The 51,011-nt window shown below is 48.6% G+C and carries 41 protein-coding genes; 18 read left to right on the top strand and 23 right to left on the bottom strand.

Annotated elements, in window-relative coordinates; genetic code table 11:
* Positions 1–47: 47 nt before the first annotated feature.
* Positions 48–281 (bottom strand): hypothetical protein, encoded by a 234-nt coding sequence (locus AC5I6P_RS04910; protein ID WP_495692639.1) that lies wholly within the window; start codon positions 279–281, stop codon positions 48–50.
* Positions 282–429: 148 nt separating this feature from the next.
* Between AC5I6P_RS04910 and AC5I6P_RS04915 the strand changes: the two genes are divergently transcribed.
* Positions 430–2,544 carry an NAD(P)/FAD-dependent oxidoreductase gene (locus AC5I6P_RS04915; RefSeq protein WP_495692640.1) on the top strand — a complete coding sequence of 705 codons (2,115 nt, stop codon included), beginning with the start codon at positions 430–432 and terminating at the stop codon, positions 2,542–2,544.
* Positions 2,545–2,600: 56 nt separating this feature from the next.
* Here AC5I6P_RS04915 and AC5I6P_RS04920 read toward each other — a convergent pair whose 3' ends face one another.
* Both AC5I6P_RS04920 and AC5I6P_RS04925 read right to left on the bottom strand, forming a co-directional pair.
* Complete coding sequence (locus AC5I6P_RS04920; protein ID WP_495692641.1) at positions 2,601–4,781, bottom strand: hybrid sensor histidine kinase/response regulator; 2,181 nt, start codon at positions 4,779–4,781, stop codon at positions 2,601–2,603.
* Positions 4,782–4,836: 55 nt separating this feature from the next.
* Complete coding sequence (locus AC5I6P_RS04925) at positions 4,837–6,126, bottom strand: sensor histidine kinase (protein ID WP_495692642.1); 1,290 nt, start codon at positions 6,124–6,126, stop codon at positions 4,837–4,839.
* Between the two features lie 200 nt (positions 6,127–6,326).
* Here AC5I6P_RS04925 and AC5I6P_RS04930 point away from each other — a divergent pair, with 200 nt between their 5' ends.
* A complete protein-coding gene (locus tag AC5I6P_RS04930) occupies positions 6,327–6,623 on the top strand; it encodes a hypothetical protein (protein WP_495692643.1) in 297 nt (98 codons plus the stop codon).
* A gap of 23 nt (positions 6,624–6,646) precedes the next feature.
* Here AC5I6P_RS04930 and miaB read toward each other — a convergent pair whose 3' ends face one another.
* The 4 genes from miaB to AC5I6P_RS04950 all read right to left on the bottom strand — a co-directional run bounded on the left by miaB (position 6,647) and on the right by AC5I6P_RS04950 (position 11,645).
* Entirely contained in the window at positions 6,647–8,002 is a 1,356-nt protein-coding gene (gene miaB, locus AC5I6P_RS04935) for a tRNA (N6-isopentenyl adenosine(37)-C2)-methylthiotransferase MiaB (RefSeq protein WP_495692644.1), read from the bottom strand.
* Positions 8,003–8,107: 105 nt separating this feature from the next.
* Positions 8,108–10,117: a serine/threonine protein kinase gene (locus AC5I6P_RS04940; protein WP_495692645.1), complete on the bottom strand. Its 2,010-nt coding sequence runs from the start codon at positions 10,115–10,117 to the stop codon at positions 8,108–8,110.
* A 517-nt stretch (positions 10,118–10,634) separates the two neighbouring features.
* On the bottom strand, positions 10,635–11,015 hold the full coding sequence (locus tag AC5I6P_RS04945; protein ID WP_495692646.1) for a C6orf136 family protein: 381 nt from the start codon (positions 11,013–11,015) through the stop codon (positions 10,635–10,637).
* A gap of 174 nt (positions 11,016–11,189) precedes the next feature.
* Positions 11,190–11,645, bottom strand: coding sequence for a hypothetical protein (locus AC5I6P_RS04950; RefSeq protein ID WP_495692647.1), 456 nt, complete (start codon positions 11,643–11,645; stop codon positions 11,190–11,192).
* A 260-nt stretch (positions 11,646–11,905) separates the two neighbouring features.
* On the opposite strand from AC5I6P_RS04950, the gene cobS reads away from it, so the two are divergent.
* On the top strand, positions 11,906–12,658 hold the full coding sequence (gene cobS / locus AC5I6P_RS04955; RefSeq protein WP_495692648.1) for an adenosylcobinamide-GDP ribazoletransferase: 753 nt from the start codon (positions 11,906–11,908) through the stop codon (positions 12,656–12,658).
* On the opposite strand, the gene AC5I6P_RS04960 is transcribed toward cobS, so the two are convergent.
* The 7 genes from AC5I6P_RS04960 to AC5I6P_RS04990 form a co-directional block, all read right to left on the bottom strand.
* Positions 12,632–13,420: an ion transporter gene (locus AC5I6P_RS04960; protein ID WP_495692649.1), complete on the bottom strand. Its 789-nt coding sequence runs from the start codon at positions 13,418–13,420 to the stop codon at positions 12,632–12,634. The two genes, cobS and AC5I6P_RS04960, sit on opposite strands and share 27 nt — an antisense overlap.
* A 66-nt stretch (positions 13,421–13,486) precedes the next feature.
* Positions 13,487–14,659, bottom strand: coding sequence for a nucleotidyltransferase family protein (locus tag AC5I6P_RS04965; RefSeq protein ID WP_495692650.1), 1,173 nt, complete (start codon positions 14,657–14,659; stop codon positions 13,487–13,489).
* A gap of 386 nt (positions 14,660–15,045) precedes the next feature.
* Complete coding sequence (locus AC5I6P_RS04970) at positions 15,046–15,903, bottom strand: segregation/condensation protein A (protein ID WP_495692651.1); 858 nt, start codon at positions 15,901–15,903, stop codon at positions 15,046–15,048.
* Positions 15,904–16,183: 280 nt separating this feature from the next.
* The gene (locus AC5I6P_RS04975) at positions 16,184–16,537 is read right to left on the bottom strand and encodes a lipopolysaccharide assembly protein LapA domain-containing protein (protein ID WP_495692652.1); all 354 of its coding nucleotides are present in this window, start codon (positions 16,535–16,537) and stop codon (positions 16,184–16,186) included.
* A gap of 81 nt (positions 16,538–16,618) precedes the next feature.
* Positions 16,619–17,713, bottom strand: a complete 1,095-nt coding sequence (locus AC5I6P_RS04980; protein ID WP_495692653.1) for an AI-2E family transporter — start codon at positions 17,711–17,713, stop codon at positions 16,619–16,621.
* Between the two features lie 76 nt (positions 17,714–17,789).
* Positions 17,790–18,605 (bottom strand): DUF3153 domain-containing protein, encoded by an 816-nt coding sequence (locus tag AC5I6P_RS04985; protein WP_495692654.1) that lies wholly within the window; start codon positions 18,603–18,605, stop codon positions 17,790–17,792.
* Between the two features lie 55 nt (positions 18,606–18,660).
* Positions 18,661–19,194, bottom strand: coding sequence for a hypothetical protein (locus AC5I6P_RS04990; protein ID WP_495692655.1), 534 nt, complete (start codon positions 19,192–19,194; stop codon positions 18,661–18,663).
* 240 nt (positions 19,195–19,434) lie between these two features.
* Here AC5I6P_RS04990 and AC5I6P_RS04995 point away from each other — a divergent pair, with 240 nt between their 5' ends.
* A complete protein-coding gene (locus tag AC5I6P_RS04995) occupies positions 19,435–19,593 on the top strand; it encodes a hypothetical protein (RefSeq protein ID WP_495692656.1) in 159 nt (52 codons plus the stop codon).
* A 217-nt stretch (positions 19,594–19,810) separates the two neighbouring features.
* Here AC5I6P_RS04995 and AC5I6P_RS05000 read toward each other — a convergent pair whose 3' ends face one another.
* From AC5I6P_RS05000 to AC5I6P_RS05025, 6 genes are all read right to left on the bottom strand, one after another.
* Positions 19,811–20,347, bottom strand: a complete 537-nt coding sequence (locus tag AC5I6P_RS05000; RefSeq protein WP_495692657.1) for a Uma2 family endonuclease — start codon at positions 20,345–20,347, stop codon at positions 19,811–19,813.
* A 31-nt stretch (positions 20,348–20,378) separates the two neighbouring features.
* Positions 20,379–21,404, bottom strand: a complete 1,026-nt coding sequence (locus AC5I6P_RS05005; protein WP_495692658.1) for an alpha/beta hydrolase — start codon at positions 21,402–21,404, stop codon at positions 20,379–20,381.
* A gap of 157 nt (positions 21,405–21,561) precedes the next feature.
* Entirely contained in the window at positions 21,562–22,452 is an 891-nt protein-coding gene (gene argB / locus AC5I6P_RS05010; protein ID WP_495692659.1) for an acetylglutamate kinase, read from the bottom strand.
* Between the two features lie 99 nt (positions 22,453–22,551).
* Positions 22,552–24,747: a tetratricopeptide repeat protein gene (locus tag AC5I6P_RS05015; RefSeq protein WP_495692660.1), complete on the bottom strand. Its 2,196-nt coding sequence runs from the start codon at positions 24,745–24,747 to the stop codon at positions 22,552–22,554.
* Positions 24,748–25,062: 315 nt separating this feature from the next.
* Positions 25,063–25,233 (bottom strand): photosystem II assembly protein Psb34, encoded by a 171-nt coding sequence (gene psb34, locus AC5I6P_RS05020; protein WP_495692661.1) that lies wholly within the window; start codon positions 25,231–25,233, stop codon positions 25,063–25,065.
* Between the two features lie 101 nt (positions 25,234–25,334).
* The gene (locus tag AC5I6P_RS05025; RefSeq protein WP_495692662.1) at positions 25,335–26,162 is read right to left on the bottom strand and encodes a thiazole synthase; all 828 of its coding nucleotides are present in this window, start codon (positions 26,160–26,162) and stop codon (positions 25,335–25,337) included.
* Positions 26,163–26,508: 346 nt separating this feature from the next.
* On the opposite strand from AC5I6P_RS05025, the gene AC5I6P_RS05030 reads away from it, so the two are divergent.
* The 7 genes from AC5I6P_RS05030 (at position 26,509) to AC5I6P_RS05060 (ending at position 34,390) form a co-directional block, all read left to right on the top strand.
* A complete protein-coding gene (locus AC5I6P_RS05030) occupies positions 26,509–26,877 on the top strand; it encodes a hypothetical protein (RefSeq protein WP_495692663.1) in 369 nt (122 codons plus the stop codon).
* Between the two features lie 461 nt (positions 26,878–27,338).
* Positions 27,339–28,607, top strand: a complete 1,269-nt coding sequence (locus AC5I6P_RS05035) for a glycoside hydrolase family 10-like protein (RefSeq protein ID WP_495692664.1) — start codon at positions 27,339–27,341, stop codon at positions 28,605–28,607.
* 90 nt (positions 28,608–28,697) lie between these two features.
* Entirely contained in the window at positions 28,698–29,402 is a 705-nt protein-coding gene (locus tag AC5I6P_RS05040; protein ID WP_495692665.1) for an S-layer homology domain-containing protein, read from the top strand.
* 252 nt (positions 29,403–29,654) lie between these two features.
* Entirely contained in the window at positions 29,655–31,388 is a 1,734-nt protein-coding gene (locus AC5I6P_RS05045; RefSeq protein ID WP_495692666.1) for an ABC transporter ATP-binding protein, read from the top strand.
* Complete coding sequence (locus AC5I6P_RS05050) at positions 31,385–33,160, top strand: ABC transporter ATP-binding protein (RefSeq protein ID WP_495692667.1); 1,776 nt, start codon at positions 31,385–31,387, stop codon at positions 33,158–33,160. The genes AC5I6P_RS05045 and AC5I6P_RS05050 overlap by 4 nt, the downstream gene beginning before the upstream one ends.
* Positions 33,161–33,196: 36 nt before the next feature.
* Positions 33,197–33,736 carry an opioid growth factor receptor-related protein gene (locus AC5I6P_RS05055; protein WP_495692668.1) on the top strand — a complete coding sequence of 180 codons (540 nt, stop codon included), beginning with the start codon at positions 33,197–33,199 and terminating at the stop codon, positions 33,734–33,736.
* Positions 33,737–33,787: 51 nt separating this feature from the next.
* The gene (locus tag AC5I6P_RS05060; RefSeq protein ID WP_495692669.1) at positions 33,788–34,390 is read left to right on the top strand and encodes a transglutaminase-like domain-containing protein; all 603 of its coding nucleotides are present in this window, start codon (positions 33,788–33,790) and stop codon (positions 34,388–34,390) included.
* A 156-nt stretch (positions 34,391–34,546) separates the two neighbouring features.
* Here AC5I6P_RS05060 and AC5I6P_RS05065 read toward each other — a convergent pair whose 3' ends face one another.
* Positions 34,547–35,845 (bottom strand): ATP-grasp domain-containing protein, encoded by a 1,299-nt coding sequence (locus AC5I6P_RS05065; protein WP_495692670.1) that lies wholly within the window; start codon positions 35,843–35,845, stop codon positions 34,547–34,549.
* A gap of 802 nt (positions 35,846–36,647) precedes the next feature.
* Between AC5I6P_RS05065 and AC5I6P_RS05070 the strand changes: the two genes are divergently transcribed.
* The 7 genes from AC5I6P_RS05070 to AC5I6P_RS05100 all read left to right on the top strand — a co-directional run bounded on the left by AC5I6P_RS05070 (position 36,648) and on the right by AC5I6P_RS05100 (position 48,624).
* Positions 36,648–39,779, top strand: a complete 3,132-nt coding sequence (locus AC5I6P_RS05070) for a GAF domain-containing protein (RefSeq protein ID WP_495692671.1) — start codon at positions 36,648–36,650, stop codon at positions 39,777–39,779.
* Positions 39,780–39,975: 196 nt separating this feature from the next.
* Positions 39,976–40,503, top strand: coding sequence for a dihydrofolate reductase family protein (locus AC5I6P_RS05075; protein WP_495692672.1), 528 nt, complete (start codon positions 39,976–39,978; stop codon positions 40,501–40,503).
* A gap of 368 nt (positions 40,504–40,871) precedes the next feature.
* Positions 40,872–41,201, top strand: a complete 330-nt coding sequence (locus AC5I6P_RS05080) for a hypothetical protein (protein ID WP_495692673.1) — start codon at positions 40,872–40,874, stop codon at positions 41,199–41,201.
* 330 nt (positions 41,202–41,531) lie between these two features.
* The gene (locus tag AC5I6P_RS05085) at positions 41,532–41,837 is read left to right on the top strand and encodes a hypothetical protein (RefSeq protein WP_495692674.1); all 306 of its coding nucleotides are present in this window, start codon (positions 41,532–41,534) and stop codon (positions 41,835–41,837) included.
* A 557-nt stretch (positions 41,838–42,394) separates the two neighbouring features.
* Positions 42,395–45,892 (top strand): PAS domain-containing protein, encoded by a 3,498-nt coding sequence (locus AC5I6P_RS05090; protein ID WP_495692675.1) that lies wholly within the window; start codon positions 42,395–42,397, stop codon positions 45,890–45,892.
* On the top strand, positions 45,889–46,311 hold the full coding sequence (locus AC5I6P_RS05095; RefSeq protein ID WP_495692676.1) for a response regulator: 423 nt from the start codon (positions 45,889–45,891) through the stop codon (positions 46,309–46,311). Before AC5I6P_RS05090 ends, AC5I6P_RS05095 begins: the two co-directional genes overlap by 4 nt.
* 3 nt (positions 46,312–46,314) lie before the next feature.
* Positions 46,315–48,624, top strand: coding sequence for a hybrid sensor histidine kinase/response regulator (locus AC5I6P_RS05100; protein ID WP_495692677.1), 2,310 nt, complete (start codon positions 46,315–46,317; stop codon positions 48,622–48,624).
* Between the two features lie 179 nt (positions 48,625–48,803).
* Here AC5I6P_RS05100 and AC5I6P_RS05105 read toward each other — a convergent pair whose 3' ends face one another.
* Positions 48,804–50,426 (bottom strand): CocE/NonD family hydrolase, encoded by a 1,623-nt coding sequence (locus AC5I6P_RS05105; protein ID WP_495692678.1) that lies wholly within the window; start codon positions 50,424–50,426, stop codon positions 48,804–48,806.
* 137 nt (positions 50,427–50,563) lie between these two features.
* Complete coding sequence (locus AC5I6P_RS05110) at positions 50,564–50,911, bottom strand: cupin domain-containing protein (RefSeq protein ID WP_495692679.1); 348 nt, start codon at positions 50,909–50,911, stop codon at positions 50,564–50,566.
* Positions 50,912–51,011: the final 100 nt, after the last annotated feature.

Below are 51,011 nucleotides of genomic sequence, written 5' to 3' on the forward strand. Positions count from 1 at the left end.
TTCACATCTTATGCTTTTGCGGTTTGAGTTTTGTCAGTCAACCAGGCTCAGGAGAGAGTCTGCCACGTCTGCTCGACCAATTGACTGAGCCACCGCCGCTGTTGACCTTCGAGGAGGCTATCGTCCGTTAAGACTTCGACCATCAATTCTTCTAGAGACTGCCCGTTTGCCCGCGCTTGCCGAACCACAGCTACGATCGCAGCGGCTACCAACTCTTCCGTTACGGGTTCTTGACGGAAATTAACTAGTTCTTCGGGGGTCGCTGGGATGGGATAATTCATGGCAGGATTGAGCAGTATTAAAGCGTTGGAGCATTATGAGTAACGTTGTAACGTTCTTTAACTTGAGATCGTATTAGGAGTATCTCGGATTTTAAAATTCTGTCAACCTCTCTATTTCAGTAATCGTTTCGGAGTTTAGCCCCCTCAGATGAAAGAAATTCTTTACATCGAAGTTCCCACTCCCGACTCAGGATCGGTGACGGCTTGGTTACAAACTGAGTATCAACCGGAGCGCGGTGAGAAGATAGCTACGGCAGCAGGCTGTCGAGTTCAGTTCTCAGAGGGGACAGCGTCGCAGATTCCACCGTCCATTCCCGAACTTTCAATCCCCGAACTTTCAATCTTTGTGTGGTCGGTTCAGCGCACGACGTATCTCAAAGTGTTTCGATGGGCAGACCGAGCGATCGCCGGTGAAGATCGGATTCTCAAGAATTTGATTTCTGATATTAGAGCATACTTTCCGCAAATCTACCCAGAACCACCAAAAATTGATCTTTCTCAACAAACAATTTTTGAAGCACTGGAACAGGACTATCCTCAAACCGTCCATTTCTTCAAAAAGATTCCTAACGGAGAATATGATTTAACTCGCGTGTATTGGTGGGAACAGCGCTGGCGTGAAGGCGTGCAACATCCGCAGCAACCAAAACAAGTTATCTTTGCAGAAGGAAATCCCTCTGCTGATCCAATACAGCTCCCGCCCTCCTTCGACCTCATTTATATTGGGGGCGCACTTGGCATCATTCATGCGGCTGTGATGGCAAAGCTAGGCTATCGCGTGCTGCTGCTAGAGCGCTTGCCCTTTGGACGGATGAATCGAGAGTGGAACATTTCTCGTAGCGAGTTCCAAAGTTTAATTGATCTAGGATTATTTACGCCTGCGGAGTTCGATCGCGTAATTGCTCGCGAGTATGTAGATGGCTTTCATAAATTCTTTGATGCCAATAATCCGCCGCAAGCCAAAGCGCCCATTCTCCATACCCCAACGGTTCTCAATATTGCGATCGATGCTGAAAAACTTCTCAAGCTCTGCGGCGAGAAACTGCGCGAGTGCGGCGGCGAAATTTGGGACGAAACTGAATTTCAACGGGCAGACATTGGCGAAGATCAGGTCAGGATTGGGGCAACTCACTTACCGAGCGGCACAGACCGCCAGGTTACGGGACGATTACTCATTGATGCGATGGGAACCGCGTCCCCCATTGCCTGGCAATTGAACGGTGGACGAGCCTTTGATAGCGTTTGCCCAACCGTGGGCGCTGTCATCGAAGATGGGTTTGAGGCGGGGGTCTGGGATGCGCAGTTTGGAGATGTTCTAAATAGCCACGGCGATATTTCTCGTGGACGGCAACTGATTTGGGAACTGTTCCCAGCCTATGAAAAAGAACTGACGTTTTATCTGTTTCACTATCATCAAGCCCATCCAGAGAATCCGGGATCGTTGCTGGAGATGTACGAGGATTTCTTCTCGATTCTGCCGGAGTATCGACGCTGTGATATGGAAAAGCTGACGTGGAAGAAAGCGACGTTTGGCTACATTCCGGGTCATTTTAGTGTGGGTAGCCGCGATCGCACGATTGCGTTTGATCGCTTGATTGCGATCGGGGATGCCGCTTCGCTGCAATCTCCCCTGGTGTTTACGGGGTTTGGGTCGCTGGTTCGCAACTTGTCTCGGTTGACTCACTTGCTCGATACGGCCCTGAAGCACGACTTACTAAAGGCAAAGCACCTGAACCAAATTCGCGCCTATCAAAGCAACGTCTCTGTGACGTGGATGTTCTCGAAAGGAATGATGGTTCCGACGGGTCAGATCTTGCCTCCAGCGCGAATTAATTCGATGCTCAACACGTTCTTCGGTGTGTTGGCAACTCAACCGCCTGCGATCGCAGATGCCTTTATTAAAGATCGAGTCACGTGGCTGCGGTTTAACCGGATGGCCCTGATCGCCGCTCGCAAAAATCCTGCCTTAATGCTGTGGATTTGGCAAATGGCCGGCGCAAAAGATTTACTGCGCTGGTTTGGGAACTATCTTGATTTTGGCATGAATGCTTTTCTGAGTTGGCTACTAAGCGGTTGGTTGCCCGGATTGCTCTCTCAAGTGCAACCGTGGCTGGAGCCAAGATTTCCGAGGTTATGGCTTTGGTTGTTAGCACAAAGCTATGCCCTCACTTACGGAATGGGCAAACCGCAGGCCATGCCAAAGCCTAATTTGATTCAGCGCATCCAGCGAATTGAAGAACCTTTGGCAATGCGCAATTCGTAGGGGCGCCTGCGCCATGTTTTGCAAAGAGGGATGCTAACGCAAAGAGGATGACTGAGTTATGCAAGATCCTGGGTGATCGGCAGCGTCAGGACAAATCGAGTCTGATTTGATTCGCTCTCTACTCGGATTTGACCCTTAAGCGCGATCGCGAGCCGCTTGACTAAGGCTAAGCCTAATCCGAAGCCGCTCCATCCTTCGTTGGCGCTGCGGTAGAACGGCTCGAAAATCTGCATCTGCTCAGCGCTCGACAGTTCGGTTCCGGTGTTGCTCACCGATAGTTCTAGCTGCCCGCCGTGAGCCTGCGCTGCTACCTGAATCACATGCTCTGGTGGCGTGAATTGACATGCGTTCTTGAGCAACTCCGTCAAAAGGCGATCGAGCGTTGGCGAGTGCACCGCGATCGCAGGCAAGTCATCGGCAATCCGGGAGTTTAGAAACTGTTGCTTGCGTTTCGCCTCCTCCTGAAAGCGATTCACGACTTCCGGTAGCCAGAGTTGTAGGTAGAGCGAGTGGCTGGGCAGCGCTTGCGCTAACGCGGCAGTGCTTTGAAAATCAAGCAAATTATTGACGAGTTCACATTCGTCCTGCCACTCTTGCTGCAAAATCTGCAAATAGCGGTCGAACTTACCCCACAACGCCTCTGTTGCGTCTGGATGCATGGACTGAAGACTGCTTGTTTTCAACATTTGAGCAATGCGCTGCACCATTTCTACGGCCATCCGCATATTCGTGAGGGGCGTCCTCAACTCTCGCGATAGGGCTTGGAGAAACTCATCTTTCAGAACGTTGAGGCGTTGCAGTTCTCTCACCTGAGCTTGCGCCGCTTGGTGTCGTTGGGTCTGGTAGAGCGCGATCGCGGCTTGGTTGACCGTTTGAGCAATCAACTCTCCTTGCAGCGGGGACTGAGTCGACAAATGGCGCATCACGATGCCAATTTCACCAATCACGCGCTGGTCATCTTGAATCGGACACACGATCAGTTGAGACTTGGCGTCGAGAAACGATTGGTACAGTGATGGTAAAACCTCAGGCGATGGATTGATCCAAAATTGATGCTGCATTAGCCGGAGATAGAAGCGTGAAAAGTCTTCTAAATAGATCTGTTCTCCGATCGCAGAGCGCTTACATCCTCTATCAGTAGGACGATGCTCGTAAGCAATAGTGACAAAGCGCTGATCAGCATCCTGCAATGCTACCCAGCAATACTCCACGTCCAACACCTGCCCCACCTCTTGCAGCAGCAGGTGCAGCACCGAATTACGGCTCACCCATGTTGACACGGAGTTAAAGGATGGCTCTTCAGCGCACTCTTCAGCGCTCTGAGATGCAAACCGCTCTAACACTCGCTTCAGTAGTTGAGTACAGGCAATGGCTTGCTGAAGTTGCACAGTTTGCTCCCAGAGTTGAGCGGTTAGCTGGTCTTGAGACTGTTCTAGAACCTGATTCTGCTTTTGCAGGGTCTGCTCTTGACATCGGCGATCGCTGATATCTTGAAACACCATTACTCCCCCAATAATCTCACCTTTACGGTTGCGAATCGGAGAGGCACTATCGCCAACGGGATGAACAGACCCATCCCGCGATCGCAGCAGGGCTCGGCTAGGCAACGTAATTGTATCGCCTTGACACAATGCTGCCAAAATTGGATTGTCGATCGCCGCTCCCGTGTCTTCATCCACGAGGTCTAGCACCTGAGATGCAAAGGCTCCTAACGCCTGCTCCTGCGTCCATCCCGTCAGAATTTCGGCAGTGGGATTTAGAAAGGCAACAAAGCCATCGACATCGGTTGCGATCGTGGCATCTCCAATACTAATTAAGGTCGTTGCATACCATTGCTGTACCGCTTTAAGGGCTTGCTCTAGCTGATGTCGCCGCAGCGCGATTTGAATTGTAGAATGCAGATCGACTTCCTGAAAGGGTTTGACCAGATAGCCAAAGGGTGAAGTTTCAGTTGCGCGGCGGAGAGTGTGTTGGTCAGCATGGGCGGTTAAGTAAACGACCGGGACATCAAGTTGCAGATAAAGATATTCGGCGGCAGATACGCCGTCCAGGCTGCTTCCTTGAAGACAGATATCCATCAAGACCAGATCAGGCGGCTGGTCTAACGCATACTGAAATGCCTCTTTTGCTGTCGTTGCAATGCCGACCACGTGATGTCCGAGCTTGTACAGAGCTTCTTGCACATGCCAAGCGACGACCCGTTCGTCTTCTACAATCAGAATTTTTGCCGCTCTCAATGCTTAACTAATCCCGATACAAATCTTCCAGCATTGTAGGGCGAGTCGGTCGCATTCACGCACCGTTGAATGTAACTTTAAACCGAGTTTTAGCGGTTTTCTCGACTTCAACTTCGCCTTGAATCTGGTTGACTAACGCATTGACAAGGCGCAATCCCATTGACTGAATTGTCTGTAGCTCAAAGGTGTCGGGTAAGTGGTTGCCGTCATTTTCAACGATTAGACAAATGCGACTGTCCTGGTCAGGCTCTAAAGAATTGGTGCCGGAATTGGCGTCAATCGCTGCGGCAAGACCACACGCTGGCCGGCTTAAGGTTAATGTCACTCGCACTTCCCCTTGTTGCTCGTCGGTGAAGCCGTGCTTTAAAGCGTTGGTCATCAGTTCGTTGAGAATTAAGCCGCAAGGAACAGCACGATCTAAACTGACTACGATGCCTTTTTCGACGCTGACGTCAAGTTTGACAAGTTCTGGCTGTATTCGATAGGTATTAAAAAGGCTGGCGGTAAGGGTTTGAATATACTCTGACAAATTAATTCGAGCGAAGTTTTGGGAGCGATATAAACTGTCGTGTACGAGTGCCATAGAGCTAATTCGACTTTGGCTCTCTTCAAAGATTTGACGCGCTTCTGGATCAGCAATTCGCTGGGCTTGCAAGTAGATCAGACTTGAGATGATTTGTAGATTATTTTTGACTCGGTGATGAATTTCTTTGAGCAGCGCTTCTTTCTCGCTGAGAGAGGCTCTAATCTGCGCTTCGGCCAGTTTTTGTTTGGTAATGTCTTCGATCGTGCCGGTGTGCCCAACAAATTCGCCTTGGTCGGTCAAGATGGGTGCAGTGCGAATATGAATCCACCGCAGTTCTCCTTGGGGGGGCTGAACCCGAAATTCGCTGCTGTGTGGGTGTCCTGCTAGAGCATCGGAGAACCAGTCGGCTATCACGCGATCGCGATCTTGAGCGTAGACAAATCGAGTCCATCCGTCTCCCAAGCTCTCTTCAGCAGTGCAGCCTGTGATGTCTTGTCCACGCCGATTAAGGTAAATACATTGCCCTTGACGATCGCAGGTAAAAAGTCCAACAGGCAGGCAAACGCTGAGCGCTCGCCAATATTCTTCATGAATGGGAGGGGTCAGCACCTCAGCTTGGCTAGAATCGCCAGCGACGGATTGATTGATGACGCTAACTTGCTCTGATAGGCTCACAACTGTTTGATCCAGTCGCTCTAGCTGTTGTGCAAGCTGCGAATTGTGAACCTCTAAAGGAAGACTAAGAGTTTGCTCAAAAGATCTGAGTTGGACTTGAAGAGCTTGAACGTGAGTCGCCAACTCGCCGTAATTCAATGGCATTGCGCTTTGTTGCTAAAGGGCAAAACGTGGGTAGAACGTTCGTTGATATTGACTTAATCAGTTTATTTTCGTGCTAATAGAAAATTCTGGAATCACCCGATTGAATGAAAAGATTCCTTAGATGTCCTGATAGAACTCAGCTGTGAGAAAGATACGTCAAAGCCGCAGGTAGTAAGGCAATTGATCCAGGCGTGAGTGAGATGGCACTATACGAGTCTGAAAAACGCACTATTAAAGATAAAGATCGCCATTCGGGCAAGATTATATCTTTACTACTTAAGCAAAAATACTTTATATGGTGGCGTTTGAAAATTGCTGGCAGGCAGCTTGACACGCCGCATCGATGCGCCCAACACGCTTTTGCTCGGTGGAGGGAGGTGTATGCAGGAGTACTCGTTTTCGGTCACCAATTTCCTGCCCTGCGTCAACTCGTTCTGCCAATTTACTCTGGCCTTGGGCTACTCGATCCGCCAGAACCGTATCAACTTCATCCTTGATTGAAGGGCTGGGCTTGAAAACGCTACAGCCGGGCTTCAATTAATGGCTGACCTGTCAGGCTGAACGGGCGGACTTCAGTAATTTTGACCTCCACTAGTTTGCCTTTCAAGTCATTGATATTCCCCTCAAAAAAGGTGAGGCGATTGCCGCGAGTGCGTCCCATTACTTGTGTGGGGTCTTTGGAGTTTTGATCTTCAACCAAAATTTCTTCAATGCGTCCAGCGTAGCGCTGCGATCGCTCGGATGCCTGCACCGATACCAAATGGTTCAGTCGTTGCAATCGATCCGCTTTCACCTCTTCAGAAAGTTGGCTCTGCCAAATTGCCGCAGGCGTTCCCGGACGAGGAGAGTAGGCGGCAGTGTTGACTAAATCGAAGCCGATATCTTCAACCAGTTTGAGGGTGTTCTCGAATTGGGCTTCTGTTTCACCCGGGAATCCGACGATCGCATCCGCACTGATTGACGCATCAGGCATGTACTCCCGAATTGTTTCAATGATCCGCCGATAGCGATCGTGGGTGTAGCCCCGCGCCATTGCTTTGAGAACGTCGTTGTCTCCCGACTGAAACGGAATGTGGAAGTGTTCACACACTTTTGGCAGTTCGGCACAGGCGCGGATCAGTCGTTCGGTAAAGTAGCGGGGATGACTGGTGGCGAAACGGATGCGATCGATACCCGGAACATCATGCACGAAGTAAAGCAAATCTGTAAACGTGTTTAAGCGACGACCTTCGGGCGTTACACCCGGAAGATCTCGACCATACGCATCAATATTCTGACCCAGTAAGGTGATTTCTTTATAGCCTTGCCGTCCAAGCTCCTCAACTTCAGCCCGAATCATTTCAGGTGTGCGAGACTGCTCAACTCCGCGAACGCTAGGAACAACGCAATAGGTACAGCGTTCATTACAGCCATAAATTACATTCACCCAAGCGGTCACTTTGCTGTCGCGTCTGGGTTTGGTGATGTCTTCAACAATGTGAATCGGGTCAGTGGCAACGACTTGATTGCCGCTAAACACTTGCTCTAATAAATCTTGGAGTTGATTCGCGTGTTGTGGACCCATTACCAAATCGAGTTCTGGGACGCGACGTAAGAGCGATTCGCCTTCCTGCTGTGCCACACATCCAGCAACGACCAGCGTTAAGTCTGGGTTTTCCTGCTTTCGCCGTGCTTGTCTACCTAAGTAGGAATACACTTTCTGCTCTGCATTGTCTCGAATCGTACAGGTGTTGTAGAGAATGAGATCTGCATCGTTGGGTTCTTCTACTGATTGGAAGCCCATGGTTTCGAGAATGCCCGCCATGCGTTCGGAGTCGGCTTTGTTCATTTGACAGCCGAAGGTGGTGATGTGGTAGCGACGGGGAGAAGCAGTCATGGTTTGCAGCAAGTGACAGGATTAAGACTCGACTTCCTATTTTAGGCTGAGTTACAAAGTTTTGTAGAACGGGAAAGATTTACGGCTCAACAAGTTTTCATAAACTTATTTTGGTCGTTGGTCAAAAGAATTGAGGGGATTAACGGGGAGCGATCGCGACCTAGCACGAAGCAGTCTCACCTTCGGTTTGGTCTTCGCTGGTGGTTTAGAACGAGTTTCCCGTAGATACCAACGAATAAAACTTTGACTGGTTAGCCCCATTGACAACGAAAGAACCAAGATAAATAGAGGGAGAGGTATCCAGCTTGTTGATGAGAGCAGGAGAACGCTATAGACCAGACCTGCACTGAAAAGGGATACCAATATCCCAACTCCCCACCGAAGGCGGTTGTCTTTACGAGTTGAGCGGAGTGTTAGAAGTCCTGATAAAAGTCCATTGAGAAAGCCTAGACCTAAGCCAAGAGATCCTCCCATAATGGCTGCAAGAACCATATTGAGGGCAACAACTCTCAGATCACTAGAGTAAGAAGATGAGAATTTTGCATAGGTTGAAAACAAGACAGCGCTGACGGAAGCGCCAACGGTACTAAAGCGCCAAATAGCATTCCAAAGAACCCGTTCTTTCGTGAGTGCGGGAGCTGGTTTGCGATCGATTCTCTGAAGTTTGGCAGACCGCCGATTCGTTAGCGCAAGAGGTGGAACGGGTTCTGCTGAGTTCCCCTCTTGAATTTTTTCTAGTGATTGCTTCAGTGATTGCTGAGGTATTTTCAAATCATTTTTCGATGCGATTCTCCGGCTTTCTCGGAGATACCAGGTTGCGATCGCTTGACTCGCTGCGCTCATGGCTACATCTAAAACAAGCACGGCTGGCAGTAAACCTGGAACGAGTACCCAAGAAGAAGAAAAAAGATTCAGGATCAGGACAATAAGGGCGGCGCTAAAGACGGTAACGGCAAATCCTAGGGTCAATCGATAAAGGTTAGACGAGTGGGGGGATGAAAAGAAGCGTTTTGTGAGAAAGGCGATCAATAAGCCATTCGCAAATCCTAGCCCTAAACCTAGTCCTCCAATTAAACTTGCTGCAGCAAGCCAGTTGATTAGCGTATAAATACCGCCGCTAAGCTCGTAAGTCGTTGAGAAGCTGAGCAATGCGGCAGAAACAATCCCTGCGATCCCGCCAAACGTACTGCTACGCCAAATTGCATTCCAAAAGAGGCGATCGGTTGTTATTTGGGGTGTGATTGCAGGGTCGGTGGGTGCGATCGCGCTCAATTTCTCAGATCTGATTTCTCCGTCTCGTAATGCCTCTAACGCCACTTGAGCCGATCCTAAACGGTTCTCTAAACTCGGCTCTATTAACCATTCCAACCAATCTAAAAATGGTTCGCTTAGGGTTGCAAAAGATCTAAATTGCAGTTGTAAATTGCGTTGCGGTAAGTCTGCGGGATGCTTGCCCGTCGTCAAATAAATCAATGTTGCGCCCAAACTGTAGAGATCGGATGCAGGGGTTGCGCGTCCGCCATATTGTTCGGGAGGCATGTAGCCGTAAGTTCCAACAACGGTAATTGTTCCACCTTCTTGGGCAACCAAGGTTTGAACCGAGCCAAAATCGACGAGATAGACTTGTCCGACGTGATGACCTGTGCGGTTGCTTCGCAGTTCCTCTGTAGGGTAATCGCTAAGCAAAATGTTACTCGGCTTAATGTCGCGATGAATCACCGAGGGGTGTTGAGTGTGCAAATACCCCAGAATGTCGAGCAGCGATTCTGCTAACTGCTTCACGTCAGCTTCGGTAAACGATCGCCCCGCTTTGAGGTGTTGCTCTAGAGATTTGGCATCAATGTAACTTTGAACGATGGCAAAGCCCCTCGTGGTTGCGGTTTCAATCTCAAAGTAGTCGAGGTATTTAGGAATGGCGGGATGATCTAGCGATCGCAGTGTTTCTGCTTCACGCTCAAACAATTTGAGATCATCCCATTCAAAATCGACGCCAAATGTGAGCAGCTTGATCACAACCCGTTCTTGCGTTTCTAAATCTCGTGCAAGCACAGTTTGCCGCCCAGCTTTTTTGCCAAGCTGACCTTCAACCTGGTAGCGGTTTTGCAGAAGTTCCATTCCGATGTCCTTCGTTTAGAACTCTTTACGCTAGCTTTAACTAAGAATACGGAAAATTGTTTGAAAAAAAGTAATAAGTTTCTGAACCGTTCTCATATTGTTGAACGATTCTGAATTAGTCAAGACTTATGCACTGAGTGACATCACGACACTGACCTTAAACGACACTGAACCCAGACTTAACTACAGGAACAACATTCCTCACCACAGAAGCAACATTCGTTACGGCAGAAGCAACCTTTCTTGCGACGGAAGCAACCTTACCTCACGCCAGAAGCAACATTTCTCACGACGGAAGCAAGGTTTGTTACCACAGAAGCAATATTCCTCACGACGATAGCAAGGTTCGTTACGACGGAAGCAAGGTTCGTTGCGACAGAAGCAAGGTTCGTTGCGACAGAAGCAACATTCCTCACCACGATAGCAAGGTTCGTTACGACAGAAGCAACATTCGTTACCACAGGAACTCTGTTTGTAAAAACCTACGGATGCACTGCAACGCTTTTTGTAAGTCCTGTTAGTGAGCGAGAAACACCTGTTTTAAGACATCGAACCTAGAGCAATCCCAATAATCGATGTGAGAAACAATTAATTGATCTTCATTCGTTCGCAACTCACTCGATCCATTGATCGAAATGCGAGGGTTCCACGGTAAGGCAACATTCCAACTCAACGTCCAGCGAGTTCTGATTTCGTCCCCACTCTCTTCAATGCTGTGCAATTCAAACCTAGTGTCGATAAACCAACGCTCAATGAATCCAATCATTTTCTTATAGCGATCGACTCCTCGAAACTGATTGAGTGGGTCTTTGAAAAACACGTCTTGGGCATAAATGCTATACGTCTGATTCGCTGGAAATCGAGCATAATCGTCGCGCAGAGTCTGAAGAAGAGCCATAAACAGAAATAACCTTACCTGAAGCAATAGCGCAGGCGATTCGTGCTTTTAGTGAAACCCTTCACTCACATCCCTAGCCCTTCCAAACCAGCCGTCCTACAATCACCGGGTTGGAGAACTATTGGGCTAGAGAACTATTGGGCTAGAGAACGCTTCGGGTTAGAACGCATTGGGTTAGAACGGAAAATGTTCTTCATCATCGATCTGAACGTCTAACCGGGCTGAAATGACTTCCGTTACCATCGCTTCAAGTTCTGCCGCGTTAATGGCTCGATTCACCTGATCCAAAAGCGGATTCGTCAATGGAACTAACCGCAATCGACGATCCTCTTGAATCAGATCGAACACAGAGCCTTCTGCCGATTGGCTTAGTTCTATGTAGTCAAAGCTGTAAACGTTGAGGTAGATGGCATGATTTGCCACAAGCGTTGCTCGATGTGGATCGGCAAACACTTCTAAAACGCATCCTTCGCCTTCGCTTGTAAGCCTGCCATCTTGAGTGTGGATATAGCGCACTCGCGTCAGGTCGGTCAACACTCGCTGCATATCTTGCTTGTCGATAATAATGCCAGCGTCAATGATGCAAGGCGCAGGAAACCAAGAATTCCGAGAGGAAAAGTCGTGACTCATGACAAAACAGGGGTCGAACTACGAGTCGAACAGGGCCAGAAGCAGAAGACTTGCCCACCGTCTAGAATCGCATAGAGTTTTTGAGAACTTGCAAAAATAGACGGTTGAGTGGACAGTTTCACGATACCTAGAGAGGTGCGCTCTATGAGAATTCTCCCTCTAGGTCAGTGCTTCCTAAAGCAATTATGGCTGGGAAATGCAAATTTGGATCTCCTAGTCGAGAAGAGGAATTTAACTTCTGTAAAGTTGGGGTGCAAGGAATGGTCAGACAACTTCGGGTATGGATCGCTCAAATTCTAGCTGCAATGATGTTCTACACCTGTTTGCCGATTCCTTCAGGCTGGACACTGGAATTTCGAGGCATAGCTCGGGTTGCACCACTGATTGGAGTAGTGATTGGCGGACTGGTGGGATTGCTGGATTGGGGATTGGCTTATGTGGGGATGCCTTTGCTGACTCGCAGCGCGATCGCGGTTGCGGTCTGGATCGCGCTTACTGGAGGGCTGCATTTAGACGGCGCAATGGATACAGCAGATGGATTAGCCGTGACTGATCCTCAGCGACGATTGCAAGCGATGTCTGACAGCGTGACGGGTGCATTTGGCGCGATCGCGGCGATTGTGATTCTCTTACTCAAAACCGTGGCCTTGAGTGAAATTGATCGCGATCGCATCTGGGTCTTAATGGCAGTAGCAGGCTGGGGACGTTGGGGACAACTAGTAGCGATCGTGCTCTATCCCTATCTCAAACCGACCGGCAAAGGCGCGTTTCACAAAGAGTCGATCCGATCGCTCTGGGAGGTGTTGCCGAGCTTTTTGCTGTTGTTTGGGCTAAGTGGGACGTTGTATGAGCAGCCGATTCGCGCGATAGCGCTATTGGTGGGAGGAGGCGCGATCGGGTTGCTGGTTGGGGCATGGCTCGATCGCAAGCTGGGTGGACAAACCGGAGATACGTATGGTGCGATCGTCGAGTGGACAGAAGCACTTTTACTTTGCCTTTTGACGGTGTTCTAGTGACGCACCGCAGCGTTTACAAAATTGAGCATCTAAGTCATGAGGCATGAGACCACAGCTTAAACAGCTTGTTTGAACTTGTTCGGTTGTTTTCACAAGTCGTTTGATTAGATCTCCCAACTGCCAAGGAATAAAAATAATGCCTGTCAAAATCATTAAAACGGTTAGAAATCGTCCGAGTTGAGATAAAGGGACAATATCGCCAAAGCCTGCTGTGCTGATAGTAGAAACTGAAAAATAAACAGCATCCAAGAACGTGCCATAGTTTGAATTAGAGGCATGTTCTACTTGGTAAATCAAGCCAGAATAGACAAAGATAATTGAGAACAGCGTAAATAAAATTTTGGTGTAAATGGCGCTATCTTCACTACTAACATAGCCAAAAGCTGTGTTTCTACCAATAAACCGGATCAAACGTAAGATCCGAAACCACCGGAAGATTCTGAGAAATCCGGCACTAGATCCGCTTAATAAAAACGGAAGAATTGAAATCAAATCGATGATTGAAAACAGACTAAAAACATGCTGAACTTTGTGTTTTGCACACCAGAATCTCAGCAGGTATTCAATCACAAAAATAAAAAGGATTGCGTTCTCGAAAATGTCAAGCTGCGTCTTAAGAGCAGCAGGAAGTTGATACGTTTCAGCAACGAAAATCGCAGAGGAAGCCAGCACCAATCCGGTGATAAACAAATTAATGCCTCGACCAATCGGCGTATCAATATCTTCTAGATAAAAGGCAATTTTTTCTTGCAATTCCATAAACTAAAATGCCGAACCCTGAGCTATTGTGACTCAAAGTTCGGCACTTGATCTAACTATGAAGCTTTACGGAGCGACCTTATCGACTCCCAGCAGCTCTGCGATCGCTTGATGTTCTGCGGCTGGATGGGTCGGCAACTGCTGCCGAGCGTCCGTAATTAGCCAGTCGAGCGATGCGGCTTGCACGTCGATCGTCGCGCCCGTCTTATCAACGCAATAGCGGCCAAACACGAGCTTATCGACCAGTCTCACCCCCGGACCCAACCGCGAATACTCGAAAATCACGCTGTTGTCCACCGTTGCACCACTGCATACCCAGCAGTTTGGGCCAATCATCGCCGGCCCGACAATCTTCGCGCCGTCCTCGATGCAAGTCATACTGCCGATGTAGACCGGACCTTGAATATCAACTTTGTCCCAATTCACCGCCACATTCAGCCCGGTATAAATCCCCGGAGCAACTTCGTGCCCCGGAATTGGAACGTTCTTCACCTCGCCTTCTAGAACGCTGCGAATCGCTTGCCAGTAGTCCGGCACTTTACCAATATCCACCCACTCAAACTCCATCGGCAACCCGTAGAACGGCGCACCCATCTCGACGAGTTTGGGAAACAGTTCGCCGCCGATGTCATATTCTTGACCTGACGGAATGTAGTTGAGAATTTCGGGTTCAAAAATATAAATTCCGGTGTTGATGTTGGTACTGAGTGCTTCTTCAATCGAAGGCTTCTCTTGAAATGCCTTAATTTTGCCCGTCTCATCCGTGACCACCACACCGTAGCTTGAAACCTCCTCACGCGGAACGGGTTTCATGATCACCGTAGCGATCGAGCCTTTCTCTCGGTGCCACTTCACCGCCGCCGTTAAGTCCAAATCGATCAGCGCATCGCCGCAGAGAACCACAAAGGTATCATCGAAAAACGGGGAGAAATCTTGAATTCGCTTCATGCCGCCCGCCGAGCCGATCGCTTCTCCGACCAGTTCGCCATCGACAATGCGGCCTTCAAACGAATAGCCAATTTCTACGCCAAAGCGCTGTCCGTCGCGGAAGTAGCTTTCAATTTCGTGTGCCAAGTGGCTCACATTGACCATGATTTGGTCGAAGCCGTGCTGACGAAGCAACTCCAGCAAAAACTCCATCACGGGTTTTTGCAGGATTGGAATCATAGGCTTGGGAATGGTGTATGTGATTGGGCGAACCCGTGTCCCCTTCCCGGCTGCCAGAATCATGGCTTTCATAAGCGTTCTCTCTAATCCTACGCCATTATTTTCAGGTCAATTGTTAAGCAGACCGGACAATTCCGGAATGCGTCTTTCTCACTATAGAGGAGGACAGGACTTTAGACTATTCACTACCGGACGGTAAACGATAAGCTCAAGCCTAAATTGCCAGCTGTTTCCCTTAGCAGCCTAAGAAGCAAAGGTCGTAATGCTTTTAGAATCCGAAAAGCAGCCCCTTGGGTAATATGCTTTGTACGTTTGCAGTACAGATACCCTTAGCGTACCCAAATTCACAATTAGTTTATATAAATAGCAGTTTTTAAAGCTCTCTTTAAAGAAACAGCGATGAGCGCACCGCCCAGCTTCAAGGAGAATGCTCCGCAAGTTCCGGATCGCAATTCAATTCAGTCCAGCACCGCGCTTTCGGTTAGAACTTCAATAGCGCTAGCTTGTAGCAGCGCTCCTTCGGAGCTTGTCGGAGAAAATCGCACTTTAAGGTCTTGATAAAACTCTTCCTGAGCGAGTTCTACTTTCGATTGGGCTGAGAGCAGCAGTAGCGCCCAAAACACACCGACTCTCTCGTGGTTTTCAGCATGGGCGTGTGGATCATCTTCTGCCGTAGTTTTACCCTGTTCTTTTAGCTCGACCCAAAATTCCAGCACCAGTTCAAAGTCAATCCACTCTTGTCCTTTCGAGACGTGTGACCAGTGATTGACAAAGAATTCCTCGATCGCAACCGCCATTTCTGAGAGGTTTTCTTGGTGAGCGAGTTGTGCGATCGCACGCACTGCCTCAGCGCGAGGCATCTTTTCACGAGTGGGTCGTCGTCTCGGCACTCGGTCATCTAACGCCGTGGCAATAATTTGAATTTGTTCGATCAGTTCACTCAGCGTCACGCGCCGACGCTGAGGAGGATGCGCCACGGCTCGACGCCGCAACTGTCGCTCTAAATTCAGCGGCAGTGCCGATCCCAACTCAACCCCCCCTAGATCGTCTTCTAGAAACTCTTCTAACGGTTCTACAACTGCCGCTTGTGTTAAGGTTTGAGCTTTAAGTAACAGCAGCATTGACGCATACAAAAACGCTTGCCCCGATTGAGACAAGTTCGCTTCATACAGTTCGCGCCCCGTCGCCGGAGCCAAATCACTCAAAAACCGATCAATAACGTCAATGACATTGACATTCCACGGATCAAGTTCTCCGCGTTCTGCCATGTCGATGAGGAGCGCGATCGCGTCTTGAGCGAGAGAGGGAGGAGGCATAGATGAGAGACGAGGGATGAGGGATGAGAAGGAAGACGGCGATCAGGTTGTAGAGGTGAGCTACTCAAAGACGCCTTGAGCAGAGCCGTTCACTTGATTTTAATCCGCGCAAAGTAGATTGCCGCAAGCAGAATGAACAAGTATAGGGTGAACGGAACCCAAAGGCTCCAAAGACTTCCAGGGTTCGTCAAATCTCCTGCAATTTCTCCCATCCCTCCTTGCGTTAGCGTTGCTGTAAGCGTCCCTCTTTGCGAAGCGTTGCCGCAGGCATTCCTCATCCTTACGCCAATACCTCGACATCTTCCATTTTTTCTTGCGCCGCAGGCAACAGACGTTGCTCTTGGAGTTCTGCTTGATAGCGCTCTACGTCCTGCTCTAGCTCCTGAATCCGAGTTTCGCGAATTTTGACTTCTTTTCCAAGTTCGAGCGTTCGCTGGAGGTGAGACCAAACGCTGAATACCCACGCTAACACCGCCCCAATTCCCATCGCTACAATCAGTTCAACCGCTAACGGGGCTTGAAGCTGTACTCCTCGAACGATGTGGATAATTGACGGTTCAGTATTCTCGATGCCAAACAAAACGAGAGCCAAACAAATGACAAAGATGATTAAAAAATTAACTTGTCTCATCATGTTTTCTCCAATCACGCCGCTAGTCTAGCAGGGATTGGGAAAAAGGGAGAAAAAGAAAAAATAAGATTGGCAAGAAGAGATTTACTCGACAGGCGGAGGCGTGATTACGGTTTCTGTGACAATGACGGGCGACTTCTGGTTTGACAGGCGAATCGCATCGATCGTGCCTTTAATCGTGCCTGCGATCGGCACGGCAATCACGACGCCTAGCAAGCCCGCAATTTGTAACCCCACGAGCAAGGCAATGAAAATCCAAATTGGGTTTAATCCGGTGAAGTCGCCCATAATTTTAGGCGCGAGCAGATTATCTCGAATCTGTTGCAAAATTACTGCTGCCAGCGCGACTTGAAACGCTAGCCACACACTCTGAAACATTACGAGAATGGTGACGAGTCCAATTCCTAACCCGGCTCCAATAAACGGAATTAATTCTGCCAGCCCAATAATTAGCGCAAATAGCAGCGTAAACGGCACTTTCAGCGCCCAAAATACAGGAATTAAACCGCCTGCCATAAATAGCGCCAGCAGGATTTGACTCAGAAAGAAGTTGTGAAAATTTTGCTGCAGCGATTCGCTGAGAGGAATGCCAATCTTGGGTGGAAACTGGTGAATCAAGCCTTGCCACACGCGATCGCCGTAGAGCAACATGTAAAACGCCAGCACAATGATTAAGATAGTGTCGATTAAGCCCGAAACCGTGCCGATGGCTAGCCCTAACGCTTGAGACGCATAGGCTTGAATCTGACTTTCAATTTGAAGGCTGAGCTTACCCCCAAATCCTCTTAGGTCGATTGGCAAATTTCGTTGCTTTGCCCATTCATCCCAAAAATCCAAATTTTGCCGACTCGCTTCTAGCCACCCTGGAATCTTGACTAAAAGCTGATTGGTTTGATCCAGCAAGATCGGAACGAGCGTCAGGGCTAAAACGGACAACACCGTGACGGTCGAGAGCAGCACAATCACAACGGCTCCGGTGCGCTTGATCCGAATTCGTTCAAACCACCGCACCGGATAGTTCATTAGAAATGCCAGAATCGCTGAAACCGCTAGAACCGTGACCAAATGCTCAAAGTAGTACAGCACTTGACTTAGAAGCCAGATGTTTAATGCTGCGATCGGGCCTATCAAACCCAAAATCAGCAGCCGTTGTGCATTGAAAGATCGACGGCGACGCATAGAGGAGCAGAGATGAGGGACGCCCTCGGTAACACGGTGGACGCAGGAACGAGAACTTTATGAAGAAGTGGCGAGGCTAAAGGCTGTTTGCGGTTGAAGGTTCAACTGAAGGTTCACCTGCGCTAGGAGGCTGCTGATTCTTGATATAAGTTCCGATGGCAACGATCGCGATAATAATCACTGTACCAATCCCAAGCGGACTTGGCATCCAAAAAGCGGCTTCTAGGTGATTCTTCTGTCCGGGTTGCAGCATCCAGACGAGTTGCTTACCGACGCGACGAGAGGCAACCGAACCAGGACGAACAACATTTTTCGCGCCCCACGGGGTTGTGAGTTCAAATTGGAGATCGAGCAGGGGACTAGAATCGACCAAGACTTCTCCTTGGGGAGAGGCCACGCCCAGCGATCGCAGGTCTACGTCGTAGATCAATTTACGCCGTTCTAGGAGTAAAAAGTTACCTTGCTGGACGGTGAGATGAGATTCGATTGGCGGCAGTTCCACCTTGCGGCTGGTTTTTACTTTTGCTTTGGCATCAAAAAAGGTGTTAAATCGCTTCTCTAATTCCTGTCCAGTGCTAAACGGAATCGTGACTAACACTTCTTTGCTCGATACGCGACGGGCCTTGCCCCGTACCTGACGGGCGCGTTGCTCGATATTGGCAAGCCAGGCTTGAGCAGCGCCACTATTGACCCGAGTGAAGCGCTCATCTAATTGAACGTGTTGCGCGATCGTGCCTTGGGTCGGGCTGTCGAACGTGATACCAACGTCGTACTTGACACAGCCAGAGAGCGCAAAGGCGATCAGCGCAATCCAGACGACTCGCCCCGACCAAATCGATTGGAAGAGTGCGTGGGTACAGTGCGACGCGAATCGAGCAATTCGTTGAAGCATGGCAAACCAGAGAATGGAGTGTTCTTTATCATCTAACACTACTCTAGAAGGTTCGCTAACTGAACCAGATCAATCCAGCAATAATTGCGATCGCACCGCCCAACGCTACCCAAATGAATAGATTGTCTTGGGTATTGACCTGGCTGAGATCGACTGGCTCTGGAACAATAGATTTCGGCTTTTCAGGACGTTTGGGAGGCGTCACAGGCGCAAACTTTGATGTTCCTAATGCCGAGCCTTCATTGTCCGAAATGTTGGATAGGTCAGGAATCTGGGTTAGCCATTCGGGACGAGTTTTAAGTTTCGGCGCTTCGAGAATGTAGAGCAAGCGTTTTCCTTGCTTGCGCGTTTTTAAGTCGGGGTGGCGGCTCACTTTTTGACAGAGTTGGATGGCCTGCGATCGCTGCCCCGCCGCTTCGTAGGCGGTGACTAACCAGATCTGCATTTCTCCGCCGAGTCGCGTTCCACTTTCGACTAGTGCATTCGCCCGTTCTAGATACTGAACGGAGTCGCGGTAGTTTCCCCGCTCAAAGGCGGTTTTTCCTGCCTCATATTCTCGGTTGGCAAGATCTAAACGTTCAGAACTCACGATGAAAAATTCAATTAGCGACGCTTTGATCGTACTATGCGATCGTAAGCGAAACATCTACCAGAAGCTCTCTACAGAAACGAACCAAAGCTTCATGTCTGAAGGCTGACGTTAGCTCAGAACCTGTCTTGAGCAGCAATTGTCTAAAATTTAAGTCAGCCCAGCATCAGAGGCACTCCTTCGTAGTCTGCATCTCTGACGCTAATCGTTGCTTCTAGAATAGAGTACTCGGAAGTAGCAATGGAGTACCCAGAAGCAGCAACGGAGTACTCGGAAGTAGCAATGGAGTACCCAGAAGCAACAATGGAGTACTCAGAAGCAGCAATGGAGTACCCAGAAGCAACAATGGAGTACTCAGAAGCAGCAATGGAGTACCCAGAAGCAGCACTGGAGTACTGAAACACGCCTATGAAGTACTCAAAAGCAGCAATGGCGATCGCAGAGCCAACAATTGGGTTCCCAAAACTAATAATGGTTAAGTTCGCAGTGACAGCTAGGTGGGTGACAGAGATAATTGCCTTCCCCATTGGGCAAAGATCTCTGATTTCTTCAAAAAGTTAGCAGCCTACTGCATACGCAGTTTTTGTAAACCCATTGAGCTACATTTAACGGACTACTAGGCAATCAGTTCACTCACAGGAACACTAAATCCTGATAGAACACTTTTGGTGCTAACCGTCTCTCCTAGCGTCTTGAGTTCCTGCTGTTGCGACGTAATCACCAGCACCCATTGACTTTCTGGAAACACGAGCCAAACTTCCTGACAGTCAGACGTGAGATATTCCCGTACTTTTGTGAAAACCTCTTCAGCTTCATCGCTGGGAGAAATGATTTCAGCGATTAATGAAAAACTATGAGGCAGAATTTTGAAATCCCCATGCTGGACGACCAATTCTGGCACGAGATAAGCGACATCAGGACAGCGCACTCGTCCTACAGTACGACAAGGCGTTTCAGTATAAACCTCTCCACCTTGCCCGCTCGACTCTTGGTAATTGCCCCAGTAGCGAGCCAGCCGTGCTTGAATCCGTCCGGTTTTTGCGTTCATATCTCCTTTCTCGATTAATTCGCCATTGACCCACTCGGTACGATCGCGAGGATTTTCCAAAAACGCTTCTAACGTCATTTCTAAAGGAGAGGGTGTCGTGACCATAAGATTGACCTCCTAATGAATGGGACTACGACTAACTTGGCTCATCTTTAAGCACCATCTCGTGTTCATCGAGCAGCGTCATCACAGCAGGCATACCCGACGACGCTTTGCCAGTTAACTGCAAGGCTGCAATCGCCTGATCGAACGTTTCGCCTGCTCTCAGTCGCTCGGCAATCGCTCGAATGTTTGCCCAGGTTAGATCACTTTCAACAAACGCTTTCGCCATCACATTGAGCAGATCTTGCCACGGGTTGCCCTCAGCTTTGGTCATCATCGTGTGCGGAATGTTGAGACTACGATCGAATGAGTAGTACCACGTCTTTGGCTGACGTTCGAGCAATCGCTCAAACAGTTCTTGGTGGTCGGCATTGTTCACCGCGAGATCGGCTTCTGTGGACACGATGAACATCGGGGCAGCCGGATCGGTTTTAGCCCGGTTTAGCACTTCGCTGCCCATTCTTAAGAAAACGCGCAGCGTCTCTAGCTCAAAGCCTTTGTAGCCGATGGTTTCTTCTACCGATTCATCCGTCATCCACTCAAAATATCGATTAAACACATTAACGAACAAATCGACGACTCGATTGCTGCCGCTGAGATACGTCGCAAACAGCAGCGCGCGCTCAATCTCCTGGGGATGCTCTAGCGCCAGCCAAGCCGCCATTGTTCCTCCACCCGACAACCCACCGATAACCACCCTGTCACCAAATGCTTGTGCCTGCCTCAGCCAACGCAAAGCAAAGATTTTGTACTCATCGGCATCGGTAGGCAGGGGCGGTGGATTGTCTCGATTCCAGTCTCCGGCTATTCCATGCCCAGGCAACCTGGGAATAATGACGTTGTAGCCTGCTTCGTAAAACACCTGTGCCATCGGCACGAATTGGTAGGTTGCGGCGGTAAAGCCATGAAAAAAAACGCAAACGCTTGGAGTCGGCGTCGGGTGAAGGAAAAACTGCGATCGACACTGATCATTTCTCACTGGGAGCCGATCTTCTTCCGCTCGGATCTGTTGCGGAATCGATGTCGCCGCGATCGCATATTCAGTTTGAGTAGAACCCATATCAAATAACGTTGAGATAATTCGTAATTCGTGATTTAGCTCGATGAATCTAGTGATCAGAAGACGTAACCCTTTGACTTTTGATCCTAATTCACTTCCACCATTGGCGAATCCACTCACCAACGAATTACGAATTATCGCTTAGAAGGTAAAGTCTTTAGAAGGTAAAGTCTGACGCCACGATCATCGAGCCGATGCCACCATCCGTAAAGACTTCTAAAAGTAGCGAGTGCGGCTGCCGTCCGTCAATAATGTGCGCCGCTTTGACCCCCTGAGCGAGCGAACGGACGCAACAACTGACTTTGGGAATCATGCCCCCCGACACGATGCCCTGATCCATTAACTGACGAGCTTCTTGGATATCCAGGCGAGGAATCAGCGTCGAAGCATCTTTGTAGTCTTTCAGAATGCCCGCCGTGTCTGTGAGTAGGATCAGCTTTTCCGCTCCGAGCGCCGCCGCAATTTCTCCCGCAACGGTATCCGCATTGATGTTGTACGCCTGTCCCGTTTCGTCCGCTGCCACACTTGACACAACGGGGATGTAGCCCGCTTCAACTAGCGATTCGAGAATTTGAGGATTAACTCTGTTGACTTCGCCCACAAATCCAACGCCTTCTTCATCAGAAGGACGCGCTCCAATTAGGCTGGCATCTTTGCCACACAGCCCGATCGCCGAGCCGCCTGCTTGGTTGATCAGCGACACAATTTCTTTATTGACACGGCCCACTAGCACCATTTCCACTACATCCATTGTGGCGGCATCCGTGACGCGCAGCCCGTTCTTAAACTGCGCTTCGATGCCCAGTTTATCGAGCCAAGAATTAATTTCAGGCCCACCGCCATGCACCAAGATAGGACGCAACCCCACACACGCCATAAACACGACATCGCGAATGACTTTTGCTTTGAGGCTACTGTCTTTCATCGCTGCCCCGCCGTATTTCACGACGATCGTGCGTCCGACAAATCGTTGAATATAGGGCAGAGCCTCACTCAGGATGCGGACTCGCATTTCAGCAGATTCGAGATACTCGCTTTCTTTAAGCATAGAAAATTTAGCGCCAGGATAAAGGATGATTAACTACCAATTAGCATCTTCATCACACTCTATGCCTGCTTGAGCCTCGTTTGTTAAAGTTCGCTCATATTAAAGTTCTTTCATGATGCTTGGCAACAAATTTGCTGGCACGCGCGAGAGTGCCAGGGTTTGCCCTTGAATGCCAAAACGATCGTGGAAAGTTCGTACGGTCTGAACGATCGCGCTGAGGGCATTTGAATAGAAGTCCGGGTTGTTTTGCCAGCCGTGTAGCGCTTGAACGTGATGCTGAAGAGCGGTTTCAAGATAGCTAGAGCGATCGCTCGAACTGAGCGGTGCTCGATCGTCGATTGCGGTTTGATAACACGCGGCTCCCAGGTTGTAATGGGTTGCGGAGGCATCAAAGCTGAGAGCAGGAGCGGGAGATGTACCAGCGTTTGAGAGATACTGAACCGCCGACAGCGAATCTTGATAAGCTGCGATCGCGCAGTGCAAATAATTCTGCCGATCCTCATAATGAGTCGTGGGCTGATTCGCCAGATGCCAGTATGCCGTTCCTAAATTGTTTTGCGTCGCGGCAAACGCCACCGGAGCCGCTTCTAGGGTGCGATAGACCAGCGCGACTCGGTACGCGCCAATCGCCAGCAGCAGGAAATCTTCTGCTAGTGTGCCAAGTGCCTCCATCGCCTCATCGCACTGCGAGAGCGTCCAATAGGCCGTTCCTAAATTATTTTGCAGCATCGCATAGTGGAGCGGCTCTCGTTCGGGGTCGTAGTAGCGTAACGCTTCGTTGTAGGCTGCGATCGCCTGCTGCAAATTGACCGCCGTCTGCTGATGTTGAGCCAGATTCCAGAAAGCCGTTCCTAAGTTATTTTGCGTCGCGGCATAGCGCGAGGGATCTTCTTCTGCCACTCGGTACTGCAAACACGACTGGTACGCCGCGATCGCCTGCTGCAAGTTCTCGACAGGTGCATCCCGATAGGACAGGTCGCTATAGACCGAGCCTAAATTATTCAACAACATCGCACAGATCTCAGGCTGCGTCTCAGCGTCAGTTCGTTCTAGCGCAAACTGATAAGCTTTCAGCGCTTTCTCAAGATTGACCATCGGTTGAGCTGACGCCCGCGCCATCATCCAGTAGAGGTTGCCAATGTCGTTCAAGATGTCGGACACTTGAGCGGACTTGGAGGGAATGAATCGCAGGGACTGCTCGTAAGCTCGAATCGCAACGCTGTAAGTAGACGGAGCCGCTTGGGGTTGTTGAGCGCAATCTCGATACCAGTCTCCTAGTTCCCGGTATGCCGTTCCAACAAGGTCAGACGACGCGCGATCGCGATGCAGTTTCTCAATTTGCTGCAATAGACGAACGGGTTGCAGACTTGGATCGTTGAGTAGATCAATCGCGCTGTGTTCGTTGGCAGAAGCCAACCCAGACTGAAGCTCTCCATCTTGCTTGAGGGTGGCGAGAACCAATGCCCGAAACTCAGAATCAATCAGAGACTGACGCGGCAAGGTAGCAGATAGGTCTCGGTCGGGCACGATCGCGCACACGCCGTCAAATTCACGTTCTGGGGTCGGATCACCTTCAAACTCAAAGAGTGCCGTATGCCAGTGCCAAAAGTCGGGTGCAGACTGTTGAATAGAGCGGCACCACGGCCTAGTCACCCACAGTACTAGATTAAAGTTCAGCGACGATTGCAACGCAAGCTCCCCCTGGAATCGCTGAGTGGCAATTCCCTGAAGCGAGTCGAGAAACGCACGCTGAATGTGAGCAGGCTGGCGGGTCAGATGTTCTACCCCTGTAATTTGAAAGCCTAAAATCCGGCTTCTGTCCACGTCTGGAATGCTGTTTTGTGAGAGCCAAAGTCCCATTTGTCCCAACACATCTGGATTTTCTAGCTCAAGCGCAAGCGGAATCAGTCGCGGTGTTGTATCTGCTGGTCTATTAGCATCTGGTCTGTTAGCATCGCTACTTGCCGAGTCCTGCGTCGCGGCTCCATTTGTGTTGTGCTTAGTGTTGTGCTCTGTAGTGTGCTTCGCGCTAATCGCACCGTGCCGGTTTGGCGCAACCGTAAAGCTGATATCCGCGCTCAGAGCAGGACTGCTTAAATCGGACTGGAGATGAGCCGCAAATTGGTTTCGCAGCCCGACGTCATCACATACTGCAATGAAAATCTGCCGCCGGAGGTTGAGGCTCAGTGCTAACCTTAATCTCAGGTAGATGTGATGATTCAAGCTTGAAGAATGGGAAGCAAGCTTAGTCACAGGTGAGCGAAAAACAGATTGATCAACAGGAGACATCAGCATAGGGACGGAGGCTTGTCAAGCCGCCTCTATAAAATTATGAATTACTGATCTCTTCGCGCAATTTGGCTGATGTCAGGACAGAACAAGTGATCCTTGGAGCTTGAAGGCGTAAATTAGGTTTTGATAGCTCAATTTTCCCGTTAGACATGTCCTCTCGTTAGATATAGAGTTTACACACAAACCCTCTAGACGCAACAGTAGACGAAAAATTCTACTAAAAAACCAGGTGACTCAACACAGTAAGTGACCTGGTGAAATGAACGCTACAGTAGCGCTTAGTTTTCAACACGCTCGACAATTCTTGGCTTTGCTGACCTACGACACAGCAAATGCAACAAACATTAATCCGCTCACTAATACTGTACCAACCACACCCAAAATCACAAAATTCCGCTTCTGCGTTGCGGTAGGAGGCTCTGCTTGATACATTTTCGGCTCGATCGCGTAATTGTTTAAACGACCGCCCTCTTCTTCTGTATATCGCATAGCGTTTTTCCTCAATAGTTTTAGCAATTGTAACAAAGTTTGACGAACCACTCTCTAACGTAAGGAGGAAATCGCAATAATCAGGGTGAAGAAGGTGTAGATTAGCTGCTGATCGTTCCAGTCAGAGGAGAACTGGCGCTGGCATAAGCTTTTACGGGAATGCGTCCAGCTTGATAAGCAAGGCGTCCAGCTTGGTAGGCGAGCTTCATAGCGCGTGCCATTGCAGGAGGGTTTACGGCTTGTGCGATCGCGGTATTAATTAACAGAGCATCGGCTCCCATTTCCATCGCCTGTGCGGCTTCGCTAGGAGTGCCAATGCCTGCATCTACGACAACCGGGACAGTTGCATTCTCAATGATGATTTGAATATTGGCCGTATTTTTAATCCCTTGACCTGATCCAATCGGAGAACCAAGCGGCATTACGGTCGCGCAGCCCACCTCTTCTAACCGCTTAGCTAAGAGCGGATCAGCGTTGATGTAGGGCAACACGGCAAACCCTTCTTTTACCAGTTGTTCCGCTGCCTCTAGTGTGCCAATCGGGTCGGGCAGCAAGTATTTTGCATCGGGAATCACTTCTAGTTTGACGAAATTATTGTCTTCTTGACCGAGTAGCTTTGCCAGTTCTCGCCCTAGTCGAGCGACTCGAACTGCATCTTCCGCCGTTTGACATCCTGCCGTATTGGGCAGCATCCAAATTTTGCTCCAATCTAATGCTTCTGCAAGTCCTTCATGGCCGGGGGCTTGGGTTTGAACCCGGCGAACCGCGACAGTGACAATTTCACACTCGCTCGCCGCGATGCTCTGTCGCATCTCTTCAAACGTTCGATACTTGCCTGTTCCGGTCATCAAGCGTGATTTAAAGGATCGCCCTGCAATGATGAGTGAATCATCCAAAGTTGTGTCTAGGGGCTTGTCTAAGGTCTGCATCTCAATCTTGCCTCGTTTCCGTTGGAGTTGCGCGTCACGCTAATCGCGGGTTGCACATCCATTATGACGGAGAGCGATACGTCTTAACCTTGAGAAGCATGAATCTCAACTTGGCGAGCAATTAAATTGGCAAGCCAAGCGTTTAAACTAGCAGGCCAAGCGTTGATGATTTCCTACAATGCTACTTTTTGGTTGCGCTTGGGGCTAATTGCAGCTATGTATATAAAATTTCTACCTAAAAGATGAATCAATATCTATCTAAGATAAGAGCATAGACTAGTGATATCGAAGGGAAGCAGCAATTAGAATAAGTGGAATTACATTCATTAACACTTCAGGAATTTTTATGGTGAATAGAAAATCGAATGCTGCTGTCAAGGTGCAAACAACCATGCTTGACCAAGCTGCATCATTATTAGGAGACCTGCCTGAAAAACCAGACTCAACCATCTCGTTGCGACAAGCGATCGAGATGCTACAGCAAGATCTTAGAGAGTCGCTTGACAAGGGATATGACTATGACGAACTTGCTCGCGTCCTCGCTGAGCAAGAGATCGACATTAGCCCTTCCACTCTCAAGCGCTATCTTGCCATGAGCCAAAAAGACCCCGCTCAACCGCGTCGAACCCGACGATCACGCAAGGCTCACGCTGAGGATATCTCTGGCGACTTTGCTGAAGATGCAGAGTCGGAGCTTGAAGCGATCGCTGGATAATCTTTCAATACCAACTAAAATTTTCTTTCTATGGGATGGGTGTCTTGTCTAGGGTTAGGCAAGATGCCCATCCCATAATGTTTTTAGGGCAACGTTAAAGAGTTTCAGAAAATCTCAAATAACACATCTCTATTTAGAAGGGTTCTCTATATTCCTACGAACACTAAATTCTGGTGGGCACTATTTATCGCCTCGCAACGTCAAATCATCTGTCCAAACAATTATTACTGCACAAATCTAAGCGTCCCTAATTTGTTGAACCGCTTATTCCTTCGGTCTACAGTGTGTGTTAAGTGTGTATTAAAGGTTCGTAAACACAGTGTGTATTAAATCAGTGTGTATTGAATGTTTGTAAACTAAATGTTTGTAAACGATCGAACACTAAATTTCAGCACAAGCACCGACAGGAGCAGTTGTTAAAGAAGCACACGTCTGAATTCATGAGTTCACTATTGATACCTATGCAATCTCGGTTTATTTTTCGACGTTGGCGGCGAATCGTCCAAAATCTTTTCCCACTTCTGTTTGTCGTCACCTTCGTCACCGTGGTGCTTCTCGGCAGCGTCACTCCTGGAGTCGCTCAGTCTCGCCAAGAAATTCGCGGCGTTTGGATGACGATTAACGATTTAGATGTCCTGAAAGATCGCGCCAAAGTGCAAGATGCCGTAGATCAGCTTGGAAGGCTAAATTTTAATTCAATCTATCCCGTTGTGTGGAACTCTGGCTATGTTATGTATCCTAGCGCGATCGCTCAACAACAGGGCATTCAGCCCTTTGTTTACAAGGGGTCAGATGGACATGACATTCTTGCCGATCTGATTGACAAAGCGCATCAGCGTAGCCTACTTGTGATGCCCTGGTTTGAGTTTGGGCTGATGGCTCCCGAAACTTCAGAACTGGTGCTGAATCATCCCGAATGGATTACCCAACGGCGCGATGGCAGTCAGACGTCCATTAGTGGTGCAGGTGAGGTGGTGTGGCTCAATCCATTCCGCCCCGATGTTCAAAAATTCATTACTGATCTCGTGGTAGAAGTTGTGACTCAATATGATGTTGACGGCATTCAATTTGATGACAACATGAGTCTGCCGAGAGAATTTGGATTTGACGACTATACGACTGCGCTCTACAAAAAAGAGACCAAGAAAACGCCATTAAGTCCAACTGATCCGGCCTGGATGCGTTGGCGTGCCGATAAGATTACGGCGTTTATGGCGCAACTAAAAAAAGCGGTGAGAGAGCGGAAGCCCTACGCCATCTTCTCGATTTCTCCCAACTACTATGATCTTGCCTACAAGTTTCATCTGCAAGATTGGCTTGCGTGGGTGCGACAAGGTATTGCCGACGAATTGATTGTGCAAGTCTATCGCCCAAACCTGCAAAGCTTTATTAGCCAGCTTTCCCGTCCAGAACTGCAGGAAACGCAACGGAAGATTCCGACAGGCGTTGGTATTTTAACGGGCTTGAGAACTAGCCCAGTCGGAATTGCCCAAATTCAGGAGCAAGTGCGAGCCGCGCAAGACCGAGGCTTAGGCGTCTCTTTCTTTTACTATGAAAGTCTCTGGGAAGCGGCTCCAGAAGAAACGAACTACCGACAAGCAGGATTTCAAGCACTGTTTCCGGCTCCAGCCCTGCGATCGATTACAACCGTGCAGCCGTTTGAGTTGCCGAAGCCTGGCTCAACTCCAGTGCTACAGGATAGCAAGTTCTCGTTACCTAGCTCACCGTAAAGCAGATCTGTCACGTTCACAAATCAAAGTTGGTATCACTCATCTCAACTAAGCTCTGCCTCATCACTAAACAATAACTAACGATAACTAATGTCCATTCGATTTAAATTCTCTAGTAGTACTGTCCTCGTCAGAGCACTGAGCTTGACCGTCGGCACGCTCGCAGTGCTCATGGTGCGGGTTCCGGTTCAGGCGCAAACCACCTTTTCAGATGTGCAGTCGAGCAATTGGGCAGCAGGCTTTATTCAACCATTAGCAGATCGGGGTATAATCCGTGGCTTCCCGGATGGTAGCTTTCGCCCAAACGCTCCTGTTACCCGTGCCGAGTTTGCGGTCATGGTAGATCAAGCATTCGATCGATCTGCTGTCCGCAGTGCCATTCGCTTTAAAGATGTGCCAAGCCGCTACTGGGCATCTAGAGCTATCCAAGCCGCTTACACAGAAGGCTTTTTGAGTGGCTATCCCGGCAGTGTTTTCAATCCTGCTCAAGCGATGCCTCGCGCTCAAGTCTTAGTTGCCCTTGCGAGTGGGCTGCAACTTGAGCCTCAAGGAACCAACATTACAGTAATCGGTGGTTTCAGTGACTACGAGTCAATTCCTTACTATGCCGAGGATGGCGTGGCGGCTGCGGTCTTTCGGCTGATCGCTGTGAACTATCCCAATGTCAAGTTCCTTAACCCAAATCGAGCGTCAACCCGTGCTGAGGTCGCTGCCTCAATTTATCAAGCCCTCGTCGCTTCTGGTAAAGCTCCCAAGATCGTCTCCCCCTACATCTTTTCTGCTGGCGGCCAGTAATTCTTTAGACGCTCCATAACAGCTTCGATCGTTTTTTTCAGTAAAGCACCTTGTAAAATTCACTCTATCGATAGAAGTTTTACCTAGTACTTGATCTACAAAAGCCTTGCAGGGAGAATTAGGCGAGCGGCGTTATTGAATGTCCGTTCGCTGTTTTTCTGATGTCATCTGCTAGGTTGAATCTCTTTGACTAAACTAAAAAAGACTAAACTAAAAAATTCTAAAAATGCTTCAAGGCAGCCTCTCAAGCGAGTGCTGCATCAACTAGGCAGCTATCGGCTGATTGCTCTTGGCGCGATCGCAAGTCTACTTTTGCTGACCGGTGCCAATGCGATTACGCCCCAACTCTTTCGCTGGGGAATTGATCAAGGCATTGCTCAGCAAAATCTTCGCGTTGTCTTGATTAGTGGTGCGTGGATGGTCGTCGCTGCGATCGCGCGCGGAATTTTCAATTTTGGTCAAACCTTCTGGGCAGAAAGCGCCTCTCAAGGAGTGGCTTACGATCTGCGAAATCAAATTTTCAGCAAAATTGAAAATCTCAGCTTTAGCTATCACGATCGATCGCAAACCTCGCAACTGCTGACCCGCGTGACCAGCGACATTGAGCAAATTCGCACCTTTGTGGGAACGAGTTTAATTCAGGTAATCGGGGCAGTTGTCACCTTGGTGAGCATTGCCATTATTTTGCTAATTATGAATTGGCAGTTAGCGCTAATTACCTTAGCGATCGTGCCCTTAGCAAGTTGGATACTGATTCGATTTTTGCAGGGAAACGGAGATTTGTTTCGGCAAGTGCAAGAGCAGTTAGGCGATCTCAACGCGGTTTTACAAGAGAACTTATTGGGAATCCGGGTGGTTAAAGCGTTTGTTCGCGAAAGAGCCGAGCGATCGCGCTATACCAACCTAAACGAAGAATTAATCAACACGAATATGAAAACAATTCGTGCCATTCGGGGAACATTTCCCATCATCTTTTTATTGAGTAATTTGATCACCGTCATTGTGATTGGGTTTGGAGGCGTACAGGTCATTAACGGCAGCTTCTCTATTGGCGAACTGGTTGCGTTTAATTCCTATTTGCTCTTTATTCTTCAGCCGATCTTGCTGATTGGATTTGCGGCTCCTGCGATCGCACAAGCGGAAGCATCGGCTGAGCGCATTTACGAAGTCGTCGATGCCGAGATTGAAATTCGTGATCGTCCCGGAGCCGCCACCTTCGATCGTTGTGGTGGCAGAATTACCTTTGAAAATGTGCGATTCCGCTATCCTGGCTCAACGACCGAAGCGTTGAAAGGAATTTCGTTTGAGACAAAACCGAAAGAACTGATTGCTATTTTAGGCATGACGGGTTCGGGCAAAAGCACGATCATTAACCTGATTCCGCGATTTTATGATGTCACATCTGGCGCGGTGAGAATTGATGGACGAGACGTACGGGATATCTCGTTGGCGAGCTTGCGATCGCGCATCGGAATCGTCTTTCAGGACACAACGCTGTTTTCGGGAACGATCGGTGATAACATCGCCTACGCCAAACAAGACGCCACAATAGATGAGATTATCGACGCGGCGAAAACGGCTCACATTCATGACTTCATTTCAGATTTGCCTGACGGCTACGATACGATCATCGGTGAACGAGGAGTCGGATTGTCAGGCGGACAAAAACAGCGGATTGCGATCGCGCGAACCCTTCTCACCGACTATCGCATTCTCATTCTCGATGACAGCACCTCTGCTGTAGATGCCAAAACTGCCGCCCAAATTCAAGATTCTTTAGATGATTTGATGCAGCGCAAAACCTGTACTTCGTTTGTGATTGCTCAACGCATCAGCACGGTCAAAAATGCCGATCGCATCTTGCTGATGGATCAAGGACAGTTAGTAGCCCAAGGTAGCCATGAGGAGTTGCTGGCAACGAGTCCACTGTATAGCGCGATTTTAGAATCTCAGGTCAAGCAAACGCAGCCAGGAGTACAGCGATGAAACCAGATTCTGTTGCCCCTAAAGCAAATGCGCGACCCAGATCGACGCTACAACGGTTTCTACAGTATGTCCGTCCGTATCGCAAAGAGGTTCCGGTCGCGCTGGGGCTCGTGGCACTCGGAGCCGCGACTCAAGCGTTAGGCCCGTTTCTGATCGGCTGGTCAATTGATAACTTAATTATTCCAGGCAACGTGCGCGGACTCGCGTTCATGCTGACCCTATTGACGGTTAACTATGTTTTTGGGGTGCAAGCGATTCGGGGACAAATCTTGCGCGTGGGTTGGATTGTGCAGCGAATTTTGGCGCAATTGAGACAAGACATTTTCCTCAAAGTGCAGAGTTTGCCGCTTAGCTTCTTCGATCGCAGTGAAGCTGGAGATTTGATGAGTCGTTTGCTAAACGATGTGAATACCGTCAATCAGGCATTTGGACAAACAATCGCACAGATGTTGGGAAACTTATTTAGTTTGCTTGGCATTATCATTGCCATGCTTGCGATCAATCTACAACTCGGACTGTTGAGCAATCTGGTTGTTCCCCTGATGATTTTGACGACTAGCTTGTTTTCTCGATGGGCGAGAGAACGGTTTCGAGTCACCCGTCGGACGATTGGCGATCTGTCTACGAAGCTTGAAGAAGATATTGGTAGCGTTAAAGAAGCGCAAGCGTTTAATCGAGTCCGCCTCAATATTGAAGAATTTCAACAACTGAATGCGGCGAATCGCGATGCTAATATTCAAGCCGTTGCAATCACGGCGGCGTTTCTACCGTCGATCGATGTTTTGAATACTCTAGCGACCGCAGCAGTGTTAGCTTATGGGGGCTACTTGGCAGTCACCGGACAAGCGACCGTTGGGGTTGTTACTGCATTTTTACTCTATGTGCAGCAGTTCTTTCGACCGATTCAGATTTTGAGTCAGTTTTATACTCAAGCCCAATCTGCGATCGCAGGTCTAGAACGCATTTTTGCGCTATTAGATGAACCGGCTCAGCTCAAAGATGCACCCGATGCCTACGAGATGCCTCCTATTCATGGAGATGTAACCTTCGAGAATGTCCAATTTGGCTATACGTCGACTCAGCGAGTTCTCAATGGCGTCAACTTTCAGGCGGCTTCAGGACAAACGATCGCGCTCGTTGGGCCGACAGGCGCAGGTAAAACGACGATTATCAATTTGATCTTGCGCTTTTATGATGTGACGGGTGGTGCGGTCAAGATTGACGATGTTGATATTCGTCAGGTGACTCAAGCAAGTTTACGACGGCAAATTGGTATTGTTCTGCAAGATACGGTTCTCTTTCGAGGTACGGTTGCAGAAAACATTGCGTTTGGGCGTCCGCAAGCGACGCACGCAGAGATCGAAGCGGCGGCTCAAGTTGCCAATGTGCATGACTTTATTACCTCTTTGCCGCAAGGCTATGCGACTGAGTTGGGTGAGCGAGGCGCAATGTTGAGTCAGGGACAGCGACAACTGCTGAGTATTGCTCGTGCCGTCTTAGTTGATCCACGTATTTTGATTCTCGATGAAGCAACGAGTAGTATTGATACGCGAACAGAAGCGCTGGTGCAATCTGCGATCGCACGTCTGCTACAAGGGCGGACTAGTTTTGTGATTGCTCATCGCCTTAGTACGGTGAGCCAAGCTGATCAAGTCTTTGTGATTCAGCAAGGACAAATTGTAGAGCGGGGAACTCATGCTGAACTAATGGCACAACAAGGTATTTATGCTAATCTCTATGCTCTGCAGTTGGGAAGTGCAACTGCGGCTTAATCACTTTAGAACAGACTTTTACAACAATAGGTTGCTATGAATTCTGAAAAACACCTCAATGCAAGGCTTGTGCCATTCTACTTAGGAGAGCAACGAGACTTAGAAGGTCGAACGATCCAAGAGATCTGGGCATGGGATTTTGAAGCGTTGGAATGCGCTCACGATTACATTCAGTGGTTATTTCCATTATCTGAGAAGAGTGCCTTCAACGCTAATGCACCGATTGTTGATGAAGCCGTGATTCAGGCATTTCAACAGGATCCACGCCTCCGTCAAAACTTGCTACGATCGCTCACGGTTATGCTTCGGTTTTATGGATTGCAACGCCAAGAGCGCGATCGCGGAGAAGTAATGATCAGCAGATCGGAAGACTATCCAATTCGTAAACGCGAATGGATTTGTCTGTTTGACCACAACTATCTTCGCATTACTCGGATACTAAAGTGCCTCATGACGTTTGGATTAGAGGCTGAAGCCCAAGCGGTGTATGAATGCTTGCAGCAGATCTACAAAGAGAATCGGGATCAGATTGGAGGTGAAACGTTTCAGCATTGGACAAATGCCATTAAAACATAAAGGCTAGAGCGGTTGTGAGAGAATTGGGGCCGAGTCTGCCTAGCAACCACTATGGAAGAATATTTGCAAACCAATGAAGTGATCGACTGGAAGCATCCAGAAGTCTTGAAACTTGCTCAAACCATTGCATCAAGCCATCGAACCTCTGAAGCTACCGCGAAAGCTTGCTTTGAGTGGGTTCGAGATGAAATTCATCACAGTTATGACTACCAGATGAACCCTGTGACCTGTCGAGCTTCAGACGTACTTCAACACAAGACGGGTTATTGCTACGCCAAAAGCCATTTATTAGCCGCATTGTTACGAGCAAATGGCATTCCAACAGGATTTTGCTATCAGCGATTGAGCATTGATGACAAAGGCACGCCTTACAGCTTGCATGGGTTCAACGCAGTCTATTTACCGGAAGTTGGTTGGCATCGAGTTGATGCGAGAGGAAATCGCGGAGGTGTTGATGCTCAGTTCACACCACCCCAAGAAAGATTGGCGTTCAAGATTCAGCTTCCTGAAGAGGCAGACTTCCAAGCCATTTTCTCAGAACCGCTTCAAATTGTTGTGGAAACTTTGCAAGCTCACAATACATGGGATGAGCTGCTTCGTCATCTTCCAGATGTTACTTTGAAGTCATGGAAGCAGTATGGTTTGGTGTCATAAGCGATGAATTACGAGATCCGTGCGTTGACCCATAAAGATGATTCGATCGTGTGGAAAATGCTAATGTGCCTCATCTTAGTCATCGCTTGAAACCGTTCAAAAGCAGCCTTGTCTTTTTTGCTCTTGACTCAAGTCAGACGATTGCTTGAGCATTGACTAACTTAGTATCTGCAAGCCCTTATGCTGTAAGTCGCGCTCAATTTGCTGCATGTCTTCAAGCGTTTCACCCGCCACAATGCCGTAAATTTCAGTGTAGATTTTGCCGTATTTGACCCTTTCCAAGGCAGACAAAATGAGAAAGTCTTTGCGATCGAGATAGGGTTTGAGCCTGACCAACACAGAGTCTAACGCTCCATCCATTCGGTAGTCGGTGGAATACTTCGCCACTGCTTTGTTTAACCCCAACAAGGTATGACGCTGCAAGCAAAGCGGCGTTGAACCATTGACCCGGAAATTAGCATCGATCGCATAAAGCCCTCCGTCTCGGTCTTCTAGCACGTCAAACCCAATGACGCCGAAGTAGCCCTGCTGATGAGCATAGTGAGCGATCGCGGCGATCATCTCAAAAAACTTGCTCATATCTGTGTCATCGTAATGAATTAGCCCACCTAAATAGTTGCCTTCTGCATTTACAAGTTGACCTGTTGTACCGATCAGCGTAACTTCTCCTGCTTTGTTGACGTAGAACTGAACGCAGTGGTTTTGCACGGCATTCTTGATGAATTCTGAAACCACAATCATCCTTACCGATTCAATCTCAAGATATTTTCTCAGTTCTTCTAGACAGTAGTTGAGGTCGCTGGCGTTTCTGATGATGTAAGTGCCCTCTCCTGAGAGCCCATGCGATGTTTTGATTAAATAAGGAAACTCTTGGGGTAGGGGAATGTCTGTAATGTGCGTTTGGCGCAAATCGTAGCTTTTATAGGCCGGGCACTGTACTCCTAGTTCGGATAGCGTGACTTTGCTCAGCAGATGATAGTGAACGTCTGGATCAACAGCGTGTTTCTCAGGCTTGAGATGATCAAACGGAAATAGGGTAATGATCTGATCAAACCCACTGCTGTCTGAACTGCCGAGAGGATTGCTTTGGCTGAGTTCATCGAGATACTTTGAGCAGTGAAACAGTTTTAGATTGTCATCACGGAAGCCAAAATGCTCTCGCCAATAGTCACGTAACACAGCTTGCACTGGGGAAATCACGATGCCTGGTAAACCATTGCCCAACACGGCTAAATTTTTCCAGGGTTCTTTTTGACAAATCTTGTCAAACGATGTTTTGGTTGCTTCACTACTGCCATCCTGGATGAAGTAGTGGTTTGTGTTAGGGTAGGCTGCCCAACTTGCGGTTGCTGGATAGTTTAGGAGAAATGCATAGTGAGCATCTGTTATGTCTTGAGCAAACAGATCCGAAAACGAGGTTCCTTGAAAATATGGAAAATTAGATATCGAGTTCATATGAAGAGGTGAAGCGATCGCTATCAACCAGTTATTCAGGAAACATAGTGATGAATAGCGCCATAATGCCAAGTGATGTTGCTCCTTCCATCGCTCTAATGGCAGGAATTGAGGAGAGCAATTGCTTCGCAAGCTCCGCAGGATTGCGACTAAAGATAGAACTTACCTTCTTAAGAAAACTTTGCCTTTGGCTCTAGCGGTCACAAGCTTTAAACACTCACCTAAGGGATCGTAGAAACCGCATCTTTCTGCATTACTTGAATGAAGACATGTCAGTTTACTCGGTAATTGTGCTGGAAAAATTACAAAAGTTCGAGCAGTAAGAACAAAAGCTCAAACAGTAAGAACAAAAGCTCGGGCAGTAAGAACAAAAGCTCGAACAGTAAGAACAAAAATTAGCCCATTGATAACATAAATCGAAACTTTTGTTCTTACTGAATAAACATAGGTTATTAAAGTTCTTTGTTCAAGAACAAAAACTGTTGTTGCGTGGAGTGATGGAACCGGATCTGTATTGTGGCGACATGGGGATAGAACGATCGCTTCGCAAGCTCCGAAGGAGCGTTGTTCTCTTTTGTCAGTAATGCGACTGCAACTGCTCAATGGGAGCTTTTAGTAAGAAGTAGTAAGTTGGTTGGGTAGAGTGCAAGCTAACAGCCCGCTTGCACCGACCTTATCAAGGTTCTTTGTTAAGAGAAGTTTCTGCGGCGAGCGAAGAGGAGCGGTAGCTGATTTCTGTTTGAGGCATTGGAGATATAAAAGGGAATTTTATGGGGAGTCTTATCGTGCCTCCATAACTCCTATGACCATTGAGGAATGCCAAAATCAACTGCGACTCTCTGTTCAGTATCAGAAAATTCTGGCAAGAATTTTGGCAAGGATTCGTGCATCTGTACCGATAGAGTCACTTTGTTCAACATCCTGCCAAGATATTTGTCGTCAACTGCAAATTGAGCGAGTTGCAATTTACCAGTTCAACGCAGATTGGAGCGGCAGTTTCATCAATCAATTTGGGTTTGCCGAACCACCTTGGGACGCTTTAAGCGCCTTTGGGAAAGATTTGGTATGGCAGGACTCCTATCTCCAAGAAACCGAAGGTGGGCGCTATCGCAAAAACGAACCATTCGCAGTGGCAGACATTTATGAGGCAGGGCACGCTCATTGTCATGTTGAAGTACTAGAGCAATTTCAGATCCAAGCGTATGCGATCGCGCCTATTTTTGTTGGCACGAAACTGTGGGGGCTGTTAGCCGCCTATCAGCACTCCGCACCTCGGCAATGGCATCCCCATGAAGTGACTTTTCTTGCCCAGGCTGGCAACCATTTAGGCGTCGCAATGCAGCAGGCAGAAACCTTAAAGCAGGCAGAACAACGCAACGTGGAATTGCAAGATGCAATCTCTCGACAACGTGCCCTGACTCAAGTTGTCGGCAATATTCGCTCCTCCGTAGACACTCACATCATCCTCGATACCGCTTGCCAAGAACTCTGCAAACTCCTCAAGCTAGAGCGGGCAGCAGTGTATCGCTTTAACGAAGACTGGAGCGGTGAGTTTGTCAGCCAGTTTGGCATCGTAGAACCCCTTTGGGATCGGACGAATCCCTTCGGTAAAAACTTGGCCTGGGAAGATACGCACTTACAAGAAACTCAGGGAGGGCGCTACCGCAACAACGAAAGTTTTGCCGTTGTAGACATTTATCAAGCCGGGCACACACGCTGCCATCTTGACATTCTGGAGCAATTCAAGATTCGTGCCTATGTCCTTGCTCCCATTTTTACCGGAACCAAACTTTGGGGACTCGTCGCCGCCTATCAGCACTCTAGCCCCCGTCAGTGGCAAGCGTTCGAGGTTGAGTTTCTAGAACAAGTTGGAGCACAATTAGGCGTTGCGATTCAGCAAGCCGAGAATTTGGAACAGTCAAGACAACAGGCAATCGCGTTGCAAGATGCGATCGCCCGCCAACGCGCTCTCACCGAAGTCGTCGGAAAAATTCGCTCCTCGCTCGACATTAATTTGATCTTGAAAATGACTTGCCAAGAGGTTTGCAACCTGTTGCGTGTTGAGCGGATTGCCGTCTACCGCTTTAATGACGATTGGAGCGGAGAATTTATCAGCAATTTTGGCATGGTCGAACCCCAGTGGGACAGTATCAATCCGTTTGGAGAAAACTTGGTCTGGCAAGACACTCATTTACAGGAAACAAAAGGGGGACGCTATCGAAATAATGAATCTTTTGCCGTCAGCAACATTTACCAAGTTGGTCACTCGCGCTGCCATCTTGACATTCTAGAGCAATTTAAGATCCGCGCCTATGCCCTCACGCCCATTTTCGTAGGGCGCAATCTTTGGGGACTTCTAGCCGCCTATCAGCATTCTGGAACTCGCCACTGGGACGCTGTGGAAGTGGAATTTTTAGCACAAGTCGCGAGTCAACTCGGGGTTGCCCTGCAAAGTTCTGATTTGTTAATGCAAACCCAAATTCGCGCCGATGAACTGCACCAAGCTGCTGAACAACGCCGGATCTTGTTTGATTTAGTCGTCAAGATTCGGGAGTCGTTTAATTGGGAGCCAATCGTCAAGCCAGCGCTCGCAGAAGTCCGGCGAGTGCTAGACGTCGATCGCGTCGGGATTCTTCGCTTTGAGCCGGATTCTGGATATTGCAGTGGGGAATTCATTGCAGAAGACGTGCTGCCTAACTTGGATTCTGCTCTCAATACAAAGGTGCACGATCGCTTTGGTCAGCAGCATATGAGCCAGTTTTCTCAAAGGACAGCACAAGTTATTTCTGATACGACTAAGCTTGGAGCCAAGCTTCCGTATTTCGACGTGATTGAGTGGTTTCAGGTCAAGGCACAAATCACCGTTCCCCTGATGGAAGGCGACACCCTCTGGGGGCTCCTATGCATTCACCAATGCAGCAAAACCCGCGAGTGGGAAGAAACCGAACTAGAATTTGTCACCCAGGTGGCTGCCCAAATCAACGTGGCACTGCTTCAAGCCAGTCTCTTCCACCAGTCGAGTTTGCTCGGTCAAACGCGCGAAGAGGCAGATCAACTGGCCCAAGCCCTTAGAGAACTCCGCGCTGCTCAACTCCAAATCATTCATGCCGAAAAGATGGCAAGTTTGGGGCAATTAGTCGCAGGAATTGCCCACGAAATTAACAATCCAGTTAATTTTATTTATGGCAACTTAGAACATGCTGAGCAGTATATCCACGAGTTACTGCATTGTGTAAATCTATATCGACAGCATTACTCTGATCCGGCACCGCAGATTCAACAGCATTGGCAGAATGCGGACTTAGACTTTACTATCGAAGACCTGCCCAAACTGTTTCAATCGATGACCGTAGGGACAGAGCGGATTCGCGATATTGTCATGTCTTTACGAAACTTCTCGCGGTTGGATGAAGCCGAGTTTAAGTCGGTTGACATTCACGAGGGGATTGATAGTACGTTGATGATTTTGCAGCATCGCTTGAAACCTACCGCCGATAGTCCGACGATTCAAGTGATCAAAGACTACGACGCGCTCCCGACAGTGGAATGTTACCCAGGCCAACTGAATCAGGTCTTCATGAACTTGCTGTCGAATGCAATCCATGCAGTTGAAGAACGGAATGCAAAGCAACCACCGAGCACCCTTGCAGCGTCTCCTGGCGAAATCCGAATTTCCACATCCGTTATCGATCAAGATTGGGTGTCGATTCGGGTTTCAGACAATGGATTGGGCATCGATGAAAGCGTTCTGTCTAAGTTGTTTGACCCGTTCTTTACCACAAAAATTACTGGAAAAGGAACAGGGCTGGGGCTTTCGATTAGCTACCAAATCGTGACAGAAAAGCACAATGGTAAGATCTACTGCCACTCGACACCAGGTATGGGTGCTGAATTTGTTGTTGAGCTACCGATCCACCAGCCACTAGGCAGCTAGGCGTCTAAATCAAGCTAGCCAGATACTCCCAGTTAACAAATTGATCAGCAGTTTAATAATTTTGCACTCGGCAGCGGTGTCACCTACCGCTGCTCATCTTAGGCGTTAGCTTGTTTCGATAATTAGGTTGTGACGGTAGTTTGGAGTTGACCTGTTAAGCTTTAGTATCAAAACCTTGACTTAACAGAGGTTGAAGATGGAAAACGATGCAAAGTTCATTCTGTATCTGGCAACAACTCTAGACGGATACATTGCGAGTTCAGATGGCAGTATCGAGTGGCTGACCTCGTTTGAGACAAATGGCGAGGATAACGGATATATAGCTTTCTACAAGACGATCGATGCTTTGGTCATGGGATCCGCTACCTATGAGCAGGTTGTAGGGTTTGGGGATTGGCCATATCCTGATAAACTCTCATATGTTTTGACGAATCGCAATTTATCTACAAACCGTAATGACGTAGTGTTTGTCAGTGATGTTAAAGCGATTTCAGAAGATGTAAAACGCAAAGGCTTTAAAAGAATCTGGATTGTTGGGGGTGGCAAAGTTGCATCGTTGTTTATGGCACAGGGGTTAATTGATGAGTATATCCTGACGTTAATTCCGATTATTTTGGGAGCAGGAATTTCTCTTTATCAAGCCGTGCCAGAACAGAAGCTAAATTTGGTCAAGACAACATCTTATGCGTCGGGTGCTGTAGAACTACGTTACAAGAAACGGTAAATAATGAGAGATTTCTTGAAGAGCGATCGCAAGCAACAAGTCGATGAAGCAGGCGTTTAAGAAGCTTTAGCTGCCGTCTCTCTATCTTAGCCGTTGGCCTTCAAGTGATCTGCAGGGGAGCAAGCGGAAGATTATTTAACGATGCGAAAAGTACCCGATCGAGTACTGCCTTATTGACTAGGATTTTTTAGAGTTGAAAGACAAGAAGTTACCTGAAGTCACAACCAAAGCGCTATCACATTCATTGAATGTCTGAAGAACCACACACTACGGGCTCACAGCATTCGATTGTTTTCATGATATCGACTGGATTGGTAAGGGTCACTCAATATTACAAAAACTCCCCTGTCAGAATTAGGAGAAATACAATGGCATTTCTATTCCTCAAATCCCTTACCTGCAATGAGACCGAAGACACCTTCGGCTCAGATGAATGTCTGATGGAAGTGTTTACCAACGCCGGTCGCAAAACTTACCGACAGAACATGAACAACGGAGAGGTCTTCGAGATCAACGAGGAACTCCCGTTCACCGTCCGCTCCAAGGTTAAATTATGGGATCTAGACTTGGGACGCTGGCCCGACTACAACGATCATCTCGGTACTGTTGTCATTCGGGATACTCCGGTAGAAAACTCCACCGCCAGTTTCACACTGGATGGTGCCGACTACGTCCTTACCTATGACGTGAGACCCTAACATTGACGTGCGGTTAACCCCAGATTTCTTACTACTATTTTCATTGACTACTTTCAAAAGTGGCTTCTAAGCTTTGTGCTGTATAGCCTCTGGTAAAATCCTCAAGTCAACAGTCTGGCATTTCTCAACATCCTATTGAATTGAGGCAAAGGCAAACCAGCGCATGGATTATGAGGAATGAGTTGAAAGGCGGGTAAGAAATCTGGGCTGGCCCTTGCAATGCGGTGGATGAGCAGAAAGTCTCAGCGCTGGGTTCGACGTTGCTTGTCGCTTTTAATCGCAACCATCTTTTAATCGCAATAATATCGCAACAATAAGGAGAATAGATTTATGATTCGCAGCAAGCGGATTGAAGCAGGAGATTGGAGAACCGTTGAAAGCTTTTGGAACGCCAATGGAACTGCCTTTTTCAAACTTCCTGTCGGTGCTTCAATCAAAGTTCGGTATGGCGTAGGTTTTTTAGGATTCGATCGTCAACAACAAACTCTCAACGGCTCAAACTACAAAAAATTATCAGTTGGGACTGGCTCGATCGCACGCGCCAGAATGCAAATCAAAGTGTCTCAAACCACAGATGTTACGTATGACGTCTACGGTGGTGGCGTTGCTGTTACAACCCCAGAAATCCCTTTTTAGTCTCCGTTTGAAAAGTTAAAACCAGCAATTTCTCTGCTCAGCAGTATTAAGGATGATTCGGGTGCATGAAATCTAGTAAATTTCATGCACCTTACATCTATTTTAAATTTTAAGTATTCAACCATTACGCCCAAAACGAGTTTGATAGGCTGCCAAGGCTTCTATTTGAACGCTTCGCGCGAGGCTCAACTCCGCAGAAACCATAGAGCCATGATTCAATTAGCAAGCGATTTGGTTGAATCAGATTGACTTGATTTAAGAGTGCGATCGCTTCTATCCATAAATATTGTATCCACAACCACTGTATCAACTTCAAACCCTTAATATGGACTTGATACTCAATTAGCTGTGGAGCGTAACTCATCTTCATATCAGCAACTTCTTGCAATACCTTAACGTTGCTCCATGGGGTCAATCTTTATTTTGTGAAATCATTCTGTCTTACTAGTTGCATATCATCTGAAGAGTTTCCGATTGGGCAATCTGTTAATTAGCAAGCAACAGAACGCATTTGCAGCGCCAGCAATGATCTGACAGTGGTGATTGGGGAGCAGAGCATGTTAACAGTACTTCACAGCAATCTTGGTAATTTGACAGTTAATCCTCATGAGCATTGCTATCTCTGGGAACCTGGGCTGGTGTGGCTCCATGCGTTATCTGATGGACTGACAGCTTTAGCCTGCTTTTCTATTTTCTTGGCGCTAATCTATTTTGTGCGTCAACGTCGAGACTTACCCTACTCCTCCGCTCTCCAACTGTTCGGGGTTTTTATTGTTACCTCGGGGCTGACGCACGCCGTAGAGATTTGGACGCTCTGGCACCCGCTCTATTGGGCTTCCGGGGCACTGAAGTCTGTTACCGCTGCCATCTCCTTAATGACAGCTTCAGCGTTGATTTCTGCAATTCCCCAAGCATTGACCCTATCCAGCAGCCGCCAGTTAAAAGCTGCCAACGTGGAATTAGAAATCAGTGAGCATAAATGCAATGAAGCTGATCGCAAAGCTACTGAAGCCGCTCTAGTTGAGTCACAACAGCGATACCAAGCCCTCGTAGAAAATTCTCCCGACATCATTGAACGGTTTGATTTGCAACTGCGCCATCTCTACGTCAGTCCAGTCCTCACCGAAATTACTGGGATTTCCACAGAAGTCTTTTTAGGCAAAACCTGTCGCGACCTAGGTATGGATGAGGCCATGGTCACCACTTGGGAGGCCGCTGCGACAGCGCTTTTGAAAACCGGACAAAAACAGGTGATTGAGTTTACAGCACCCACCCTTAAGGGAATTCGTTCGTTTGAAATGGCGATCGCTCCTGAGTTGTCTGATCAGCAGACGATGGAGTCGATCCTCTGCATCTCTAGAGATATTACTGAGCGCAAAGCTGTCGAAGCTGCCCTACGGGAGCAGGAACAGCGGGTTGAAAGCATTCTCAATTCTGTTAAAGGCATTGTCTGGTCTCGCGATGTAAAGACTTCAGAACTGCTCTATCTTAGTCCGACAGTAGAAGGAATCTATGGTCGTTCAATATCGGAGTTTTTAGCAAACTCTAACCTCTGGTTTGAGATGATCCACCCCTACGATCAAGCAGTAGTGACGGCTGGAATGGACGAACGGCAACAAACCGGCAGCACAACTCTGGAATATCGCATTATTGCGGCGGATGGTCAAATCCGCTGGTTACAAGACCAGTGTCAGCTCATTTATGACACAAACGGGGAACCCTGCCGCATTGATGGTGTTGCCACAGAAATTACTGCTCTCAAAGCGACCCAAGAGTCGCTGAGAGTCAGTGAAGAGCGCCTTCGCCTTGCCTTAAAAGCCGCTAACCAGGGGCTTTACGATCTCAATATTCAAACCGGAGAAGCCATCGTTAACCCTGAATATGCCACTATGCTAGGCTACGATCCGACGACTTTTGAGGAAACGAATGCCAAATGGATTGAGCGGCTTCACCCCGACGACAGTGAAGCTGTTGCCAATATCTATCGCGCCTATGTGCAGGGTGAAATCTCCGACTATGCGGTGGAATTTCGACAGCACACGTGTAATGGAGACTGGAAATGGATCCTCTCGCTAGGCAAAATTGTTGCCTGGGATGAAGCAGGCAACCCTCTGCGAATGTTGGGCACCCATACCGACATTACCGACCGTAAAAAAGCCGAAGCAGCGCGGTTACAGGCCGAGAAACTGCGTCTAGAGTTTACCTTGCTGGAAACCCTTCTCGACATCAGCCTGGCAGGATACTGGGATTGGAATATTCCTAACCATTGGAATTATATGAGTCCTGGCTTGAAGCGCATGTTTGGCTATGAAGATCATGAGTTGCCCAATGTACCAGAAACTTGGCAAAGCCTGATCTTTGCGGAAGATTTACCCGCCGTGCTGGAGTGTTTCGACCGCCATGTGCAAAGTCGTGGGGAAGTGCCCTACTACAGCGAGGTGCGCTATCACCATAAAAATGGATCGACGATTTGGATCATCTGCGTCGGGCAAGTGATTGACTGGGATGCAGCCGGGCAACCCTTGCGAGTGATTGGCTGTCATGTTGACATCACAAAACTGAAGCAAGCTGAAGCCCAACTCCAAAAGAGTGATGCCCATTTGAAACTGGCTCAACGCATTGGCAACCTAGGCAGTTGGGAATGGGATCTGCCCACCGAAAAGGTGACCTGGTCAGACCAGGTGTTCCGGATTTTTGGGCGCGATGCATCCGCTGGACCACCCAGCTTTGAGGAAATTCAGCAGCTATTTCACCCCGACGATCGCGACGTGCACCAACAAACGGTAGAAACGGCGATCGCAACTGCCCAGCCCTACGAACTTGAGTGCCGCGCTTATCGTCCTGATGGCACGTTGGTACATGTGCAAGCCAAGGGAGAACCAAGCTTGAATGCCGCAGGGCAAGTGCTTCAGCTCACGGGCACAGTGCTCGATATTACTGAACGCAAACAAGCTGAAGCCGCTTTACGTCAGAGTGAGGCAACCAATCGTGCCTTGATTAGCGCCATTCCTGATTTACTGATCTGGATTGATCGCGATGGCACGTATCTCGATGCCCTCGGCAGCGGCAAAAGTATCAAATTGCTCAAACCGTTGTCAGAAATGATAGGGATCAATATCTATGATGTTCTTCCTTATGAGCGGGCGAAAGAACGCATGCATTATGTGGAGCAGGCCCTGCAAACCCAGGAACTGCAAGTGTATGAGTATCAACTTGACATTGAAGGCGAAATCCGAGATGAAGAAGCCCGGCTGATGATGTGCGGAGAGCAGCAGGTGCTGTGCATGGTGCGAGACATTACCGATCGCAAACAAGCCGAAGAACAACTCCTGCAAACCACGGCGCAGCTAAAAGCGTCTAACCGCGAGTTAGAAGCCTTTGCCTACTCGGTGTCTCACGATTTGCGATCGCCCTTGAGAGCGATCGACGGCTTCAGCAAAGCATTGCTAGAAGACTATGGAGAGCTAATTGATGACGAGGGCAAAGACTACTTCGATCGCATCCGGCGTAACGTGCAACGAATGGGAATGCTAATTGATGACCTGTTGCGCCTCTCTCGCGTGTCGCGCTCTGAAATGCGGTATACGACTGTCAACCTCAGTGCGCTGGTTCAAGAGCAGATGCAGGAATTGAAAGCCTCAGAGCCAGAACGGCAGGTTGAGTGCGCGATCGCACCTGACGCGATCGTTTATGCTGACCTCACCTTGATGCGCGTTGTGATTAGCAATCTATTGCAAAATGCCTGGAAGTTTACTAGCCATCATTCCTCCGCACAGATCGAATTTGGCATCCTCAACCAAGATGGGCAATCTGTCTATTTTGTCCGCGATGATGGAGCAGGCTTTGATATGACCTATTCCTCCATGCTGTTTGGAGTCTTTCAACGCTTGCACAACACAGATGAATTTCCGGGTACGGGCATTGGCTTAGCCACCGTGCAACGGAGCATTCATCGGCATGGCGGTCGTGTTTGGGCAGAAGCCGCTGTGGAGCAGGGAGCCACAATTTACTTCACACTACCCAATCCATCCATCAGGACAAGACCTAAACTATGACTTCTGCGCGTCCCATCTTACTGGTCGAGGATAATCCTGATGATGAACGTCTCACCATTCGGGCTCTCCGCCGTGGCAACATTGCCAATGAAATTCTTGTGGCTCGAAATGGGGAAGAAGCTTTAAATCTGATTTTTGGTCTAGAAGCACTACCAAGTGTAGTACTTCTGGATTTAAAGCTGCCCAAAGTTGATGGCTTAGAAGTCTTACGGCAAATTCGAGCCAGCGACAAAACTCGCTTTTTGCCTATAGTGGTTTTAACCTCCTCCAGTGAAGATTGCGATATCGTGGAGAGTTATAGCCTCGGGGCCAATAGCTATGTGCGAAAGCCCGTTGGGATTGACCAATTCACTGAGGCGGTGCGCCAACTGGGGCTGTATTGGATACTCCTCAACGAACCATTACCTGGAGGGTTGTGATCCATGCGCGAACCCTTGACTGTCTTGATAGTTGAAGATTCAGAGGATGACGCTCTGCTCGTGCTGCGAGAACTGCGTCGGGGTGATTTTAACTTAATCTGGGAACGGGTGCAAACGGCGGAAACGCTCCGTGCTGCCCTGGCTAATCGCCCTTGGGATGTGGTGATTTCAGATTATCGCTTACCCGGATGCGATGCACCTGAAGCACTGGAGGTTGTCCGGCAAAGTCAGCGCGATCTTCCTTTTATTGTGGTGTCGGGCACGATCGGTGAAGCAGCAGCGGTCGCCATGATGAAAGCGGGTGCTCATGATTATCTGATGAAAGATAATCTGGCTCGGTTGCCAGAGGCTGTGCGGCGGGAAGTGCGAGAGGCTCAAATCCGGGCAGAGCGAACACAAGCGGAAATTCGATTACGTCGCACTGCCGCGCGAGAGCAATTGATCAGGATGGTGACGGAACGCATTCGGCGATCGCTCGATCTAAATGAGATTTTGACCACGACCGTGACTGAAGTGCGCCAAGTCTTGCAGACCGATCGAGTCCTCTTGTTTAAGATCAATTCGGCTGAACGGGGCTATGTTGCGCAAGAGTCGGTGGATGTGAGTTGCCAAGCCATTCTAGGACAAAACATCTATGATCCCTGTTTGCAATCGACGTACATTGAGCAGTATGTGCATGGACAAGTCCGGACGGTTTCGGACATTGACGATGGCAGCATCGAGCCTTGTTATGCCGATTTCCTCAGACAGTTTCAGGTGCGAGCAAATTTGGTCGTGCCCATCCTTCACTCTACGGGGCTATGGGGACTGCTGATTGCCCACCAGTGCGATCAGCCCCGACAGTGGTCTGAGGACGAGATCCAGTTATTGAAACAACTGGCTGACCAAGTTGCGCTAGCCATCCATCAAGCTGATCTTTATCGACAGACCCAACTGGAGCTAGCAGAACGTCAGCGAGCAGAAGCCGCTCTGCAAAAACTCAACCAGGAACTCGAACAACGGGTGCAAGAGCGGACTCAAGCCCTGCAACACCAGGCAGAACAAGAACGCCTGCTGCGAGTGATTATCCAAAATATTCACCGATCGCTAGACCTAGAGGAAATTCTGGCAACAGTGCTTAACGAAACCCGCCGGACGCTGCACGCGGATCGGGTTACTATCTACCAATTTTCTCCAGATTGGAGCGGTCATTTTGTGGCAGAGTCAGTGGCGGAGGGATGGGTACCTTTGGTGGGGGAAGGTATTAAGACTCTATGGGAAGATACCTATTTGCAAGAAAGACAGGGCGGCAGGTATCGAAATAATGAACCCTTTGCCGTCAATGATATTTATACGGTTGGGTACAGCCAGTGTCATATCGATTTATTGGAGCAGTTTCAGGTTAGAGCCTATGCGATCGCGCCCATTTTTCTAGACGGTCAGCTCTGGGGATTACTTGCGACTTACCAAAATAGTGGCTCTCGCGAGTGGCAGGCCTGGGAAACCAGCCTGCTACAACAAATTAGTATCCAAACGGCGATCGCCCTCCGCCAATCTCACTTGTATCAAGCCGCTCAGACACAGGTGAGGGCTTTAGAGGAGCTTAGTCAACTGAAAGATGACTTTCTCAGTACGGTTTCCCATGAACTGCGATCGCCGCTGGCGAATATCAAAATGGCAATTCGGATGGTGCAGTTGACCCTCAATCAACAGCAGGTTCATGACGAACGCTTAACCCGTTACCTTCAGATCCTCGAAGAGGGATGCACCCAAGAACTGACCTTGATCAATGACTTGCTTGACTTGCAGCGATTGGAAGCGGGGGTACAATCTCTAGAGTTAGAAAGCGTTGATCTGAATTATTGGCTGCCATTTATCGCAGAACCCTTTGAAGCCCGCGCTCAAAAACAGCAACAGAGTCTGCATCTCCATTTACCCCCAGACTTGCCAATCATTACAACGGATTTACCTGGGTTTAAACGCATTCTCATGGAGTTACTCCACAATGCCTGCAAATATACGCCACCCCATGAGCAGATCACGGTTACAGCCCAGGTAAACGATAGAACTCTACAAATTCAAGTCAGCAACTCAGGCGTGAAATTACCACCCGAAGCATTACCACACTTATTTGAGAAGTTTTACCGCGTTACCAGTGTCGATCGCTGGGAACATGGTGGAACCGGACTAGGGTTAGCACTGGTAAAACGTCTGATTGAACACCTAAATGGTTCAATTGGGGTTAAAAGTGCTGACTCTACCATCTGCTTTACTATCCAGCTACCGCTCGAAACTCAGCATCCTCAACGATTGTTGGATGAGAGCTTGTCTTGATTAGGCACTTAATTCTTTTAATTAAACGCTTATTTGATTAAACACTTATTAGTGGTTGCCGAAGCCGCAAAACGAGTTTCAGAGTCATTGCGTCATCAAAACTTGAACAAACCAGAATTGAGCAAACAAAGCGTCTTCGACTATTTCACCCTCTGCTGCAACGTTGGATACAGGAACAGTCAATGAGTTACATGTCCGCTAGTGATACGTCCGCTATAAACTGCGATCGTAATAATTTGAGCCGCCATTCTGCTCACTTCTGCCGTTCCCGAATTGACAGGATAGGCCGGAAAACATGCCCCGCTCAAACTCAATCGAATTGCACTCCCAATCTGAATCTGAATGCAAGTCGGCTGAAGCACAATTCTCACCTCGCCCCTCTCTCTGTGGGGCTGGGGGCGAGGACCAACCCTCACATATCCCTGAGAGAAGTTATAGACACCACCATTCGGTTTCACTTCCGACAATACCGCACAGATATCAAAACTTGGCTGATCGGCACTGCACTCTAACTCAACTAAGAGTTCTCCAGCCAAATGCAACACTTCCGTTAACGGTTTAGATGTGTACGTGAGAATATCACTCCGACAATCGAGCGAGGAACGATCGAAGGAACCACACGGGTAAGTAGCATGACCGCCTGAAGCGGGGACAGGTCGCCACGGATCGTGAACGATGATATCAGCAGGAGAAAGCGTCTGGGGTGTGGAAACGAGAGAACCATCCGTTTCGTCAATCCCAGCAAGTCCGCTACTGCTGAGGTAAAAAGCTTGAGCAGCATCTGACGGAAACTCAGAATAGGATCGCCATTGGTTGCTGCCCATTTCAAATAGCTTGATCGGAGGTTCGTCTAGAAGCCCAGTATCTATGCCTTTGAGAAACTGATCAAACCATCGGACTTGAGCGCGATCGCACTTGCTCACTGCTTCTGCCCCATAATCGATCGCGCCAACTTTACGACCCCACGGTAAATGCGCCCACGCACCCACGATCAAGTGTTGCGCGGGTTGCTTCATTGCTTTGTAGAAGTTCAATGTGCCGCGCATATAAGTATCAAACCAGCCTCCGATATGCAGCATCGGCAAATCAAAGTTTTCTAAATAAGTCAGCGGTGATAATCGCTTCCAATAGTCATCTTCAGGGTCGGGATGATCGAGCCAAGTCTGATAGAACGAATCGTAGTGCGCCAACTCCTGCATTAGTTGCGGACGAGTTGGAATTGGATCGTAGAGTGGAAGAATGCGAGCCGCATTCGAGAATTTTAAAAAGGCGACCTCATCTCCTTTGAGTCGAGCCGTTTCAGCCGCAAGTTGAATTGCCCACGCCAAATTGGCAAACCAACAGAATGCGCCGCCTTCATACGCCCAATCGTGGTACAGATCACCTGCCAACATGGCAGGGCAGAGCGCTTTGAGCGCGGGAGGCCGGTTGACAGCCGCATAGAGTTGAGTCATTCCCTGATAAGAAAACCCGTACATTCCCACAACGCCAGAGCTTCCCGGCAGATTCGCTGCCCAATTGACCGCATCGAAACCGTCCTCGATCTCATGTTCAAACAGCTTAAATTCTCCTGCTGATGTGCCTCGTCCGCGCACATCTTGAATGACGACAATGTATCCTTGCGCTGCGTACCACGTTGGATGAGCATAGACAACTGTCGATGCGATCGCGCGTCCATACGGTTGCCGCATCAACAGCACCGGAAACTCACCCTCACGGTTGGGATGATACCTGTCGGGATAATACACATCTGCATCGAGCCGGACGAGATCGCGGGTCAACATGGAAAGGGTTGTCATCATGCGTTGAAGCGGTTTTTCGACTGCGAATTACGTCACGAGCTGCGGCAGTGGGGCGCGTTGCAAAACGGCTAAGTCTTCGGCGTCGAGTTCTGCCGGAATGCCACTGCGAATCAATTCCGCAAAATCTTCGTTTGGAATCATGATACACAACGTGTAGAGCGCTCTGAACCGACATTGCGAATTTCGTGAATTCCAGTTGCCGGAACGAGCAAACTATCCCCAGGACGAATGGGCACTTCTTTGCCGTCGCAGTTAGCAACCCCTTCGCCTTTCAGTACGAAAAACATTTCGATCGCACGCTGATGACGATTGGGCGGCGTCTTGCCGTCAATGTCGAAAATCTCGACACAAACGGTGAGGGAGAAGTTCGCGATCGCGGGATCAAATACGATCGCTAATCGATTCGTGTCGTGAGGACTAATGCGATAAACTTGATAATCGCGAGGAGATTTGATCACCGGAATTACGCAGCATTCATCATCCATCGCCGTGCCCTCAACTACTTCTAATTCACTACTTCTAACTCACTACTCCTGCTTGACTGACAAAACTAAGAAGCTGGAAAGCTAGTGAGGACGGTGAATT

The sequence above is a fragment of the Myxacorys sp. genome (genome assembly GCF_059501405.1).

Excerpts from the sequence above, each read along its gene's own strand:
- AC5I6P_RS05000 (WP_495692657.1), bottom strand. The coding sequence starts at position 20,347 with ATGGTCACGACACCCTCTCCTTTAGAAATGACGTTAGAAGCGTTTTTG.
- AC5I6P_RS05015 (WP_495692660.1), bottom strand. The coding sequence starts at position 24,747 with ATGCTGATGTCTCCTGTTGATCAATCTGTTTTTCGCTCACCTGTGACT.
- AC5I6P_RS05110 (WP_495692679.1), bottom strand. The coding sequence starts at position 50,911 with ATGGATGATGAATGCTGCGTAATTCCGGTGATCAAATCTCCTCGCGAT.
- AC5I6P_RS05060 (WP_495692669.1), top strand. The coding sequence starts at position 33,788 with ATGGAAGAATATTTGCAAACCAATGAAGTGATCGACTGGAAGCATCCA.
- AC5I6P_RS05105 (WP_495692678.1), bottom strand. The coding sequence starts at position 50,426 with ATGATGACAACCCTTTCCATGTTGACCCGCGATCTCGTCCGGCTCGAT.
- AC5I6P_RS04950 (WP_495692647.1), bottom strand. The coding sequence starts at position 11,645 with ATGAGTCACGACTTTTCCTCTCGGAATTCTTGGTTTCCTGCGCCTTGC.
- AC5I6P_RS05005 (WP_495692658.1), bottom strand. The coding sequence starts at position 21,404 with ATGGGTTCTACTCAAACTGAATATGCGATCGCGGCGACATCGATTCCG.
- cobS (WP_495692648.1), top strand. The coding sequence starts at position 11,906 with ATGGTCAGACAACTTCGGGTATGGATCGCTCAAATTCTAGCTGCAATG.
- AC5I6P_RS04995 (WP_495692656.1), top strand. The coding sequence starts at position 19,435 with ATGGAGTACCCAGAAGCAGCAACGGAGTACTCGGAAGTAGCAATGGAG.
- AC5I6P_RS05075 (WP_495692672.1), top strand. The coding sequence starts at position 39,976 with ATGGAAAACGATGCAAAGTTCATTCTGTATCTGGCAACAACTCTAGAC.
- AC5I6P_RS04980 (WP_495692653.1), bottom strand. The coding sequence starts at position 17,713 with ATGCGTCGCCGTCGATCTTTCAATGCACAACGGCTGCTGATTTTGGGT.
- AC5I6P_RS04940 (WP_495692645.1), bottom strand. The coding sequence starts at position 10,117 with ATGGAACTTCTGCAAAACCGCTACCAGGTTGAAGGTCAGCTTGGCAAA.
- psb34 (WP_495692661.1), bottom strand. The coding sequence starts at position 25,233 with ATGCGATATACAGAAGAAGAGGGCGGTCGTTTAAACAATTACGCGATC.
- AC5I6P_RS04960 (WP_495692649.1), bottom strand. The coding sequence starts at position 13,420 with ATGGAATTGCAAGAAAAAATTGCCTTTTATCTAGAAGATATTGATACG.
- AC5I6P_RS05050 (WP_495692667.1), top strand. The coding sequence starts at position 31,385 with ATGAAACCAGATTCTGTTGCCCCTAAAGCAAATGCGCGACCCAGATCG.
- AC5I6P_RS05070 (WP_495692671.1), top strand. The coding sequence starts at position 36,648 with ATGACCATTGAGGAATGCCAAAATCAACTGCGACTCTCTGTTCAGTAT.
- AC5I6P_RS04985 (WP_495692654.1), bottom strand. The coding sequence starts at position 18,605 with ATGCTTCAACGAATTGCTCGATTCGCGTCGCACTGTACCCACGCACTC.
- AC5I6P_RS05065 (WP_495692670.1), bottom strand. The coding sequence starts at position 35,845 with ATGAACTCGATATCTAATTTTCCATATTTTCAAGGAACCTCGTTTTCG.
- AC5I6P_RS05095 (WP_495692676.1), top strand. The coding sequence starts at position 45,889 with ATGACTTCTGCGCGTCCCATCTTACTGGTCGAGGATAATCCTGATGAT.
- AC5I6P_RS05040 (WP_495692665.1), top strand. The coding sequence starts at position 28,698 with ATGTCCATTCGATTTAAATTCTCTAGTAGTACTGTCCTCGTCAGAGCA.
- AC5I6P_RS05035 (WP_495692664.1), top strand. The coding sequence starts at position 27,339 with ATGCAATCTCGGTTTATTTTTCGACGTTGGCGGCGAATCGTCCAAAAT.
- miaB (WP_495692644.1), bottom strand. The coding sequence starts at position 8,002 with ATGACTGCTTCTCCCCGTCGCTACCACATCACCACCTTCGGCTGTCAA.
- AC5I6P_RS05100 (WP_495692677.1), top strand. The coding sequence starts at position 46,315 with ATGCGCGAACCCTTGACTGTCTTGATAGTTGAAGATTCAGAGGATGAC.
- AC5I6P_RS05030 (WP_495692663.1), top strand. The coding sequence starts at position 26,509 with ATGGTGAATAGAAAATCGAATGCTGCTGTCAAGGTGCAAACAACCATG.
- AC5I6P_RS05090 (WP_495692675.1), top strand. The coding sequence starts at position 42,395 with ATGTTAACAGTACTTCACAGCAATCTTGGTAATTTGACAGTTAATCCT.
- AC5I6P_RS04975 (WP_495692652.1), bottom strand. The coding sequence starts at position 16,537 with ATGATGAGACAAGTTAATTTTTTAATCATCTTTGTCATTTGTTTGGCT.
- argB (WP_495692659.1), bottom strand. The coding sequence starts at position 22,452 with ATGCTTAAAGAAAGCGAGTATCTCGAATCTGCTGAAATGCGAGTCCGC.
- AC5I6P_RS04930 (WP_495692643.1), top strand. The coding sequence starts at position 6,327 with ATGGCACTATACGAGTCTGAAAAACGCACTATTAAAGATAAAGATCGC.
- AC5I6P_RS05025 (WP_495692662.1), bottom strand. The coding sequence starts at position 26,162 with ATGCAGACCTTAGACAAGCCCCTAGACACAACTTTGGATGATTCACTC.
- AC5I6P_RS04910 (WP_495692639.1), bottom strand. The coding sequence starts at position 281 with ATGAATTATCCCATCCCAGCGACCCCCGAAGAACTAGTTAATTTCCGT.
- AC5I6P_RS04915 (WP_495692640.1), top strand. The coding sequence starts at position 430 with ATGAAAGAAATTCTTTACATCGAAGTTCCCACTCCCGACTCAGGATCG.
- AC5I6P_RS04925 (WP_495692642.1), bottom strand. The coding sequence starts at position 6,126 with ATGCCATTGAATTACGGCGAGTTGGCGACTCACGTTCAAGCTCTTCAA.
- AC5I6P_RS04945 (WP_495692646.1), bottom strand. The coding sequence starts at position 11,015 with ATGGCTCTTCTTCAGACTCTGCGCGACGATTATGCTCGATTTCCAGCG.
- AC5I6P_RS05055 (WP_495692668.1), top strand. The coding sequence starts at position 33,197 with ATGAATTCTGAAAAACACCTCAATGCAAGGCTTGTGCCATTCTACTTA.
- AC5I6P_RS04965 (WP_495692650.1), bottom strand. The coding sequence starts at position 14,659 with ATGAAAGCCATGATTCTGGCAGCCGGGAAGGGGACACGGGTTCGCCCA.
- AC5I6P_RS05085 (WP_495692674.1), top strand. The coding sequence starts at position 41,532 with ATGATTCGCAGCAAGCGGATTGAAGCAGGAGATTGGAGAACCGTTGAA.
- AC5I6P_RS05080 (WP_495692673.1), top strand. The coding sequence starts at position 40,872 with ATGGCATTTCTATTCCTCAAATCCCTTACCTGCAATGAGACCGAAGAC.
- AC5I6P_RS04970 (WP_495692651.1), bottom strand. The coding sequence starts at position 15,903 with ATGCCTCCTCCCTCTCTCGCTCAAGACGCGATCGCGCTCCTCATCGAC.